Source organism: Streptomyces sp. NPDC002867 (genome assembly GCF_053591895.1).
In genome coordinates, this window is record NZ_JBSFUR010000002.1 from 284186 (window position 1) to 340612 (window position 56427).

The 56427-nt window shown below is 70.6% G+C and carries 50 protein-coding genes, 1 tRNA gene and 3 pseudogenes (2 of these 54 only partly in view); 29 read left to right on the forward strand and 25 right to left on the reverse strand.

Features of this window, described 5'->3' with window-relative positions:
• The 8 genes from ACWD0A_RS02835 to ACWD0A_RS02870 form a co-directional block, all read left to right on the forward strand.
• Positions 1–375, forward strand: the end of a protein-coding gene (locus ACWD0A_RS02835) for a DUF6177 family protein (RefSeq protein ID WP_451293938.1). 1044 nt of this gene lie to the left of the window's left edge; 375 of the gene's 1419 nt are visible here — the last part of the coding sequence; its start codon lies beyond the left edge, outside the window; its stop codon occupies positions 373–375.
• Between the two features lie 139 nt (positions 376–514).
• Positions 515–850, forward strand: a complete 336-nt coding sequence (locus ACWD0A_RS02840) for a hypothetical protein (RefSeq protein WP_307714460.1) — start codon at positions 515–517, stop codon at positions 848–850.
• A gap of 55 nt (positions 851–905) precedes the next feature.
• On the forward strand, positions 906–1214 hold the full coding sequence (locus tag ACWD0A_RS02845; protein WP_307714459.1) for a pore-forming ESAT-6 family protein: 309 nt from the start codon (positions 906–908) through the stop codon (positions 1212–1214).
• Positions 1215–1319: 105 nt separating this feature from the next.
• Complete coding sequence (locus ACWD0A_RS02850) at positions 1320–1748, forward strand: DUF6507 family protein (RefSeq protein WP_451293940.1); 429 nt, start codon at positions 1320–1322, stop codon at positions 1746–1748.
• Positions 1745–4762 carry a hypothetical protein gene (locus tag ACWD0A_RS02855; protein ID WP_451293942.1) on the forward strand — a complete coding sequence of 1006 codons (3018 nt, stop codon included), beginning with the start codon at positions 1745–1747 and terminating at the stop codon, positions 4760–4762. The genes ACWD0A_RS02850 and ACWD0A_RS02855 overlap by 4 nt, the downstream gene beginning before the upstream one ends.
• An 11-nt stretch (positions 4763–4773) precedes the next feature.
• Complete coding sequence (locus tag ACWD0A_RS02860; protein WP_451293944.1) at positions 4774–5625, forward strand: immunity 49 family protein; 852 nt, start codon at positions 4774–4776, stop codon at positions 5623–5625.
• 147 nt (positions 5626–5772) lie between these two features.
• The gene (locus tag ACWD0A_RS02865; protein ID WP_451294051.1) at positions 5773–6633 is read left to right on the forward strand and encodes an immunity 49 family protein; all 861 of its coding nucleotides are present in this window, start codon (positions 5773–5775) and stop codon (positions 6631–6633) included.
• A gap of 104 nt (positions 6634–6737) precedes the next feature.
• On the forward strand, positions 6738–7382 hold the full coding sequence (locus ACWD0A_RS02870) for a hypothetical protein (protein ID WP_451293946.1): 645 nt from the start codon (positions 6738–6740) through the stop codon (positions 7380–7382).
• 58 nt (positions 7383–7440) lie between these two features.
• On the opposite strand, the gene ACWD0A_RS02875 is transcribed toward ACWD0A_RS02870, so the two are convergent.
• Positions 7441–9156: an Imm49 family immunity protein gene (locus tag ACWD0A_RS02875; RefSeq protein ID WP_451293948.1), complete on the reverse strand. Its 1716-nt coding sequence runs from the start codon at positions 9154–9156 to the stop codon at positions 7441–7443.
• Positions 9157–9677: 521 nt separating this feature from the next.
• Between ACWD0A_RS02875 and ACWD0A_RS02880 the strand changes: the two genes are divergently transcribed.
• Together ACWD0A_RS02880 and ACWD0A_RS02885 are read left to right on the forward strand one after the other, a co-directional pair.
• Positions 9678–10634: a helix-turn-helix domain-containing protein gene (locus tag ACWD0A_RS02880; RefSeq protein ID WP_451293950.1), complete on the forward strand. Its 957-nt coding sequence runs from the start codon at positions 9678–9680 to the stop codon at positions 10632–10634.
• A 313-nt stretch (positions 10635–10947) separates the two neighbouring features.
• Positions 10948–11133, forward strand: coding sequence for a hypothetical protein (locus ACWD0A_RS02885; protein ID WP_451293952.1), 186 nt, complete (start codon positions 10948–10950; stop codon positions 11131–11133).
• A 10-nt stretch (positions 11134–11143) separates the two neighbouring features.
• Here ACWD0A_RS02885 and ACWD0A_RS02890 read toward each other — a convergent pair whose 3' ends face one another.
• Positions 11144–12241 carry a magnesium and cobalt transport protein CorA gene (locus ACWD0A_RS02890; protein WP_451294053.1) on the reverse strand — a complete coding sequence of 366 codons (1098 nt, stop codon included), beginning with the start codon at positions 12239–12241 and terminating at the stop codon, positions 11144–11146.
• A 188-nt stretch (positions 12242–12429) separates the two neighbouring features.
• Between ACWD0A_RS02890 and ACWD0A_RS02895 the strand changes: the two genes are divergently transcribed.
• Positions 12430–13716, forward strand: coding sequence for a phytase (locus ACWD0A_RS02895; RefSeq protein WP_451293954.1), 1287 nt, complete (start codon positions 12430–12432; stop codon positions 13714–13716).
• Between the two features lie 66 nt (positions 13717–13782).
• On the opposite strand, the gene ACWD0A_RS02900 is transcribed toward ACWD0A_RS02895, so the two are convergent.
• From ACWD0A_RS02900 to ACWD0A_RS02910, 3 genes are all read right to left on the reverse strand, one after another.
• Positions 13783–14943, reverse strand: coding sequence for a GTP-binding protein (locus ACWD0A_RS02900; protein ID WP_451293956.1), 1161 nt, complete (start codon positions 14941–14943; stop codon positions 13783–13785).
• A 4-nt stretch (positions 14944–14947) separates the two neighbouring features.
• Entirely contained in the window at positions 14948–15118 is a 171-nt protein-coding gene (rpmF, locus tag ACWD0A_RS02905) for a 50S ribosomal protein L32 (RefSeq protein WP_307714445.1), read from the reverse strand.
• Positions 15119–15204: 86 nt separating this feature from the next.
• Positions 15205–15570: an ArsR/SmtB family transcription factor gene (locus ACWD0A_RS02910; protein ID WP_451293958.1), complete on the reverse strand. Its 366-nt coding sequence runs from the start codon at positions 15568–15570 to the stop codon at positions 15205–15207.
• Positions 15571–15701: 131 nt separating this feature from the next.
• Here ACWD0A_RS02910 and ACWD0A_RS02915 point away from each other — a divergent pair, with 131 nt between their 5' ends.
• On the forward strand, positions 15702–17099 hold the full coding sequence (locus tag ACWD0A_RS02915; RefSeq protein ID WP_451293960.1) for an NAD(P)-binding domain-containing protein: 1398 nt from the start codon (positions 15702–15704) through the stop codon (positions 17097–17099).
• Between the two features lie 5 nt (positions 17100–17104).
• Positions 17105–18376 carry an MFS transporter gene (locus ACWD0A_RS02920; RefSeq protein WP_451293962.1) on the forward strand — a complete coding sequence of 424 codons (1272 nt, stop codon included), beginning with the start codon at positions 17105–17107 and terminating at the stop codon, positions 18374–18376.
• Between the two features lie 18 nt (positions 18377–18394).
• Here the strand turns inward: ACWD0A_RS02920 and ACWD0A_RS02925 are convergent, their stop codons facing one another.
• The 3 genes from ACWD0A_RS02925 to ACWD0A_RS02935 form a co-directional block, all read right to left on the reverse strand.
• A complete protein-coding gene (locus tag ACWD0A_RS02925; protein ID WP_451294055.1) occupies positions 18395–19672 on the reverse strand; it encodes a protein kinase domain-containing protein in 1278 nt (425 codons plus the stop codon).
• A gap of 392 nt (positions 19673–20064) precedes the next feature.
• Positions 20065–20805 carry a PP2C family protein-serine/threonine phosphatase gene (locus ACWD0A_RS02930; RefSeq protein WP_451293964.1) on the reverse strand — a complete coding sequence of 247 codons (741 nt, stop codon included), beginning with the start codon at positions 20803–20805 and terminating at the stop codon, positions 20065–20067.
• A gap of 77 nt (positions 20806–20882) precedes the next feature.
• Positions 20883–21650 (reverse strand): DeoR/GlpR family DNA-binding transcription regulator, encoded by a 768-nt coding sequence (locus tag ACWD0A_RS02935; RefSeq protein ID WP_451293966.1) that lies wholly within the window; start codon positions 21648–21650, stop codon positions 20883–20885.
• Between the two features lie 73 nt (positions 21651–21723).
• Between ACWD0A_RS02935 and ACWD0A_RS02940 the strand changes: the two genes are divergently transcribed.
• On the forward strand, positions 21724–22911 hold the full coding sequence (locus tag ACWD0A_RS02940) for an MFS transporter (protein WP_451293968.1): 1188 nt from the start codon (positions 21724–21726) through the stop codon (positions 22909–22911).
• 386 nt (positions 22912–23297) lie between these two features.
• Here ACWD0A_RS02940 and ACWD0A_RS02945 read toward each other — a convergent pair whose 3' ends face one another.
• The gene (locus tag ACWD0A_RS02945) at positions 23298–25877 is read right to left on the reverse strand and encodes a GH32 C-terminal domain-containing protein (protein ID WP_451293970.1); all 2580 of its coding nucleotides are present in this window, start codon (positions 25875–25877) and stop codon (positions 23298–23300) included.
• A 287-nt stretch (positions 25878–26164) separates the two neighbouring features.
• Positions 26165–27127 (reverse strand): carbohydrate kinase family protein, encoded by a 963-nt coding sequence (locus ACWD0A_RS02950; protein ID WP_451293972.1) that lies wholly within the window; start codon positions 27125–27127, stop codon positions 26165–26167.
• A gap of 304 nt (positions 27128–27431) precedes the next feature.
• On the opposite strand from ACWD0A_RS02950, the gene ACWD0A_RS02955 reads away from it, so the two are divergent.
• From ACWD0A_RS02955 to ACWD0A_RS02970, 4 genes are all read left to right on the forward strand, one after another.
• A complete protein-coding gene (locus tag ACWD0A_RS02955) occupies positions 27432–28448 on the forward strand; it encodes a substrate-binding domain-containing protein (protein ID WP_451293974.1) in 1017 nt (338 codons plus the stop codon).
• A gap of 333 nt (positions 28449–28781) precedes the next feature.
• On the forward strand, positions 28782–29804 hold the full coding sequence (locus tag ACWD0A_RS02960) for an ABC transporter permease (protein WP_451293976.1): 1023 nt from the start codon (positions 28782–28784) through the stop codon (positions 29802–29804).
• Entirely contained in the window at positions 29801–30628 is an 828-nt protein-coding gene (locus tag ACWD0A_RS02965; protein ID WP_451293978.1) for an ATP-binding cassette domain-containing protein, read from the forward strand. The genes ACWD0A_RS02960 and ACWD0A_RS02965 overlap by 4 nt, the downstream gene beginning before the upstream one ends.
• A 76-nt stretch (positions 30629–30704) precedes the next feature.
• On the forward strand, positions 30705–31727 hold the full coding sequence (locus ACWD0A_RS02970; protein WP_451293980.1) for a LacI family DNA-binding transcriptional regulator: 1023 nt from the start codon (positions 30705–30707) through the stop codon (positions 31725–31727).
• Positions 31728–31961: 234 nt separating this feature from the next.
• On the opposite strand, the gene ACWD0A_RS02975 is transcribed toward ACWD0A_RS02970, so the two are convergent.
• Complete coding sequence (locus ACWD0A_RS02975) at positions 31962–33656, reverse strand: LuxR C-terminal-related transcriptional regulator (RefSeq protein ID WP_451293982.1); 1695 nt, start codon at positions 33654–33656, stop codon at positions 31962–31964.
• A 111-nt stretch (positions 33657–33767) separates the two neighbouring features.
• On the opposite strand from ACWD0A_RS02975, the gene ACWD0A_RS02980 reads away from it, so the two are divergent.
• Complete coding sequence (locus tag ACWD0A_RS02980) at positions 33768–37001, forward strand: M36 family metallopeptidase (protein WP_451293984.1); 3234 nt, start codon at positions 33768–33770, stop codon at positions 36999–37001.
• A 38-nt stretch (positions 37002–37039) separates the two neighbouring features.
• Entirely contained in the window at positions 37040–38137 is a 1098-nt protein-coding gene (locus tag ACWD0A_RS02985; protein WP_451293986.1) for a S8 family serine peptidase, read from the forward strand.
• A gap of 62 nt (positions 38138–38199) precedes the next feature.
• Here ACWD0A_RS02985 and ACWD0A_RS02990 read toward each other — a convergent pair whose 3' ends face one another.
• The 7 genes and pseudogenes from ACWD0A_RS02990 to ACWD0A_RS03020 form a co-directional block, all read right to left on the reverse strand.
• Positions 38200–38664, reverse strand: coding sequence for a hypothetical protein (locus tag ACWD0A_RS02990; RefSeq protein WP_451293988.1), 465 nt, complete (start codon positions 38662–38664; stop codon positions 38200–38202).
• Between the two features lie 408 nt (positions 38665–39072).
• Positions 39073–39324: pseudogene (locus tag ACWD0A_RS02995) on the reverse strand (hypothetical protein); the annotation flags it as partial.
• Between the two features lie 294 nt (positions 39325–39618).
• A complete protein-coding gene (locus ACWD0A_RS03000) occupies positions 39619–40860 on the reverse strand; it encodes a PP2C family protein-serine/threonine phosphatase (RefSeq protein ID WP_451293990.1) in 1242 nt (413 codons plus the stop codon).
• A 208-nt stretch (positions 40861–41068) separates the two neighbouring features.
• A complete protein-coding gene (locus ACWD0A_RS03005; protein ID WP_307714428.1) occupies positions 41069–41341 on the reverse strand; it encodes a hypothetical protein in 273 nt (90 codons plus the stop codon).
• A gap of 61 nt (positions 41342–41402) precedes the next feature.
• The gene (locus tag ACWD0A_RS03010; protein ID WP_451294057.1) at positions 41403–41663 is read right to left on the reverse strand and encodes a hypothetical protein; all 261 of its coding nucleotides are present in this window, start codon (positions 41661–41663) and stop codon (positions 41403–41405) included.
• An 88-nt stretch (positions 41664–41751) separates the two neighbouring features.
• A complete protein-coding gene (locus ACWD0A_RS03015) occupies positions 41752–42003 on the reverse strand; it encodes a hypothetical protein (RefSeq protein WP_451293992.1) in 252 nt (83 codons plus the stop codon).
• A gap of 4 nt (positions 42004–42007) precedes the next feature.
• Complete coding sequence (locus tag ACWD0A_RS03020) at positions 42008–42577, reverse strand: DUF5994 family protein (protein ID WP_451293994.1); 570 nt, start codon at positions 42575–42577, stop codon at positions 42008–42010.
• Positions 42578–42872: 295 nt separating this feature from the next.
• On the opposite strand from ACWD0A_RS03020, the gene ACWD0A_RS03025 reads away from it, so the two are divergent.
• Together ACWD0A_RS03025 and ACWD0A_RS03030 are read left to right on the forward strand one after the other, a co-directional pair.
• Positions 42873–43397, forward strand: coding sequence for a DUF5994 family protein (locus ACWD0A_RS03025; RefSeq protein WP_451293996.1), 525 nt, complete (start codon positions 42873–42875; stop codon positions 43395–43397).
• 5 nt (positions 43398–43402) lie between these two features.
• Entirely contained in the window at positions 43403–43576 is a 174-nt protein-coding gene (locus ACWD0A_RS03030) for a hypothetical protein (protein WP_451293998.1), read from the forward strand.
• Positions 43577–43762: 186 nt separating this feature from the next.
• On the opposite strand, the gene ACWD0A_RS03035 is transcribed toward ACWD0A_RS03030, so the two are convergent.
• Entirely contained in the window at positions 43763–44833 is a 1071-nt protein-coding gene (locus tag ACWD0A_RS03035) for a tetratricopeptide repeat protein (RefSeq protein ID WP_451294000.1), read from the reverse strand.
• 203 nt (positions 44834–45036) lie between these two features.
• A pseudogene (locus tag ACWD0A_RS03040) lies at positions 45037–45165 on the reverse strand (IS110 family transposase); the annotation flags it as partial.
• Between the two features lie 302 nt (positions 45166–45467).
• On the opposite strand from ACWD0A_RS03040, the gene ACWD0A_RS03045 reads away from it, so the two are divergent.
• The 3 genes and pseudogenes from ACWD0A_RS03045 to ACWD0A_RS03055 all read left to right on the forward strand — a co-directional run.
• Positions 45468–46193, forward strand: a complete 726-nt coding sequence (locus tag ACWD0A_RS03045) for a hypothetical protein (protein ID WP_451294002.1) — start codon at positions 45468–45470, stop codon at positions 46191–46193.
• A 284-nt stretch (positions 46194–46477) separates the two neighbouring features.
• The gene (locus ACWD0A_RS03050) at positions 46478–46735 is read left to right on the forward strand and encodes a hypothetical protein (RefSeq protein ID WP_451294004.1); all 258 of its coding nucleotides are present in this window, start codon (positions 46478–46480) and stop codon (positions 46733–46735) included.
• A gap of 503 nt (positions 46736–47238) precedes the next feature.
• Positions 47239–47562, forward strand: a pseudogene (locus tag ACWD0A_RS03055) (tyrosine-type recombinase/integrase); the annotation flags it as partial.
• A gap of 63 nt (positions 47563–47625) precedes the next feature.
• Here ACWD0A_RS03055 and ACWD0A_RS03060 read toward each other — a convergent pair.
• Positions 47626–47699 (reverse strand) — tRNA-Gly (locus ACWD0A_RS03060).
• A 220-nt stretch (positions 47700–47919) separates the two neighbouring features.
• Between ACWD0A_RS03060 and ACWD0A_RS03065 the strand changes: the two genes are divergently transcribed.
• From ACWD0A_RS03065 to ACWD0A_RS03075, 3 genes are all read left to right on the forward strand, one after another.
• Positions 47920–48096: a hypothetical protein gene (locus ACWD0A_RS03065; protein ID WP_177149456.1), complete on the forward strand. Its 177-nt coding sequence runs from the start codon at positions 47920–47922 to the stop codon at positions 48094–48096.
• Between the two features lie 72 nt (positions 48097–48168).
• Entirely contained in the window at positions 48169–48744 is a 576-nt protein-coding gene (dcd, locus tag ACWD0A_RS03070) for a dCTP deaminase (RefSeq protein WP_307714409.1), read from the forward strand.
• 14 nt (positions 48745–48758) lie between these two features.
• A complete protein-coding gene (locus tag ACWD0A_RS03075; protein ID WP_365995054.1) occupies positions 48759–49268 on the forward strand; it encodes a phosphoribosyltransferase in 510 nt (169 codons plus the stop codon).
• A gap of 251 nt (positions 49269–49519) precedes the next feature.
• Here the strand turns inward: ACWD0A_RS03075 and ACWD0A_RS03080 are convergent, their stop codons facing one another.
• The 4 genes from ACWD0A_RS03080 to ACWD0A_RS03095 form a co-directional block, all read right to left on the reverse strand.
• On the reverse strand, positions 49520–50905 hold the full coding sequence (locus tag ACWD0A_RS03080; protein ID WP_451294007.1) for a YVTN family beta-propeller repeat protein: 1386 nt from the start codon (positions 50903–50905) through the stop codon (positions 49520–49522).
• An 863-nt stretch (positions 50906–51768) separates the two neighbouring features.
• Positions 51769–52662 carry a Yip1 family protein gene (locus ACWD0A_RS03085; protein WP_451294009.1) on the reverse strand — a complete coding sequence of 298 codons (894 nt, stop codon included), beginning with the start codon at positions 52660–52662 and terminating at the stop codon, positions 51769–51771.
• 224 nt (positions 52663–52886) lie between these two features.
• Complete coding sequence (locus ACWD0A_RS03090; RefSeq protein ID WP_451294011.1) at positions 52887–55154, reverse strand: heterodisulfide reductase-related iron-sulfur binding cluster; 2268 nt, start codon at positions 55152–55154, stop codon at positions 52887–52889.
• Positions 55155–55284: 130 nt separating this feature from the next.
• Positions 55285–55806 (reverse strand): sugar transferase, encoded by a 522-nt coding sequence (locus tag ACWD0A_RS03095; protein WP_451294013.1) that lies wholly within the window; start codon positions 55804–55806, stop codon positions 55285–55287.
• A gap of 222 nt (positions 55807–56028) precedes the next feature.
• Here ACWD0A_RS03095 and dnaK point away from each other — a divergent pair.
• Positions 56029–56427: part of a molecular chaperone DnaK coding region (gene dnaK, locus ACWD0A_RS03100; protein WP_451294015.1), annotated on the forward strand (this coding region is incomplete at its 3' end). The annotated region continues 882 nt past the right edge of the window; the window shows 399 of its 1281 annotated nt.

The following is a 56427-nucleotide window of genomic DNA, read 5'->3' on the forward strand; positions in this document are numbered from 1 at the left end:
GAGGACATCGCGCTCGCGTTCGGCTACGGATCCGACGAGGAACCTCCACTGGACGCCCTGCCCCGGGCCGCGGAGGCGCTCGCCACGCGGCATCGCCTGCAGTCGATGCTCGTTCAACTCCGCAAAGCCCGCCGCGACCTGGCGGTGCCGCCGAGCTTCGAGGGACCGGGTGTCCCGGTGGCCTTCGTCCTCGGCGCGGAGGAGGTCCGGCAGATTCCCGGCGACCGCGCCCGTAAGACACCGCAGTCCGAGCGGCCCGTCCAGCTCGGTCCCCGTACCCGCCCGGCGCTTTACTACCCGTTGCCCGGTGACCCGTCGGACCTGTCGGGGTGGCAGGACTTCGATCGGCTGATGCGCCATCTGAAGGGCGAGTAAGGCTATTTGCGCCTTCGTGACGGGAACCGGTCTGTCTCTGTCGTGGGTTGGTCACAGTGACGCGATTGAGGATGCGGATGTGTCATAGGGGTTGCCTAGAATGGCACTTGTACGATCATCCGTCTGACGGGGGAGTCTGATGAAGTTCGACATGGGGGCGCAGGTCCTGTCGACCCTGAAGTCGCAGTCGCAGGGGTCCAGTACGGACCTGGGGCTGTTGATCCGTCAGCTCATCCAGGCGGCGCAGCCGCTGGAGGGCAAGTTCCACGGTTCGGGCAAGGTGGCGTTCGACCTGTTCAAGTCACGTGCGGACGAGATCACGGCGGCGCTGAACGGTTCGCTGGCGGCGATTCTGGGCGGTCAGGCGGGCATGGACGCGGCGTTCGGCACCGGCACCCAGGAGCAGGGTGAGAACGCGAACACGCAGATGGCGTCCGCGAACTTCGACCTGGCGCGGTTCTCGGGCCGTTCCTGACCCGACGGCCGGCTGAAGTGCTCGGTTCCGAATCTTCTACGGGGAGTGGTGTGTGATGGCTGGTGAGGACCGCCGTGCGTACGACACGGGTGCGTCGTCGGAGGCGCAGGGCAACATCCAGGCGGTGATCGCCCGCCTGGAGCAGGTCATTCAGGCGCGTGACACGCAGGTGAAGAACGCGATGAAGGACTTCCAGGCGGACGGCGTGGCGGACGACTACCACGCCAAGGAACTGCGGTGGAACAACACCTCGCAAGAGGTTCGCAACATCATCCAGTTGCTGAAGACGACGCTGGAGAAGAACGACGTGACGGCGCAGCAGACGATCCAGCGCGCGAAGGCAGCTGTCGACAACATCGGCTGACGTGCAGGGGGGCTCGCCCGCAGGTGAACCGTTCCAGCGGGCGCAGGTCTTCGTGTGTCTTCTTCGTGGTGCAGTTGGCGGTTCGGGTTGTGCAGGGGGACGTTCATGACGGCGTGGGACATCAAGCCGCAGGGAGTTCAGGGCCAGTTGAAGCTCACCGGCACACGTGCCGGCGAGCTCGAGAAGGCCTTGACGAACATGGGCACGCACATGTCGGCGGCGGCACAGGCTGCGGGCACGGCGGTGCCGGGCTCGGCGGCCGAGACACCCTTGCACGGGCCGACAGCAACCGGGAAGCCCCTGACGCAGAAGGCGATGGGGCCGGTGGCCGCGGCACTGAGCGAGTTCCTGAAGGAGCGCGGCAAGGACCTCGACGCCATGGGCAAGCGGATCCAGGCCGCCGTCCTGGGTGCCGCCAAGGCCACCAGCGAATACGTCGAGGGCGACCTGCAGTCCGCCAAGGAGGCCCAGGACGCCGCCAAGTCGGTGCGTCTCGATCTGCTCAAGAAGGACATGCCCGGGGGGGACAAGTGAGCAACGCACCGGTCGACCCGGCGGAGATACCCGTCTTCACGGGCAGTCTCGAAGAGCTGGACAAGGCGGTCAAGGACCTGTCCGGGGACGGTGCCGAGATCGTGACCGCCGCCGGCGACGTGCACACCACGTTCGGCGGGCTGCGCGCGTTCTACCAGGCGCCGGAGGCGGAGCAGCTGTTCGCGGTGACGCAGCCGGTCAAGGACAAGGCCGCGACCTTGAGTTCGGACCTCGGTACCGTCGCAGGCGCACTGGGCACCTACGCCAGTGACATCCGTCCGCTGGTGCAGCAGCTCAAGGACCTCAAGCGGGAGGCCGAGGCGTTCCGCACCAAAGTCGCGGACGACGACAAGTGGCGCGAGGACGGCGATCTGATCGAGGAGAACCTCGAGCGCCGCAACAAGATCGCCGAGGTGTGGACGCAGTTCCAGGAGGCGGAACGCGCCTGCCACAACAAGATCGTCGCCTTGGTCAACGGTGATCCGCTCAAGGTGAACGACGGCTCCAACGGAGAGGGCATGTACGGCTACGACGCCGAGGCCCTCAAGCAGGCCAAGAGCCTGCCCTGGGGCGATGCCGTCGAGGAGTCCACTCCGTGGTGGCAGGTGTGGGAGCACGCCGGGGACTTCGTGGAGGGCTTCTTCGTCGACGGAGTGTGGGGCACGGTCAAGGGCCTGGGCACGCTGGTCGGCTTCGACGGCTGGGACGCGGCGGGCCAGGCGTGGGTCGGCCTGGGCAAGCTGGCGACCGGCCTCGCGCTCTCCCTCAGCCCCGGGACCGCCATCTGGCTCTGGACGGCCGACGAGAAGGATCTGCCGTCCTGGATCCGGGACTCGCGTACGGCGATGAAGGAGACGGGCAAGGCGCTGCTGGCCTGGGACCAGTGGGACGCGCACCCGGGCCGGGCCGCGGGTGCGGTCACGTTCAACGTGCTGACGACGGTCTTCACGGGCGGCACCGGCGGCGCGGTGGCGGGTGCCGGCAAGGCGGGCGCGGCGGCGAAGGTCCTGTCAGTGGCGGGCAAGGCGGGCCGGGCCCTCGACCCGACGACGTACATCTTCAAGGGCGCGGGTGCGGGCCTGTCGAAGATCAGCGATGTGATGGCCGGGCTCAAGGGCATGGGCAAGATCGAGTTCCCGCCGATCCCGGAGGGCGCGATCGCGCTGCCGGAGGGCTCGTTCAAGCTCCCGGACGGCACGCTGCACCTGCCGGAGGGCGCGGCGGTCCCGGAGGGCGCGTTCGAGGTCCCGGCCGGGACGGTCCGCCTCCCGGAGGGCACCCCGATCCCCGCGGGCGCGGTCGACTTCGGCGACGGCATGGTGAAGCTCCCCGAGGGCACCCCTGCCCCGACGGGCTCCCTGCCGGTACCCGAAGGCGCGATCAAGGTCCCGGAGGGCACAACGGCGCTGCCGGAGGGCACGGCCAAGGTGACCGACCCGTTCGACGGCTCGGTGTCGTACTTCGACAAGGACGGCAACCTGCTGGCGGCGGACGGCACGGTCAAGCAGACCGTCGAGCAGGCGCACAAGGAAGGGTCGCCCGCGGTGTCCAACCCGACGTCGGGAGCGGACAACCCACCGGTGCGCACCCCGGCCGAAGTGCCGGCCATGGCGGGCGTGGGCGCGCGCGGCGGCGACGACGGGGTCCGCCTCGGCAGCGACCTGGGCGACGTCGGCCGGGTGGGCGACGAGGCCCCGGGCGGCGGGGCCTTCGACCGTACGCCGGGCGGCGGGGCGAACAACCTGCCCACCGGCCAGGCCGGCAACAACCTGCCGGGCGGCGGAGCGGGCAACAACCTGCCGACGAACAGCTTGGACAACGGGGTGGGCGGCGCGGGCCGCTCGGGTGACACCACCCCGACCACGGGCAGCGGCGGCACGCCGCCGGGCGGAAACCTCGGCGACAACGCGGTCCCGGGTCCCCGCACGGAGACGCCGGGCACGGCCGGCGCCGGCCGCGATGTGCCGGGCGGCTCGACAGCGGACAACGGTGTTCCAGGCGGGCCCGCTCCGGACAACGGTGCGGGAGGCGGTTCCGGGCACGCGGAGACGCCGGGTGCTGGTGGCGTGGACGACGCGGCGCGCAGCGCTGAGGACGCGGCACACCGTGCGGAGTACGAGGCTGCCCGCGAGAAGCCCGCTGACGAGCGGACTCCCGCAGAACGGGCGGCGATCACTCGCGAGCACGTCCGGCTGGCCAACGAGGATCCGGTCTGGCGCGCGGAGCACTACGACAAGTGGGGGCCAGGCAAGCGCAACGATGCCGAGGAAATGGTCGACGGCCAGCTGCTGCCGAAGCTTGTCGAGAAGCCAGGGGGCGGTTGGATGGCCGCCGACGACCTGCCCTACGCCAACCCGGAGCAGTACCACGTAAACCCCATGAACAGGGGCCGGGACACGGTTACTCCGGATAACCTCAATCACCTCGACGAGGTTTCGGGCAATCGCGTGGCAGGCATGGACCTGGCCGCCGCGGAGAAGGCCTACAAGGCCAACCCGACTGATGAGACCGCGAAGGCGCTCGCCGACGCGCAGGAGCACTTCAACAAGACGGTCGGCGAAGGCGTCTCCAACAACACCAAGCTCGGCGAGGCCCTCGGCGAGGAGGCCGCACGCCGGCACATGCTTCTGCAGAAGGAATTCGAAGGGGCCAGGGAGATCACCGATCTTCCGGACACTCCCAACGGCTCGAAGAGGTTCGACCAGCTCTGGCGTGACAAAGACGGAAACCTCATCATCGTCGAGGCAAAAGGCCCAAATGGGACGCTCGATTGGCGCCAGGGCAACGGTGCTCGAGACAGCGGCACCATGGTGAAACAGGGAACCATTGAGTACGTCCGCACGATCCTGGCCGACATGGACGAGCGCGCGCTCACCTCACCGAAGGACGCCAAGTATGCCAAGGAGATACGAGCGGCTATCAAGAACAAGACGCTGCGGTACGTCCTTGTTCAGGCTGTCGAAAACAACGGTAAGTATGCTGGGGCCGGGCTCAAGCACTTCAAAATCTTCTAAGGAGAAACGCGTTGGTCGCGACCATCCCCCGCCACCCCTTTCCCACAGGGAACGCGGAAGAAGGCCTCGCCGTGCTCCAGGAGAACGCACAGGAGTCGATCGACGGACTGGAGGCTGACTCCACGGATCTGGGCGACACCCAGCAGATCACGCTCACCCTGGCGCAGTCGCGCTGCCTGCTGGATCCGCGGGCGGCGATCTTCCCCACGTGGGACGCCTGGGTCACTGCGATGCAGGTGAGCTCCGCCGTGTTCGCCGCCGCCACCACGGCCGAGGAGCACGTGCAGTGCCGTATCGCGCACAAGGACCGCACACTTCAGGCCACCGGCCCACAGTGGTACGTGACCCCGGGAGCCTGGATCAGCGCCTTCTACCTGGCTGTGGTGTGCCGGGAGCGGGACAGGATCACAGCCCTGTGCCAGGTGCCCATGTCTCTGCTTCGGGAGAACGGTTCGCGCTTCGAGGAATACCACTACGCCTGGATCGACACTCTTCAGACCTACTGGCTTGGCGGCCCTGACCTCGGCCAGAAACTGGTTGCTGCGGTCGACGCCACCGACCCTCAAGTCGTCGCCGACCCGGAGACTGTGGGCAAGCTGCTCTACCCGCCGATGGAGATGCTCCATCGCATCATCCGCAAGGACCAAGCCGGCTTCACCCGCGCGCTGACCAACGCCCTGCAGTGGCACAAGGAGTACTGGAGCGAGGAGAGCCGGTCTGTCCAGGCCTCAGGCCTCGTCGCGCTCGCGCCCCTTGCCATGGCCTGCTTCGCCCACGACGCGGGCATGCCGATCGAGGTCGAGTCCGAGTACTTGCCCGCCGTCCTCATCAAGCGCAACTGGTGCGGAGAGTTTCCGACGTAAGAAGGCAGACCACCAGCAGCGGCGATTTCCGGGCGAACCAAGCTCGGCCACGTCGGGCAGATCGGCCAGAAGGGTGACGCGCGCAGGAGCTTGAAGAACGGCGAGCTGGAACTGACAGCGCTTCGGCATCAGCAAGGGGACGCTTCCGTGGCCGTACGAATTGCCCGGCATGACATGGTGCGCCCCGATCCTGAGCGGTTCGCGGAGCAGCTGACTGAACACCTGGCCTGGGAGATCAGTGGCCTTGAGGAATGGGCGGCTGTGATCGACTCAACCTTCGGTACGGCTGTCATGCTCCTGCGTGCTCGTTGCATGGTCGATCCCCGAGCCGCCGCGGTGGAGACGTGGGAGGCCGCGGTCAACGCAATGCAGATCGGCTCGGCACTGTTCGCCGTGACCGGTGTGAGCGAGGGGACCGTCGAGTGCCGTATCGACCGGAAGGTGCGTAGTCTTCCGGCTGCCGGTCCACTGTCGACCGCTGATGCCGGGACATGGCTGACCGCGTTCTGGCTGGCTGTGATCTGTCGTGAACCGCAGCGCATGACGGAACTGTGCGAGATCCCGCTGGAGCGACTGCGCTCGCCCGAGGGGCAGTACGACGAGTACATCTACCACTGGGTGGACACGCTGCAGACGTACTGGCTGCGACGTCCGGGGCCTGTGGAGAAGCTGACGGCCTCACTCCAGATGTCGGATCCATCGGTGGCGCGGATCGCGCCGCGAGACATGCTGCAGGGCGTGCTCTATCCGCCGATCAACCTCTTCTACCACTTCGTTCGTAGGGACATGGATGGCTTCAGCCCGGCTCTGGAAGAGGCCCTGAAGCTGCACAAGACGTACTGGACGCTGACCGAGGAACGTGCCACCGACATCGACGGAGCCATGGCTCTTGGCCCACTCGCCATTGCCTGCTGGGCATACGACGGGGAGCTCCCGATCGACGTCGAGTCCGAGTACCTCCCCAAGCACCTGCTCAACCACGGTTGGCGGGGCGAGTTCCCCACGTGATCAGTGGAGCGACGTGTGTATCTCAGCGGGCAGGTTGGTGCCGGTCGACGGGCCAGGTCCGTCCCCGTGTTTCCGCGAGGGCGTCTGTCCGTAAGGGAGGTTCCATGCCAAGACTGATCCGCGCGCCGAGGGAATGCGGCTCGTGGTTCTGGGATCTCGACGACGTGGCGGAACCGGGGTTGCAGGCGGCTCTCCAGACGGCAGCCCGTATGTCCGCCGTTCTGTACGAGCACGAGTTGCTGGATCCGGTCTCCCTGGAGTGGAGCTGGTTCGAAGCCGGCAAGGGTGGCCTCGGGATCCACAGTCGCCTCGACATGGCGGGAGTATCGCTGGACGATGCGGCGACCGTTGAACGTGTGCGTGCGTGCAGGCCGGTTGGACACCCTGCCGCAGATATGTCGGCGATTCTGGTGGTCGGTCCCGGTACGTGGCTCGACGCAGAAGGTCGCCGTCAACGCGAACCCCGCCTGGTCGAACTCACCGTATGCCCCGACTCGATCGGGCATTCGGCGGGACTGTCGGTTCACCACGACGTTTGGGGCCCGTGCAACTTTCGGGGCCAGCCGCATCCCGCCGTGTACGCGAGCAATGCTCCGCGCCTTTCGGCGGCACTTCATGACTTGGACGGTCTGTTGAGGGTCGCGGCCGAGCCCGGTGAGCCGACCTACTTCGGCGTCGCCGAAGGGCATGGAATCAAGGCCCCCGACATCATCGACGGACTCGGGCCGGATCTCACCGACCTGCTGTGACGCTCGGTGTGCCCGTCGTGCTGACGTGCGCTGACGACCTGGCCGAGCCGGGAGGCCCTCAGCCCGGGATGTCCTCGATCCGTTCGCGGTTGAGCAGATACGTCGGCAGGTACGGCTGCTTGCCCTCGACGGGGAACCCGTAGTCGTACGCCAGGCTCGCCATCGCCAGCGGTCCGAGTGCCACCCGGGAGCGCGGTGCCGTCGATTCGCCCCAGTAGGTGGCGTGGTGTGCGAGGGCTTTCGTGAGTGCCTCGGCGAAGGCGTCGTGGTCGCGGGTGATCAGGCGGTGGAAGAGGGCGGCCGGCTGGTAGTCGACGAGGTCCACGAAGTCCTTCGGCGCCCGGGTCACGGCCTCCGGCGCGGACGTCTTCATCGTGGCGATCAGTTTCTCCACGACGTCGTCCATGGGACGCTGGGCCCAGTAGGTCTGCAGCGTGTCGATCCAGTGCAGGACGTACTCGTCGACGGAGTCGTCCTGGCGCAGCATCTCCAGCGGCACCCGGCAGAGCCGAGTGACGCGGTCCCGCTGGCGGCAGACGACCGACACATAGAAGGCGTCGAGCCAGGCGCGGGCGTCGGCGGGCGGCTCGGCGGAGATGGCGGGCAGCTGCCGCACGAGGTCCTCTCCCAGGTGGCACTCCTGCGGCTGCGCGCCGGTGAACAGCGCCGAGCCGAGTTGCACGGCGGCCGCCCACGCGTCCCAGCCCTCGATGCGCGCCACGTGGGGGTCGGTGGCGCAGTGGGCGTGGGCGAGTTCCAGGGCCGAGCCGAAGGCGTCGCCGAGCCCGGCCGGGTCCTGGGCGAGCCCGGCTATTGCCTCGACCGTGGTCTGCGTGAGCTTGTCGATGTCCGGAGCCTCGGCAGTGGCGCGGCCGGCGAGACGTCCGGCGCGGTCGAGGCGGACCAGGCCCTTCATCACCCCGTACAGCTCCGGCGGCGGCTGCAGTGAGAAGGTACGGGTCTCGTGGTCGATGACCGTGAGCGACGTCAGACCGCCCCGGTGCCACCAGTAGACCCGCGGGGACAGCGAGCCTGGGCCGTCCTGGTGGGCGCGGTAGGCATACGCGGCCAGGTCGTTGATGGCGTCGGCCACGGACCCGTCGGTGATCGGGTGGAACGCCAGCAGATGCCGCGTCGGCACGGCGACCAGGGCACCGGCGTCCGGGAGCGGCTCACCCGTCACCTGCTGGGCCACCTCGGACAGGAACAGCGCCTTGCTCGCGACGAACGGGGAGTCCCCGTAGACGGAGTGCAGCAACGCATGGCCCTCGATGGCCACTTCCTCGTACTCGACGGGCACGCGCATCAGGTTCGCGTACGCCGCCTCCCCCAGCTCCTGAAGCCCGGCGCGCTCCACGTCGGGGTCGGTCAGGATCCGCACGGACGTGGGCCGGTCGAGGGCGTAGGCGAAGACGAGCCCGTCGGCAACCTGGCGCGCGTAGCGCATGGCGCCGACGAGGTCCGGGGTGAACGACTCGGTGGGCAGCAGCCGTGCATGCACACCGCGCAGGAGCTCCTCGGCGCTCTCGTTGCCTGCGCCGCCCCGGCTCGCCTCCCGCAGACCGGCGAAGTGCGCCGCCACCATCTCGGGCCAACGGTCCTCGGGCGAGCGGCGGCACAGGTGCGCAAGGTTGTACAGGGAGAAGGTGTGGCCGTCCTCGGCGTAGGGAGCGGCGAGGGCCCGCAGACGTACTGCCTGGGCGGCGGTCAGCATGGGCAGGTCGGGGTCGCGGTCGGAGGCGTCCGGCGTGTCAAGTGTGTTGTCTGCGTTCACCGTTGTGACTCTACGAGGCGCATGAGCGGCGATCTGATGGTGGGTCGTGATGCATGGCCTGCAGGCGCCCGCGGGTGGGCAGTTGGGCATGCCCCTGATTGCCGTCGACCTTCCCCGGTCCGCTTGCCGCGTCCGGGCGGGGGCTGTTCATCGTCGAGGCGCTCGCCGATCGCTGGGGCGTCACGCCGGGGCCCGTGCCCACGAAGACCCTCTGGGCGGAGTTTGGATCTCGGATCGTGACTGGTGGCGCCGGGTCGCGGGGATGCGCGACCCGGCGTTCCGCGACCCGCTGCCGCACGACGCAAAGAGCTTTGAAGAACCTTGAAAGGACCGGGGAAAGAACCCTTCCCACCCCACCCCACCCCCGTCACCCGCACGGGTGAGATTGTCCAACTGGGTTGGGTTTCCGATGGGTTGGCTGGCATATGCTCGCCCCGACAACCGCAGACATGCGTCGGCCCCCGGCCGGGACTCGCAATCCCGATCGAGGGCCTGACCACCGAGGAAGTGGACCCTTCCCGATGGATACCCAGCAGATTAGCGTGCCCTCGCTCGCCTCGTCCCGTGTTCCCGGACGCGTCACCGCTTTCGGTGTCATCCACGTCAACGCGGTCCACAGCCACCGCTTCACGATCGTGGGCAACCACCTCGCCCAGCATGGTGAGTTGTCACTCACCGCGATCGGGCTCGCCGTGCACATCCAGTCGCTGCCGGACGGAGCGAAGGTCGGCATCAAGGCGCTCACCGACCGCTTCCCGGAGAGCGAGGCGCGTATTGCCGCCGCGCTGCGGGAGCTGGAGGAGCACCGGTATCTGCGGCGCTGCCTGGCGCGGCTGCCCGGAGGCAAGCTCGTCACGCGGACGATCTCGTACAACCACCCGGAGGTGTGGGGGCGGGAGCCGTCCGTGGGGGATGGGGTCATTCCGGCGGCCCCGGCACCGGCGGCCCCGGCACCGGCGGCCCCGGCCCCGGCGGCCCCGGAACCCGTGGCGCCCGCTCCGGAGGCGCCGGGCCCGGCTCCGGAGCCGCCCGCCCCGAGCCCCGTACCCCCGCCGAAGGCGGACGCCCCGGCACAGAGGTCCCGCCCGCCGCTACCTCAGCCGCAGGTCCCCGACCTGGAGCGGTACCGCTTGGCCACCGACCTCCTTGCCGGTCTCCGGCGCGACGACCCCCGGCTGCTGCTGACCGAGCGGGACATCCGCCGCCTCGCTCCCGCCGTCGCCGCCTGGCTCGAACGCGACGCCCCGCCCGAGGCCGTACGCCACACCCTTACCGCCGACCTGCCTGCCCCCGTGAAACACCCAGCGGGACTCCTTGCCCACCGCCTCACCGTTCAGCTCCCGTCCCCGCTGCCCGCCGAAGCCGCGCCGAGAGTCCACGACCCGCTCCAGAACTGCGACAAGTGCGACCGCGCGTTCCGCGCCTCGACGCCGGGACACTGCCGCGACTGCAGAGCCGACCTCGCAAGGGCCGCCTGAGCCGTGTCGGTCTCCCGCCCACGGGACGAGCTGTCCGTCGGCGACGATCCCGGCTCCTCGGGCGAATCCTCACGTGAGGAGTACAGTCCTTAGGGGTGTAGTCCTGAGGCGGTCCCGTGCGGAGTCAGCCACGTCCCCCCAAGCCGTCTCGCGTCTTCGACCGTGACGCCGAATGGGACGGACTCGCCGCCTTCGCCGCCAGACCCGTGCCACATGCCATGCTCGGGATCGTCCGGACGCGTCCCGGATGCGGGGTGACCCGGTCGGACGCGCTCCGGATGCAGGGACCCGCGGCGCGTGAGAACGTCGCCGGGTGGCTGACTCACTCATCGCCGCCTGCTGTGCGGCAGCGCTCGTCCTGCTCGGCAGGTCTGTCCTCGGTCTGCGCCGGGCCGGCGGCGGCACCGACCCCTCCGCCGAGGCCCGTTCTGTGACCCTGGCGCTCTACGGCGGCGTGGTTGCGCTCATGACGCTGGGGCTGTTCATCGCGCTGACCTGAACCGCGCCGCTCACAGCCAGCCGTTGCGGCGGAAGCTGCGGTGGATGAGCACGCAGGCGGTCGCCATCACGGCCAGGACGAGCGGATAGCCGTAGGTCCAGCGCAGTTCCGGCATGTGCGTGAAGTTCATGCCGTACACGCCGCAGACCATGGTGGGCACGGCGACGATCGCCGCCCATGCCGTGATCTTGCGCATGTCCTCGTTCTGGGCGACGGTCACCTGGGCGAGATGCGCCTGGAGGATCGAGTCGAGGAGTCCGTCGAAGGCGTTGATCTGCTCGCTCGTGCGCGCCAGGTGGTCGGCGACGTCGCGGAAGTACGGCTGGATGTCCTCGCCGACGGGCGGCAGGTGCTCGGCGGCCAGCGTCCGCAGGGGCCGCTCCAGCGGTGTCACGGCCCGCTTGAGCTCCAGCAGCTCGCGCTTGAGCTGGTAGATCCGCCCGGCGTCGCCGCGGCCGGCGTGCTCGCTGAAGACGGCGCTCTCGACGGCGTCCACGTCGCTCTGCATCGCGTCGGCGGCGGCCAGGTAGTCGTCCACCACGTGGTCGGCTATCGCGTGCAGGACGGCGGCCGGGCCCTTGGCCAACTGCTCGGGCACCGTCTCCAGTTCCTCCCTCAGCGGGCCCAGTGATTCGTGCCGCCCGTGCCCGACCGTGATCACGAAGTCGGCGCCGGCGAAGACCGCGAGCTCGCCGGTGTCCACGACCTCGCTGGTGGCGGTCAGTTCCTCGTGCTCGACGTAGCGGCACGTCTTGAACACGGCGAACAGCGTCCCCGTGCCGTCCGGGCCGTCGTAGCGCTGCACCTTGGGGCGCTGGGGCGGACGGACCGCGTCGTCGACGGCGAGCGGGTGGAGCCGGAACAGCTCGGCCAGGGAGGCGAGTTCGGACTCGGTCGGCTCGTGCAGGCCGATCCACACGAAGCCGCGTCCGCTCTTGCGCGCCGCGCGCAGGGCCTCGTCGGCCGTGTACGGTCCCGGCCGGCGCACCCCGTCCTCGTACAGCACGCAGTTGACCACGGCGCTGCCGAGCGGTGACCGGGCGGGATGGCTGAGGTCGACGGTGCGGCGGTAGGCACGGCGGACGGCGCGGCGCAGGGTGCGGATCATCGGCACGGCGGAGCCCTTTCGAGCGACGGACGGTCAGTGTGTCATTCGGGAGCGGGGAGTCGGTTCCCGGCCCACTGTGTCGAGTTCATGACATACATACGCAAGCATCACCCCGCGGACGCCGTACGGCCACGGTCCGCCTGCAGGCTCACGGTGGATCACCGTGTCCCCGGCACCGAGGAGCTTTCGTGAACGCTCGTGCAGCCGCTCTCGTCATCGCCCTGACGGCCCTCGCCGGCGTCGCGCCCGTACCGGCCTCGGCGTCCTCCGGCGCCCTGCCCGCCGTGACGGCCCGCGCCGAGACGCCCACGCTCCACGACGACGAGGCGGGCGGCAACGCCGACGCCGACGACCCCGCGATCTGGCGCAACGAGGCGGACCCCGGCCGCAGTCTGGTCATCGCCACTGCCAAGGAGGGCGGACTGCGCGTCTACGATCTCGGCGCCCGGCCCGTCCAGTCGGTGCCCGCGCCGCCGCCCGCCGCCGAGGGCGACGCCCCCGGCCGCTTCAACAACGTCGACCTCGTGCACGGCCTGCGGCTGCCGTCCGGCCGGGCCGACGTCGCGGTGACCAGCGACCGCGGCCACGATCGGCTGCGCGTGTACCGCATCGACCGCGACCGGCCCGGCGGTCCGCTCACGGACGTCACGGACCCGACGGCGCCGCCGGTGTTCTCCGCCGACCAGGACGAGATCAACGACCAGCGCACCGCGTACGGCCTGGCCACCTGGACCGACCGGGCGACCGGCCGTTCGTACGCCCTGGTCAGCCGCCGCGAGCGCACCACGGTCGCGCTGCTGGAGCTCGCACCGACATCCGCCGGCACCGTCACCTACCGCACCGTGCGCACCCTGGACCTGCCCTCCTCCTTCCGTCTCCCGGACGGCACCTCCTGGACCCCGTGCGCCGAGCCGGGCGAGCTCCCGCAGGTCGAGGGCATGGTGGTCGACCCGGCGAACGGCACGCTCTACGCCGGTCAGGAGGACGTCGGCATCTGGCGGCTGCGCGCCGACCTGACGGGCACGCCGGTGCTGGTCGACAAGGTGCGCGAGTACGGTGTCCCTGCCACGTACGACGAGCCGTCGGACGAGTGCGTCGCCGGACCCGACCCGGGCTACGGCGGCACCCGCCTTGCCGCCGATGTCGAGGGTCTGACGCTGCTCACCGAGCCCGACGGCGACGGATACCTGCTCGCGTCCAGCCAGGGCGACAGCACCTTCGCCGCGTACGACCGCGAACTCGCCGACGACACCGAGTACGAGGGCGGCTTCCGGGTCACCGCGGCGTCCGCGACGCTCGACGGGTCCGAGGAGTGCGACGGCGCCGCGGTGCTGAACGCCCCGCTGGGCCGTCAGTACCCGAACGGCCTGCTGGTGGTCCAGGACGGCGACGCCGCCTCGGCGGACGGCGACCGCGCCGGAACGGGCTTCAAGTTCGTGGACCTGGGCGACGTGACGGACGCCCTCGACGACTGAGCGCGTCCCCGGATACGGTCCGGGCCGGACGGTGCCGTGGCTGCGACCACCGCCCGGCCCGGAGGTTCAGAGCGCGGGCACAGGCTCGTGCTCGCAGGCGTCGTCGATGCCGTACGTGTCCCACGCCGGGAACGGGTCGTCGTGCGGCACGCGTTCGCCGTCCGCCATCAGGCACGCCTGCAGAGCGGCCCGCAACGCGTCGGCGCGCAGGTCCGTGCCGATGAAGACGAGTTCCTGGTCCTGCGTGCTGCCGGGGTCCCGCACGCCCGAGGGCTCGAAGCGGGCCACGGAGCCTGCCTGCGACCACAGGCCCGTCACGGCGGGCCGGCTCGCCAGCCGGAAGAACCCCTTGGAGCGCAGGACCTGTCCGTACGTCCCGCCGTCGAGGCCCTCGGTGACGAAGTCCCACAACCGGCCCGGGTGGAAGGGCCGTCCGGCGCGGAAGACGGCGGAGGAGATCCCGTACTCCTCGGTCTCCGGCACGTGGTCGCCGTTGAGCTCCATGACCCATCCCGGCGCCTGCTGGGCGCGCTCGAGGTCGAACAGCCCCGTGCCCAGCACCTCGCCGACGCCGACCCGGCCGTGACGGGCGGGGACGATGCGCGCGACGGGGTTGAGGCGGCTGAGCGCGGCCCGCAGCCGTGCGGCGTCCTCGGGCCCGACGAGGTCGAGCTTGTTGAGCACGAGGACGTCGGCGAACTCGATCTGGTCCATCAGCAGGTCGCTGACGGTGCGTTCGTCGTCCTCGTACTGGTCGAGGCCGCGTTCGGTGAGCCCGTCGCCGCTCGTCAGCTCGGGCAGGAAGTTCGCGGCGTCGACGACCGTGACCATGGTGTCCAGGCGGGCGACGTCCCCGAGGGTGGCGCCGTCGTCGCGGGGGAAGGCGAACGTCGCGGCCACGGGCATCGGTTCGGAGATGCCGCTGGACTCGATGAGCAGATGGTCGAAGCGGCCCTCGCGGGCCAGCCGGTCGACCTCCTCCAGCAGATCGTCCCGCAGGGTGCAGCAGATGCACCCGTTGGTCATCTCGACCAGGCGCTCCTCGGTCCGCGACAACGCGGCGTCGCCGCCGCGCACGAGGGCCGCGTCGATGTTGATCTCGCTCATGTCGTTGACGATGACGGCGACGCGCAGGCCCTCGCGATTGCCGAGGACATGGTTGAGCAGGGTGGTCTTGCCCGCCCCGAGAAAGCCCGACAGGACCGTCACGGGCAGTCGGCCGGTCATGCCGTCAGCCCTCGGGGTGCAGCAGACCGCGCTCGTAGGCCTTCACCAGCCGCTGCGGCACCAGGTAGGTGGAGCCGTCGACGGTGATCGGCACGAGCCGGGACGTCGTCGCCTTCCACTGGGCGCGGCGGTGGCGGGTGTTGCTGCGGGACATCTTCCGCTTGGGAACGGCCATGGGAATCCTCCTGGTGAGCGACCGCCCCAGACCTTAGCTGAAAATGGTTCCCATTACGAACTGCTGCTCCGGTGTCCGGTGCGGGGTCAGGCGGTGGCGGCCGTCGCCAGCAGGCGCCCCATCGCGGCGAGCACGGACGGCTCGACCCGGTAGTACACCCATGTGCCGCGCCGCTCGGAGGACAGCAGCCCGGCTTCCTTGAGCTTCTTCAGGTGGTGGGAGACCGTCGGCTGCGAGACGCCGACGTCGGAGATGTCGCACACGCACGCCTCGCCGCCCTCGTGGGAAGCGACCGCCGAGAACAGGCGCAGGCGCACGGGATCGCCGAGCGCCTTGAACATCTTCGCGGTGTGCTCCGCCTCCTCCGCGTTCAGCGGGCGCTCGGTGAGCGGCGGGCAGCACGGCGCCGCGGGCTCCGGTTCCAGCAGCGGCAGGACCTTCGTGTTCGGCATGCATCTATGTTGACACATGTCGAACCAGGAGCCCAGTTTCGATGAATGTCTATGTTGACAGGCATCGATACAGGTGTGATGCTGGCAGCGCAAGGCATCGACAAACGTCGAAATACTGAGGAGTGGACCCGATGAACGCGCCCGCCACCACCGAACTGCCCGTCGCCGTCGTCGGAGCCGGCCCCGTCGGCCTCGCCGCCGCGGCCCACCTGATCGAGCGGGGTATCGAACCACTGGTCCTGGAGGCGGGCCCGGTCGCGGGCACCGCGGTGCGGGAGTGGGCGCACGTGCGGCTGTTCTCCCCGTGGGCCGAGGTCGTCGACCCGGCCGCCGAGAAGCTCCTGGCCCCCACCGGCTGGGTCAGGCCCGACGACGCCGCGTACCCGAGCGGCGGCGACTGGGCCGAGCAGTACCTTCAGCCGCTCGCCGACGTCCTCGGCGACAGGGTCCGGTACGGCACGACCGTCACCGGTGTGGCCCGCGCCGGCCGTGACCGCGTCGTCGACTCCGGCCGCGAGGAACAGCCCTTCACCGTGCACCTCGTCACCGCCGACGGAGCCGAGGAGCGGATCACCGTCCGGGCCGTCGTCGACGCCTCCGGCACCTGGACCACTCCCGGCCCCCTCGGCGGCGACGGCCTGCCCGCGCTCGGCGAGAAGGCGGCCGCCGACCGGATCTCCTACCGCGTCCCCGACCTCGCGGACCCGGCCGTCCGCGCCCGTTACGCAGGCCGGCGCACGGCCGTCGTCGGCTCCGGCGCCTCCGCGTTCACGGCGCTGGCCACCCTCGCCGCCCTGGCGAAGGAGGACGCGGGCACGCACGCGGTGTGGGTACTGCGCCGGGGCATCAGCGGGTCCACCTTCGGCGGCGGCAAGGCCGACCAGCTCCCCGCCCGCGGGGCGCTGGGCCTGGCCGCCAAGGCGGCGGTCGACGCCGGGTACGCCTCCGCCGTCACCGGCTTCCGCACCGCCGCCGTCGAGCGGCAGGGCGACGGGCGCCTCGTCCTGGTCTCCGACGACGGCGGCCGCACCGAGCCGGTCGACGAAGTCGTGGTCCTCACGGGCTTCCGCCCCGACCTCTCCTTCCTCTCCGAGCTCCGCCTCGGCCTCGACGAGCGCCTCCAGGCCCCCGTCGAACTGGCACCGCTGATCGACCCCAACGTCCACTCCTGCGGCACCGTCTACCCCCACGGCGTGCGAGAGCTCTCCCACCCCGAGCAGGACGTCTACCTGGTCGGCATGAAGTCCTACGGCCGCGCCCCGACCTTCCTGGCGATGACCGGGTACGAGCAGACCCGCTCGATCGCCGCCGCCCTCGCCGGGGACACGGCCGCGGCCGAGCGCGTCGAACTGACCCTTCCGGAGACCGGCGTGTGCGGCGGCGCGGGGCTGTTCGACGAGCCCGAGGCAGTCGAGGCATCCGGGGGAGCCGGGGACTCCGGTGCCGCCGGCGGCTGCTGCGGCGCCCCCGCCACGCTCCGGATCGGCGCATCGGCCGCGGAGGCCGGCACCGCCTCGGGCGGCTGCTGACCGCCGTGAGCCGGATCCGCCCGCGCGCGGCCTCGACCGGGACGGGGGACCGGACGAGGCCGCGCGCCGCCCTCCCGGCCCTCTGCGCCACCCAGATCACCGGCTGGGGCGTCCTGTACTACGCCTTCCCCGTCCTCAACCCGGCGATCACCGCCGACACCGGCTGGTCGCCGGCCGCCACCGCGGCGGCCTTCTCCGCCGCCCTGCTCGTGTCGGCCGTCGCCGGCGTGCCCATCGGCCGTGTCCTCGACGCCCGCGGCCCTCGCGCGGTGATGACCGGCGGCTCCGTCCTGGCGGTCGCGGGTCTGCTCGTGGTCGCCTACGCCCCCGGCCTCGCCGGATTCACGGCGGGCTGGCTGCTGGTCGGCGTGGCGATGGCCGCCACCTTCTACCAGCCCGCCTTCGCGGCGCTCACGCGCTGGTGGGGCCCGGAGCGCGTACGGGCCCTGACGGTCGTCACCCTCGCGGGCGGCCTCGCCTCCACGGTCTTCGCCCCCGTGACCGCGGTACTCGCCGAGCACCTCTCCTGGCGCGCCACCTACGCCGTACTCGCCGGAGTCCTGGCCGCCGTCACCGTCCCCGCCCACGCCCTCGCTCTCCGGGGGCCCTGGCCGCCCGCCCCCGAGGAGGCGGTCCGGCCCACGCACGACGCACCGGACCGCGCCCCGGGTGCCGTGACGAGGAGCCGCCGCTTCCTGCTGCTGGCGGCCGCGTTCACGCTGTCCGGGTTCGCGATGCACTGCGTGGTCGTCGCCCTCGTCCCGCTCCTCACCGAACGGGGCGTCTCCACCACGGCCGCCGCCTGGGCCCTCGGCCTCGGCGGCGTGGGGCAGACGCTCGGCCGCACGCTGTACGGGGCCGTCGCGCGACGCACGGGCGCCCGGGCCCGGACGGCCGCGTTCATCGCGGCGGGCGGTGCCACGACCGCCGCGTTCGCGCTGGTCCCCGGGCCGTATCCGCTGCTCGTGGGCATCGCCGTCGCGGCGGGCACGGTCCGCGGCAATCTGACGCTGCTCCAGGCCACCGCGGTCACCGACCGCTGGGGGGCGGCCCGTTACGCCCACCGGTCGGCGCTGCTCGCAGTCCCGATCACCGTGGCCGGCGCGCTGGCGCCCTTCACGGGAACCGCGCTGGCGGGTGCGTTCGGCGGCTACGAGGGGCTGTTCGTGGTCCTCGCGGGGGTGTCGGCGCTCGGCGCGGGCCTGGCGCTCGGGACCGGGATGCGCGGCTCGCCGCCGCGGGCACCGATCCGTCAGCGGGCAGAGGTGGCCTCGTAAACCGCCTCTGAGGGTGCGTCAGTCGTCCTCGTCGTGCTTCCTGCCGTCGTTCTCGCCCTTTCCGCCGGGACTCTTCGCGTCGTCGCCGGCGTCCTCCGGTTTCTGGTCGTCGTCCGACGGCTGGGCCGGTTGTTCGGCCGGCTGTTCGGCGGAGGGGCTCTCCGCGACGGGGCTCTCGGCGGGGGCGCCGTCCGCGCCGCCGGTGAGGGACTCGGTGACCGCGGGCTCGCCGGTCACCGGCGTCTCCGCCGGGCTGTCCTCGGGCGCGAACACCGCCATCCCGATCAGCAGGGCGGTGGCGAAGGCGAGGGCTCCGGCCACTATCGCGGTCACCCTCGGGCGGCGCCGGGCGAGCGCCCGCAGAGCGGGGCGTGTGCCGGACGCCGGGGCGGCCCCGGGCAGCATGTACGTGGTGGCCGGGCCGGGTGCCGAGCCGACCGGACCAGGGGCGGCGGCCGCCGCGCCGACGGGCCGGGCGGGCTGCGGCGGGACGGGCCGTGCCTGCACGGGCTGAGGTGTGGGCATGGGCTCGGAGCGCCCCCGCCAGGCGCCGGAGGCGAACCAGGCGCCGACCTCGTCCGCGGTCGGCCGTTCCTCCGGCCGCTTCGCCAGCATGACGAGCAGGTAGTTCTGGAACGCGGGCGACAGCCCGATGCCGAGCTCCAGCGGCGGCAGGGGCGCCGCGTCGATGTGCAGGTAGAGCGTCGCGGTGGCGGTGTCGGCCTTGAACGGAGGCCGTCCGGTGAGCAGTTGGTACAGGACGCAGCCGAGGGAGTACACGTCCGACGCGGGCTCGGCGGTGCGGCCCAGGGCGCGCTCGGGGGCGAGGTACAGGCTCGTACCGACGATCTGGCCCGCGGTGGTCAGCGCGGCCGACGGGTCGTCGACGAAACGGGCGATGCCGAAGTCGCCGATCTTCACGACGCCTTCGGTGTCGGAGAGCAGGTTGCCCGGCTTGATGTCCCGGTGGACTATGCCCTGCCGGTGGGCGGACGCGAGCCCTGCCGCGGCCTGGGCCGCGACGGCAGCGACCCGCTCCGGCGTCAGCGGCCCGCTGTCGGTCAGTTCCTCGGCCAGGCTCCGGCCCTCGACCAGCTCCATCACCAGGTAGAAGCGGCCGTCCCACGTCCCGAAGTCGAACACCGAGACGACGCCTGGGTGGTTGAGCCGCGCTGCGGTCTGCGCCTCCATGCGGAACCGGGCGGCCGCCTGGGGATCGGCGTGATCCCCGAGGAGCAGCTTGACGGCCACGGGCCGGCCGAGCACCTCGTCGGAGCCCCGCCAGACCTCCCCCATGCCGCCCTGCCCAATGCGGGCATCCAACCGGTATCGATCAGCCACCAGCACCTGCTGCACCAAAACCTCACTCCGGACCTGTCGCGAGCCGCCCTCGGCCTCCGCAAGGAGAATCGGTGAAGGAGTCGGGGCACAGTAAGCCTAGCCAGCCGGGACGAGTGCCCCGGACGCGGCAGGCGCCCAGCGAATCGCGACGAGCCCGGAGGCGTCCGCACGCCCGGGCTTCCACGCCCCGGAGACGAACACCCCGCCGCAGCAGGCGGATCCCCGCGCGGTCGTGAGGAACGGGCAGCCCACGACGGGCCGTTCGGCACCGTCCTGCCGGAAACCTGCCGGAAACCTGCCGGAGCGACGGGCGGCGGGGCGAGGGAGGCACGCCTCGGCCGGTCGTCTCACGCGTTGACGCGTACGAGCGCGAGCGTGATGTTGTCGGGGCCGCCGGCCTCGATGGCCGCCTTCCAGAGTTCGAAGGCCGCCCGGCCGTCGTCGTGCACCCGCAGCACGTCGCCGATCGTCTCGTCCGGCACCGGGTCGGTCAGCCCGTCGCTGCACACCAGGTAGCGGTCGCCGCCGGCCAGCGCGGAGGCCGTGACGTGGGGTGTGACGGCTCGGAACGCGGGCGTGCCGCCGAGCGTCTGGGTCACCACCGACGTGGTGCGCCGGCCCGGTGGCGGCGGCGGGCTGTCGTCCACGCTCACCTGGCGCAGCCCGTCGCCCGTCGCGTCGTACACCTTGCTGTCGCCGACGTTGAACGTCAGCAGTGACTCGGCCAGCAGCACGGCACCGGCGACGGTGGTCCCCATGGTGAAGAGCTCCGGCTCGGAGTCGGCCGCCGAGAACACCTCGTGGTTGCACAGCTCCACGGCATCACGGACGGCATCCTCGCCGTCCAGGGAGGGGCCGAGGGAGGCGAGGCGGCGGACGACCAGCGCGCTGGCCACCTCGCCGCCCGGCTGCCCGCCGAGTCCGTCGGCGACCGCGACGACGAGTGGCGTGCCGAGGGGGAACAGCAGGGTCTGCGGGTTCTCGGTGACCGTCCCGCACAGCGTCCACGGGCCGACGACCAGGCTGTCCTCGTTGTGGTCGCGGATCAGGCCCGCGTGGCTCAGGGCGGTCACGGCTGTGTAGGGCATGTCGGCTCCGGCCTCTTGGTGACGGAAGGCGTGTCCCTCACCCCATTGTCACGCCACAGGGCGCAGGGCCGGGCCGGTCAGACGCTCCGTACCGTCGCGCCCGCCGCGGTCAGCGCGCCGATCTCCTCCTGCGGGGCGGCGGCGTCGGTGACGACGGCGTGCAGCGCGGAAGCGGGCGCGACGAAGGCGAGGGCCGTACGGGAGAGCTTGGCGGCGTCCGCCACGGCGACCACCCGGCGGGCCGACGCGATCGCGGTGCGCTTGACGGCCGCGTCGTCCAGGTCGTACGCGGTCAGGCCGTTCTCCGCGTTCAGTCCGCAGCAGCCGACGACCGCCGTGTCGAAGCGCAGCGCGGACAGCGACGCCAGGGTCAGGGGCCCGGTCAGCGCGAGCTCGCCGGGCCGTGGGCGGCCGCCGGGGACGAGCAGGGTCAGCCGCGGGGCGCCGGTCAGGGCGTTCACCGCGTGCAGGGACAGAGGCATCACGGTCAGCCGGCGGTGCTCGAGGGCGCGCGCCACCTCCAGGCAGGTGGTGCCGCTGTCGAGGACGACGGACTCGCCGTCGGCGATCAGTCCCGCGACCTCGGCGGCGATGCGCCGCTTGGCGTCGAGTCCGTCCTGCGCCCGCAGCGCGAAGGGAGGCTCCTCGCCGCGCAGCAGGAGGCTGCGCGCGCCGCCTCGGTAGCGCTCCAGGACGCCCTGATCGGCCAGCAGCTCCAGGTCGCGTCGGATCGTCATCTCCGACGCGCCGGTCAGACCTGCCAGCTCCGCGACGCCGATACGGCCGGCCTCGCGCACGGCCTCGGTGATCTGCCGGAGTCGTTCCGCGCTCGGTGTACTCGCCACGCCCCGATGGAACACCACGCATGCGCGAAAGGCAAGCTTACTAACACGAATCATGTTCGATATGTTCGGAGTCATGGAGACATCACTGCGGAAGGGCCGTGCGGCCACCTTCGCCTACTTCGCCCTGAACGGCTTCCTCCTGGGCATGTGGGTGGTCCACATCCCGGCCGTCGAGCACCGGGCGGGCATCAGCCATGCCGTGCTCGGCTGGCTCCTGCTGCTGCTGGGCCTCGGGGCGTTCGCGGGGATGCAGGCCGCCGGCCCGCTCACCGACCGGGCCGGCGCCCGTACGGTGGTCCCGCTCGGAGCGGCGCTGTGCAGCGCGGCTGTCGTCCTGCCCGGCCTCGCCACGAACGCCTGGACCCTGGGCGGGGCGCTGCTGCTGCTCGGGTTCGGCAACGGATGCCTCGACGTGAGCATGAACGCCCACGCCGTCCAGGTCGAGCGGGGCTACGGACGGCCCGTCATGTCCGCCTTCCACGCCACCTTCTCCATCGGCGGTGTCCTCGCTGCGCTGATCGGCGCCCGCACGCTGAGCTGGGGCTGGAGCCCCGCGGTGACCCTCGGCGCGGCGGCGGTCCTCGGGCTCGTCGCTGCCGCGGCGGCCGCCGGCGCACTGCTGCGGCCCGAGCGCGCCGCCGAGGAGGAGCCGGCGGCCGCTGCGCCGTCCCGGCGCCGCACTCCCCGGCGCATCTGGTTCCTCGCCGCCCTCGCGCTGATGCTGATGCTCTGCGAAGGCGTGGCCAACGACTGGAGCGTGCTGCACCTGCGGGACGTCCTGGACGCTCCGGCCGCGACCGCGGCCCTCGCCTACGGCGCCTTCTCCACCGCCATGACCGTCGGCCGGCTGCTCGCCGACCGGGTGGCGGCCCGGGTCGGCCCGGTGGCCGTCCTCCGTCACGGTGCCGCCGTGGCCGCGCTGGGCCTCACCATCGCGGCGCTGTCCCCGTGGGTGCCGCTCGCCCTGGCGGGCTGGGCCGTGTTCGGGGCCGGCCTGTCCGGGTGCATCCCCCAGCTGTTCAGCGCCGCGGGCCACGCCGACCCGAACGCCGCGGGCGCCAACGTCTCGCGCGTCGCCGGCCTCGGCTACCTCGGCATGCTCGCCGGGCCCGCTGTGATCGGACCGCTCACCCACCTCGTCCCGCTCAATCTCACCTTCTTCCTGCCCGTCGCCTTCTGCGTCGTGGCCGCCTGCACGGCCGGCGTGCTGCGCACCCGGGGCCCCGCTCCCGCCGCCGAACCGCAGACCGAGAAGGTGTGAGGACGGAACGCCGCAACGAGACCGGGCGGCCGGGAATCACCGGCACCGCACCGTCCCGGCACGTCACCGCCCGTGCCCACACATGCGGGCCGAGCGGGGGCAGGCCGGGCCGCAGGCGCGGCGTCCGCCCACCGCCGGGCCGGATGGCACCGCCGGCAGGGCGCGGCGTGCAGGGGGGCACGGCGGTCGCGCCCGCCCACCGCAGAACCGGATGGCACCGCCTGGAAGGGCGACCAGGCCTGGCAGGCGCGCACGGCGGTCCCACCCGCCCGGCAGGGCGCGGCGTGCAGGGGGCACGGCGGTCGCGCCCGCCGCCTCACCGCCGGACCGCACCCGCCCCCGGACGGCGCGCCGCGCGGGGTGTCGCGCGGCGCGCCGGGACCGGATCAGCCCCGGTACGACCCCAGGCGGTGCACCGTCACCGCGTCCAGCCTCGCCGAGCCGCCCTCCGCGAAGAGCTCCACGCCGTCTCCGGCCTCGTCCGGGAAGATCTGGTCCGTGATGACCGCCTCGCCCTGGCCGCCGAACACCTCCACGGAGGACCAGTCGACGAGGATGCGCAGCCTGACCTTGCCGTCCCTGGCCTTGAGCGGGGCGCGCTGCACGCCGGGGAAGTCGCTGCTGAAGTCGACCGCGCCGGACCTCGTGCGGTCGACGTACAGCTCCTGCGTTCCGGCGTCGTAGCCGATGACGGTCTCCTGGCCGCCGGGGCCGGTGCGGACCTTGAGGCCGAACCGTTCGGCGTCCCGCAGGGAGAACGTGGCGTCGATGTCCAGCGCCTTCCCGTCGGCGCGCCCGCCCGCCAGCGGCGCCGAGCCGCCGGTGACGTCCACGTTCTCCGCGGTCACCACGGGCCCTTCGCGCAGCGACGCGACCGTTCGCACCGGCCGCTGGGTCAGCCGGATCCTTCCGTCGACCGTGCGCAGTGCCATCTCGCGGGGGATGCTCTGCGCGCTGCGCCACGGCGAGGTGGGGATGTGGTTGCCGTACTGCCAGTTGTTCATCCAGCCGATCATGTGGCGCCTGCCGTCCGGCGCGCCCTCCCACGACACGGCCGCGTAGTAGTCCTTGCCGTGGTCGACCCACTGTGCGCGCCGCACGGAGGGCACCGCGGGTTCGTCGGCGGCGACGAACCGGTCGGCGATGAGGTGCCCCCATCCGCCGGTGTTCATGTCGACGAGCTGGATCCGCGCCTGCTTGCCCGCATGGGCGCGCAGGTCGAACGACGCCCAGTCCAGCGCGCCGCTGTCCGAGCCGGTGGCGCTCTGCACGACCTTCCCGTCCACGAGCAGATTGACGGAGGTCTCGGTCGAGCGGGGCCGGGCGCGGGTGTCGGACAGCATGATGTGGTCGACGTTGATGTGACCCCAGCCGCCGGTGTTGGCGTCCACGATCTCGACGCGCGCCGTCCGGCCGGCCAGCTCCCGCACGTCCCACGACGCCCAGTTGAGCGCCTCGGAGTCCTTTCCGGTCGCACTGCGCACGACCTTGCCGTCGACGATCAGGCGCACCGCGGTCGGTGCGTCGGTGGAGGACGGGTGCCTGCCGCCGCCGATCAGGAAGTTGACGTAGTCCTTGTCGATCGTGAAGTCGGGGGAGGTGAGTGTGCCGGTGGTCGAGTCGCCCCGCAGGAACGTGTTCACCAGCCCGTCGCCGAGATGGCCGGACACCGGGTGCTGGCCGGGCAGCGTGCCGGCGGCCGGGCCGTCGCCGAACGCCTCGCCCGTCGCGGTCCAGTCCCCGTATCCCTCGCCCTCGAAGTCGGCGAGGACGGTCCCGGCGGGCGGCGGGACCGGGCCCTCGGTCAGGACGGCGTCCGGGTCGTGCGGATGACGGCCGCCGCCCACCTTGAAGTTGACGTACGGGCTGGTCACGGTGAACGCCGGGGAGGTGAGCGTGCCGGTGGCGGCGTCGTCGCCGTGGAAGCTGTCGACGTAGCCCCTGCCCTCGACTCCCGTGACGCCCGGCGGCGCGTCCTCCGGCAGCTTCTCGGGCCCGTCGCCGAACGCTGTACCGGTCGTCTCCCAACTCCCCTGGTCCGAGCCGTAGTCGGACCCCTCGAAGTCCTGCATCACCAGGCCTGCCGGCGGCGTGTAGGAACCGTCGTCGTCGGGGACGAACCGCTTGCCGTCGAAGTCGCCCACGAAGTACTGCGCGGCCGAACCTCCGGCGATGCCACCGGGGTTGATGTTGACGACGAGGACCCACTTGACCCGGTCGGGGTCGCCGTCGACGGGCAGCGGGAACAGGTCCGGGCACTCCCACACGCCGCCCACCGCGCCCTGCGGGCCGAAGTCGCTGAGGTGCGTCCAGTGCTTGAGATCCTTGGAGGAGTAGAACCGCACCTTGTGCTCGGTGGACAGGGACACGGTCATCAACCAGCTCCTGGTCGGCGCGTGCCACTGGACCTTGGGGTCGCGGAACTCCTTCGACCCGATGTCGAGCACCGGGTTCCCCGCGTACTTCGTCCAGGTGCGGCCGCGGTCGGTGCTGTACGCCAGCGACTGGGCCTGCTTGCCGCCGTCCTTGTAGGCGCTGGTGTACACGGCGACCATGGCGGGGTTCTCCCGGGTGCCGAATCCCGAGGTGTTGTCCCGGTCGACGACGGCGCTGCCGGAGAAGACCATCTCCTCGTCGTCGTGCGGGATGGCGAGCGGGAGCTCCTCCCAGTGCACCAGGTCCTTGCTGACGGCGTGGCCCCAGGACATGTTGCCCCAGGTGTTGCCGCTCGGGTTGTACTGGTAGAAGAGGTGGTACTCGCCCTTGAAGTACACCAGTCCATTGGGGTCGTTCATCCAGTTCTTCGCGGGGCTGAAGTGGAACTGGGGCCTGTGGGGCTCCGTGAACGGCGGGCGGTCGGCGGCGAAGGACTGCGGCGCGACGGCGGTCGAGGTCAGGGCACAAACGGTGGCCACGGCGGCGAGCAGCCGCACGGGGGCCCGCCGGACAACACGTCCAGAGCTCATGGTGTCTCCTGTGGTGCGGACCGTCCGGAGCACGGAGCGCCGCGAAGCGAGGCGATGGGGGTGCGCCGCGGTGCGGGGAAGGCCCGCCGAGTCGGGGATCCCGTTGCCGGACCGCGATGGCAACGGTCCGGCAACATGGGTGTCATCGCTGACATGTGTCAGCGATGACATCGGCTGGGCCAGATGATGTGCACGTCGTCACAGGTGAGTCAACGGTCCGGACGGAATTGATCCGGCGGGAACGCGCGGAGGGCGGGCGGGCGAACCGGCCGCGAACGTATACGCGTTCACTCGGAGGCGACGGCGGCGACCGGCGTCAGCTGGTGGCTCCACGGGGGGTTGGGACCCGCGACGGCGCAGGTCAGGGCGGCGACGCGGACGGCGAAGGCGCACGCGTCCGCGACGTCCTCGACGCGCAGGCCGTCGAGCCGTCCGCCGAGCAGCCCGCGGGAGCCGAGGTGGTGGAGGAACCCCGCCGTGAACGAGTCGCCCGCGCCCACGGTGTCGACGACCCGCGCGGCCGGCGCCAGCACCGCTACCCGCTCCCCGTCCAGCGACGCCAGGGCGCCCCGGGAGCCGCGGGTCACGACGACCAGACGTACGCCGGCCGCGTGCCAGGTGTCGCAGGCGCGGTCGGGAGTCGTGCCCGGCAGCAGCAGCTCCAGGTCCTCCTCGCTGAGGCGGAGGATGTCGGCGGTCGCGCACCAGCGGGGCAGCCGCTCCCGGTAGACCTCCGGACGGACCAGCAGCGGCCGTACGTTGGGGTCGACGGAGACGGTCGCCGTCGCGGCGGCCCGGGTCAGGAACTCCTCGACCGCGGGCGCCCCCGGGTCCCGCACCAGCGCCAGGGAACCGGAGTGCAGGCAGGCGGTGCCGTCCGGGCCGGCCGCCGCCAGCTCGGCGCGTGTCCACTGCCAGTCGGCGGTGCCCTCGGCGTGGAAGGAGTACGCCGCCTGGCCCCGGTCGTCCAGTTCGGCGACCGCCAGGGTGCTGGGCTCGGCCGCCCGCACCGCGCCGGACAGGTCGACGCCGGACGCTTCGAGGTGGGCGCGGAAGAGGCGGCCGAAGACGTCCTGGGAGAGCCGCGTGAGGAAGCGCGCCGGCGTGCCGAGGCGGGCGAGGGCGACGGCCGTGTTCGCGGGGCCGCCGCCCGGGAGGACGCGCAGGGAGAGTTCGGCCGGGTCGGCCGGGGGCGAGGTGAAGGCGTCGGCGACGCATTCACCCAGGACAGTGACCTGCTGCGGGCGCATGGCTGCTTCTCTCTTCGGGGGCCTGGGAGCGGGGGCGGGCCGCGCCGCTCGAGCGGGCGGGGCGTCCGCACCGCTGCGTACGTTGCCGATTTGTGACGGTCCCAAGGCATTGACGTTGCCGGGAAGCGGAGTCCATCATCCTCGACAAGCGGTGTCAACGATGACATAAGTCAGCGATGACACGGCGGAGCAACCGCGTTCGTCCCTCCTCTCCGGAGCCCCCGGGCTCCGCAGCACCGCAGCTCGCCGCGCCCTCGACACAGGTCTCCGGCCGCGCTCGCCCGAACTCGCAGGGAGTCGTCCCATGTCCCGCAGCACTCGCACCGTTTCCGCTCTCGCCCGAGTGACCGCCTGCGCCGCCGTAGCGGCCCTGTCCCTGACGGCCTGCGGCTCCGGGTCCGGCGCCCAGGGCGGAGGCGGCGGTCAGGTGAAGGTCGGCCTGATCACCAAGACGGACACCAACCCGTTCTTCGTGAAGATGAAGGAGGGCGCTGAGCAGGCGGCGAAGAAGAGCGGCGTCGAACTGGTCAGCGCGGCGGGCAAGTTCGACGGGGACAACGCGGGCCAGGTCACCGCCGTGGAGAACATGGTGGCCTCCGGCGTGAAGGGCATCCTCATCACGCCGAACGACTCGAAGGCGATCGTCCCCGCGCTGGAGAAGGCGCGCGCCAAGGGCATCCTGGTGATCGCGCTGGACAGCCCGACCGAGCCGCAGGACGCCACGGACGCCCTCTTCGCCACCGACAACCTCGAGGCCGGCGAGCTGATCGGCGCGTACGCCAAGGCGGCGATGGCGGGCAAGCCGGCGAAGATCGCGATGCTGGACCTGGCGCCCGGCGTGGCCGTGGGCGTCCAGCGGCACAACGGCTTCCTCAAGGGCTTCGGCATCGCCGAGGGCGACCCGGCCGTCGTGTGCGCCCAGGACACGGGCGGCGACCAGGCCAAGGGCCAGACGGCCATGGAGAACTGCCTGCAGAAGGCGCCCGACGTCAACGTCGTCTACACGATCAACGAGCCGGCCGCGCTCGGCGCGTACACGGCGCTCAAGGCGAAGGGGCTGGAGAAGAAGGTGCTGGTCGTCTCGGTCGACGGCGGCTGCACGGGGACGCGGGCGGTCAAGGAGGGGAAGATCGCGGCGACGTCGCAGCAGTACCCGCTGAAGATGGCGGCCCAGGGCGTCCAGGCCGTGGCCGACTTCGCCAAGGACGGGAAGAAGGCGTCCGGTTACACCGACACCGGCGTCACGCTCGTGACGGACAAGCCGCAGACGGGAGTCGACGCGAAGGACACGGCGTTCGGCCTGGAGAACTGCTGGGGCTAGCCCCGGCACCGATGCCGGCCCGGCGGCTCCGAGCCGGCCGGACCCCGGACTTCCGGACCCCCGGACCTCTGGACCTCCGGATCCCCGGACCTCGACAGGACCGCGGACCCGCCCGGACCCGCCCGGCCCGGCCCCGGTCGGGCCGGGGGACCGAGGGCCGACGGCCCGCGGCGGCGGGACCGCACGGATCCGGCCGACCACCGCCCCCGGCGGGGCGCACGCCGAGTGAGGCCGCCCCGCCGGGACGAGCCCGGACCCCGCCCCGGGACGAGCCCGGCCCCGGCACCCGCCCGACCGGTCCGCCCCCGTACCCACCCACTGGCAAGGATCACGATGACTGCCACGTCCACCGCCACCCCGCCCACGCCCACACCCACCTCTTACGACCACCTCAAGGGGCCGACCGCCGTCCGCAGGGTGCTCACGGCGCCCACCGCCGGGCCGCTCGCGGCGCTCGTGCTGGCCTGCCTCTTCTTCTCCCTCTCCACCGAGCAGTTCCTCACCGGCGGGAACTTCTCCCTGATCGTTCAGCAGGTCATGGTCGTGGGCACGCTCGCCATCGGCCAGACCCTGATCATCCTGACGGCCGGGATCGACCTCTCGTGCGGCGCCGTGATGGCGTTCGGCAGCATCGTCATCGCCAAGATGGCCGCGGAGGGCTCCCTCTCCCCTCTCGCCGCCATCGCCCTCGGCCTGGTCGTCTGCGGAGGCTTCGGCCTCCTCAACGGCCTGCTGGTGCAACTGATCCCGCTGCCGCCGTTCATCGTCACCCTCGGCATGCTGAACGTGGCGTTCGCCCTGACCCACATCTACTCGGCCGAGCAGACGGTCACCAACCTGCCCGCCCCGCTCACCGCGCTCGGCGAGACGTTCCCGCTGGGGAACACCGACATCACGTACGGCTCGCTCGTGACCATCGCCCTGTTCCTGCTCTTCGCCTACGCGCTGAGCAGCACGTCCTGGGGCCGGCACGTGTACGCGCTCGGCAACAGCCCCGAGGCCGCCCGCCTCAACGGCATCCGCACCTCCCGGCTGACCATCGGCATCTACACCCTGGCCGGACTCGTCTACGGGATCGCCGCCCTGCTGCTGATCTCCCGCACCGGCGTCGGCGACCCGCAGGCCGGGCAGACCGACAACCTGGACAGCATCACCGCCGTCGTACTCGGCGGCACCAGCCTCTTCGGCGGACGCGGCGCCGTCCTCGGCACCTTCATCGGCGTCCTCATCGTCGGCGTGTTCCGCAACGGCCTCCAGCTTATGGGCGTCGCCTCGATCTACCAGACCCTGATCACCGGCGCGCTGGTGATCCTGGCCGTGACCGTCGACCAGATCTCCCGGAAGAAGGCCCGATGAACACGACCACCCCCGTGCTCCAGGCCCGTGGCCTGGTCAAGCGGTACGGCCATGTCACCGCCATCGACGGCGCCGACTTCGACCTGCTGCCCGGCGAGGTCCTCGCCGTCATCGGCGACAACGGCGCCGGCAAGACGAGCCTGATCAAGGCACTCACCGGCGCTCTCGTCCCGGACGAGGGGGAGATACGGCTGAACGGCGAGCCCATCCGGTTCACCGGCCCGCAGAGTGCCCGGCAGCACGGCATCGAGACCGTCTACCAGGACCTCGCGGTCGCCGCGTCGATGGACATCGCCTCCAACATGTTCCTCGGGCGCGAGCTGCGCCGGCCCGGATTCCTCGGCAGCGCGCTGCGCATGCTCGACAAGAAGCGGATGCGGCAGGAGGCCGCGGCCCACATGGCCGACCTCAAGATCGGCCTGCGGTCCCTGACCCAGCCGGTGGAGACCCTCTCCGGGGGCCAGCGCCAGGCCGTGGCGGTCGCGCGGTCCGTGGCCTGGGCCAGGAGCGTCGTGGTGATGGACGAGCCGACGGCCGCGCTGGGCGTCAAGGAGTCCGGACAGGTCCTCGACCTGATCCGCCGGGTCCGTGACAAGGGCATGCCCGTGGTTCTGATCAGCCACAACATGCCGCACGTCTTCGAGATCGCCGACCGTATCCACGTCCACCGGCTCGGCCGGCGCGAGGCGCTCATCAAGCCGTCCGACTACTCGATGGCCGAGGTCGTCGCCATCATGACGGGGGCACTGAGTGTGCGCGAGGGCGGCGGTACTGTCGTCGCGGACACGGACGCCGCCAAAGCGGCCGGAGTCTCCGCCCACTGACACAGCATCCCGCCGGCGGGTCCCGGCCGGCTTCCCGGCCGGGACCTCCGGGCCGCACACACAGGAACGGTGACACATGGCCGCGACCCGACGCCCGACCCTCGCCGATGTGGCCCGCGAGGTGGGCGTCAGCGCCAAGACGGTCTCACGGGTGCTCAACGAGGACGGGCCGAGCTCGCCGCAGACCAGGGAACGGGTGCTCGCCGCCGTGGCGAAGCTCGGCTTCCAGCCCAACCTGATGGCCCGCAACATCCGCGTGGGCGGCCCCGACACCACCATCGGCCTGATCGTCCCGGACCTCGGCAACCCGTTCTTCGGCACGGTCGCGGGCGGGATCGAGGACACGGTGCGGGACCGGGGGCTGACGCTCCTGATGGGATCGTCCGCCGACGACCCCGAGCGCGAACGGACCCTGATCCAGACGTTCCTCGCGCGGCGCGTCAGCGTGCTGATGGTCGTGCCGGCGTTCGGGGCCGATCACACCTACCTCAAGGCCCAGCGCGCGGCCGGCCTGCCCGTGGTCTTCCTCGACCGCCCGGGCGTCGGGCTGTCCGCCGACTGCGTCGTCAGCTCGAACCGTTCCGGCGCGCAGGAGGGCGTCGCGCACCTCGTCGAGCGCGGCCACCGGCGCATCGGCTTCGTCGGTGACCTGCCCACGAGGCTGTACACGCGGCGCGAGCGCCTCGCCGGTTACCGCGCCGCCCTGGAGGACGCGGGCATCGCCTACGACCGCACGCTGGTGACCGGCGCCCACGACCAGAGCACGGCAGCCGCGGTCACCACGCGCCTGCTGTCCCTGCCGGAGCCTCCCACGGCCCTTTTCGCCGGGAACAACATCGTGGCGCTCGGGGTCGTGGCGGAACTCGCCCGCACCGGCCGCAGGGACATCGCCCTGGTCACCTTCGACGACCTTCCGCTCGCGGAGGTGCTGGAACCGGCCCTGACGGTGGTGGCCCAGAACCCGTCCGCCCTGGGCACGGCAGCGGCCACGACGGCGCTGTCCCGCCTGGACGGCGACCGCACCCGCGCCCGTACGGTCACGATCCCGACCCGCCTGGTGGCGCGGGGCTCGGGCGAACTGCCGGTGCGAGGCGACTGATCCCGAAGAGGATGGGCCCGCACGGGGTCGTCAGTCGTGCGGCCCGCCCGGCCCGCCCGGCCCTCCCGGGCCGTGATCCTGTCCTTCGGACCGCTGCCCTTGTCCGCCGGGCTCGGCCATCCGGGCGCCGTGGCCGACGGCGTTCCCGGCCGGGCCGGCCGGGACCGGCTGAGGCTGCCGACCGTGCGCCGGCAGCCCCGCACCACCCGAGACCATCCGCGAGCCCGGCCGGGCTCAGTCGGGCTCCCCGACCATGCCGAGCACCAGCGCCAGGCGTCGCTTGGGTACCGAGCCGAACTTCCGGCGGACGTTCATCACGTAGTTGCGCGCGGTGCCGACCGTGATGCCCAGATGGTCGGCGATCTCCACCGCGGTGAACCCCTGGGCCGCGAGCACCGCGACATCCCGCTCGCGGGGAGTGAGCCCGGCGTTCACCTGGTGGCGTTGGTTCTCCGGGACGTGGAGCAGGCCCCGGTGCAGGGAGCGGTCGCGGGCGAGCGTGGCCAGTGATCTGTCGGCTCCCGCCGAGGTCAGAAGCTCGGCGGCGCGGTCGCGGGCGTGGGCCCGTTCGGGCGTGGAGGGGGCGACCCGGGCGGCGGCGTGGTAGGCGCGGCCGGCGGTGATGGGCTCGCCCATGTCGGCGAGGGCGTCCGCGCCCGCGATCAGCGAGGCCCAGCCGCGCTTGCCGGCGAGGTGCCCCTCGACGACCGAACGGATCGCCGCGGCGCGCGGATAGGGCGACCAGAACCGGGACATGGCGGCGGCCTCGTCCCGCGCCGCGTCGGGTGCGATCTCGGTCAGTGCGAGCAGGGCGTCCTCCCAGCCGAAGTGGTGCTCGGCCTCGCGAGCCTTCCGCAGGATCGGCGGCAGCCCGCGCGCCGGGCGCGGCTCGCGGCGCGCATGGCGTATGTACGCAAGGGTCGCCGCCGCACTCGCGCCGCACGGAGGCGAGGTCGCATACGCCACCTCGACGACCGCCTCGAGGGTGTCGTGCGGGAGGCGGCCGGCCGTCTCGAACGTCACCGCGGCGGCGACAGCGCTGCCGAGTTCACGGACGCCCGGTGCGGCACCCGTCATCGCGACCGCGGCCTGCTCTCTCGCGACGTCGAGGTGTCCCGTACGGTGACGCACGAGCGCCTCGACCGCCGCGAACTTGTTCACCCAGGGCCCTCGGCCCACCACCCGGCCGCGACCGACGGCCTCCAGGGCGGTCGGGTAGTCCCCGACGTACGCGCAGGTCAGCGCCCAGTTCAGGTAGTTGAGCGAGGCGATCTCGCCGGTGACCGCGTCGAGGTCGGCCGGCAGCAGCGAGGCGGCCCGACGCCAGCGATGGGGTGCGCGCTTGCGTCCCTGATAGGTCTCGCCGGCGGCGAGCATGCCGGCGACGAGGGCGATGATCCACGGCTCGCCGGACTGCTGGGCCAGGGACAGCGCCCGGCGGGCGAGCTCGCGCCGGTAGGAGGGGCTGAGGCCGGCGTCGGCGGGGAAGGACATGCGGCTCAGGGCGAGCGCCTGTCCCCCTATGTCTCCTGCCGCGGTGAACTCGAAGAGGGCCCGGGTGCCGTAGTCGGCCATCGCCTTCCCCCGGGCGGCCCGTGCCTGTGCGAGAAACACCGCACCGCGTGCGCGGGGGGTGTGGCACGCGGCGGCCAACTCGTCGAGAAGCGCCCAGGGAGCGGGGCCGGGCGCTCCCCACCGGGTGAGCATGGAGGCCATCTCGGCGAGGGCGATCCGGTCGTCGTCGGCGAGCCGCGGCACTTCCGCCAGGGCGCTCCGCAGCGTTTCGAGACCGAGGTCGGCCCGGCCGCGGAGCGCGGCCAACTCGGCGTTGCGGACCTGTTCCTGAACGGCTGTCGACACGTTCTCGGCGAAGGACGCAGGGGACGGGCCCGGAAGGAGCGGGCGCGCCCCGGACGCATTGTCGTTCATGGTTGAGGCAAGAATAGGTGCAGTTCTTGGATTGTCCAGGGGGCGGAACCGAGGCTTTCATTTGCGTCGACGGACCGCGGCCGTCGCATCGCTTCCAGCCGAGGACTGCCCATGAATGCATCCCGCAAGTTGGTCGTGTCCGCGCTCACCGCTGCGCTGATGGCGACACCGACGGTCGCCCACTCCGTCACCGATGACCCGTCGGGCGGCCCGGCGTCGGCCGTCGCCGGTGACGTCCCGCAGGACTCCACGGACGTACGACGTGGCCTGCCGCCCCTGCCGCCCACCGAAGAGCAGCTCGCGGCCGTGGCGGCGCTGCTGAGGTCCGCCCCGGGAGGCGTATCGCCGAAAGTCACCTGGAACACCGCCTACGGGACGCCTCGGTCCGTGCGAGCGCCCGGCGGACATCTCACCGGTCCTCAGGCCGGCGAACCGCTCGCGATCGCGAGGGGCTGGCTGCAGGCGCACCGCGCGGCGTTCGGCCTGTCGGCCGCGGACGTCGAGGCGCTTGCGGTGCGGCGTGACCACGAACTGCCGGGCATCGGGGCCCGGGTGGTGAGCTTCACACAGACGTTCGACGGCGTCGAGGCCGTGCACGGCGGCGTGATGACGGTGACCGTGGCCGAGGACGGCCGGGTGCTGTCCTACGCCGGTGACCCGGTACGCAGCGGCGGCCTTCTCGCCGGGTTCGACAAGTCGCCGGCCGACGCACTCGCCGCTGTCGTGTCGTCGCTGTCTCCTTCGTCCGACTTCGTGCCGCTGCCGACAGATGAGACCCAGGCCGGCTACCAGGTGTTCGCGGCCGGGCCGTTCGCACAGGTGCAACGCGTCCGCAAGGTCGCGTTCCCGACGCCCGGCGGTGCCCGCCCGGCGTACAGCGTGCTGTTCGTCAAGAGTCTCGACGAGGCGTGGGGCGTGGTCGTCGACGCGGCGACCGGCAAGACGCTGGCCCGGCACTCCCTGGTGCACCACGAAGGCCCCCTGGAGCCCGAGGGCACGGTCTACGAGAACTTCCCGGGCGCTGCGCAGGGCGGCGGGCCGGTCATCAAGAGCTTCGGCCCGAACGCGTCGTCACCGGGCGGCTGGGTCGACCCGAGCGGCGCCGCGGGACTGCCCGGCCCCACCACGCTCGGCAACAACGCCAATACCTTCGCGCAGTACACGGCACCACTGGCGCCGACGGACGAGCACAACCGGCCGATCAGCCCGACAGCGCAGTTCAACTACGCGTACGGCGCCAACTGGGCCCGCACCAAGGGTCAGACGCTGCCGCCGTCGTACGTGCTGGACCGCGACCCGGCGGTGACCAACCTCTTCTACCACCACAACCGGATCCACGACGAGTACTACCAGTTCGGCTTCACCGAGACCGCGGGCAACTTCCAGGTCAACAACTTCGGCAAGGGCGGACTGGGCGGCGACCCGATCAGCGGTCTCGCACACTCGGGCGCCGCGACCGGAGGCGCGCCGACCTACCTCGGCCGGGACAACGCCAACATGCTGACCCTGCCCGACGGCATCCCGTCGTTCTCCAGCATGTACCTGTGGGAGCCGATCAACGACGCGTTCGAGGGCCCGTACGCCGACGGCAACTTCGACCAGACCGTCATCCAGCACGAGTACAGCCACGGCCTGTCCAACCGGTATGTCGGCGGCGGCGGACTCGGCTCGCTCGGCGGTGAGCAGTCCGGTGCGATGGGCGAGGGCTGGGGCGACTGGTACGCCATCAACCACCTGGGCCGCGAGGGCCTGTACGACAAGGCCGTGGTCGGCGAGTACGCCGTGGGCAACGCCGAGCGGGGCATCCGCAACTGGGCGTACGACAAGAGCCCGCTGACATACGGGGACTACGGCTACGACATCACGGGTCCCGAGGTCCACGCGGACGGCGAGATCTGGACCGCCATGCTGTGGGACCTGCGCCGCGCCCTGGTCGACCGGTACGGCACCAAGGCGGGCAGCGACATCGCCGAGCACCTGGTGACCGACGCCATGCCGCTGTCCCCGCCGTCTCCGTCGTTCCTCGACATGCGCGACGCCATCCTCGACGCGGACACCCTCCGCTTCCGCGGCGACAACACCGACACCATCTGGACCGCGTTCGCCCGCCGCGGCGCGGGCCGTTCGGCCGCGACCGCAGGTCCCGACGACACCGACCCGAAGCCGGGCTTCGACCATGCTGCCCCGTCGCGCAACGGGATGCTCGCCGTCAAGCTGGTGAACGCCTCCACCGGCGAACCCGTCGAGGACGCCCGCGTGATCATCGGCGAGTTCGAGGCCCGGGTGACACCGCTCGGCACGTCGGGCCCGGGCGGTGTCGTCTCGGCGCCGATGGTCGACGGCGCCTACACGGTGACCGTGCAGGCGCGCGGCTTCGGCATCCAGAAGTTCCGGGGCCTTCAGGTCCAGTCGGGCAGGACGACCGCCCGGACCCTCGAGCTGGCGCCGAACCTCGCCTCGAAGCACAACGGCGCCACCCTCGTGAAGACGTCCAGCCAGGACGACGGCCTTCCCGCGAGCTTCCTGATCGACGACACCGAGGCGACCGCGTGGAAGACCAAGGACACGGGCAGGCCGTACAACGCGGGCGCGCACCAGGTGGCCGAGGTGAAGCTGGCCGAGGAGGCGCAGGTCTCCCGCATCGCGGTCAGCACGCTCAAGCCGACCACGGCCGGACGGTTCAACGCGACCAAGGACTTCACCGTCCAGACCTCGACGGACGGGGTGCTGTGGAAGACGGTCGAGGCGGGCACGTTCGCCGCCCGGGCGCCGCGGCCCACGGCGCCGGACATGCAGATCCAGACCCTGAAGCTGGACGCACCGGTCACCGCGAGCCACGTCCGGGTCTTCGTCGACTCCGTCCAGGGCGAGACCAAGACGTACGCCGTGCTGTCCGAACTCCAGGTGTTCGGCAACGCCTCCGGCGTCGAGCCGCTGCCGTTCACCCCGGACGAGCCGGTCGGCGAGTCGGGGACGATCCAGGCCGGTGCGCCGCAGGGGCTGTGGTACCTCCCCGGCACCGAGCCGTACCGTCCCGGCGTGACCGTGGCCTCGTGGCAGGCCGCCTGCGGCACACCCGCGGCCGCTCAGGGCGCCGACGCGTGGATCATGAAGCTGCCGGCCGGCTGGGGCGACGGACTGCACGTGGCGTCGTACACCGAGCCGGAGAGCCAACTCGGCGAGATGCAGATGTTCTTCTACGACGCGACGTGCAAACCGATCACCGGCGACTTCGCGACGCCGGGCCAGAAGGCCGTGATCGCCCCAGGCGCGGCCTACGTCGGGCTGCTCTACCTGTACGGCGCCGACTACCAGTTCACCCTCACCGCGCGGCAGGCCGGCTGACCATCGGCGCTCCCGTCCGTCACCCAGGAGAGGAACACATGTCCCGCAACCGCAGTTTCACTCTGGCCTCGTCGCTTCTCGGCGCCGCCGCCCTGTTGAGCACGTCGGCCGGCCTCGCGCATGCCGGCGCCGGCGACCCGCTGAGAGGCGACCAGTGGGGCCTTGACCAGGTCCGCGCCGAACAGGCGTGGGCCACCAGCACCGGCACGGGTGCCGTTGTCGCCGTCGTCGACACCGGGGTGGACCTGACCCATCCCGACCTGAAGGGCAACCTGGTGGCCGGAGCCACGTTCACCGGCTGCGGCAAGGCCGGTGGGCCGTGCGGGAACGGCGACTTCCGCGGCCCCGACGGGGAGAACAACGGCGACGAGCACGGCACCCACGTCGCCGGCATCGTGGCCGCCGTCGCGGGCAACGGCACCGGTGTCGCCGGTGTCGCGCCGAACGCCAGGATCATGCCGGTCAAGGTGCTGGAGGAGGGCAGCGGCACCTTCGAGGACATAGCCGCCGGCATACGGTGGGCGGTGGACCACGGCGCCGACGTGATCAACATGAGCCTCGGCGGGCTGGCGGGAACGCAGGTCGTCACCATCACCGGCCTGGAGTCGTCGGTGACCGAAGCGATCGCGTACGCGGGCGCGCAGGGCACGTCGGTCGTCGTGGCCGCCGGGAACTCCGCCACCCCGGCCTGCAACACCCCGGCGTGGGAGCCCGGCGCGATCTGCGTCGCCTCGACCGACCGCAACGAGCTGAAGAGCTGGTTCTCCGAACTCCCGAACAAGCCGGACCTCAAGGCCGTCGCCGCTCCCGGCGGCGCGGGACTCGTCTCCTGCAAGGACGACATCGTGTCCACCGTGCCGGCCGGCACCGGATCCGCGTCCTGCGGCCACGAGGACTACGACTACTACGCCGGCACCTCCATGGCCACGCCGCACGTGGCGGGCGTCGCCGCCCTGCTCTTCGCCCAGGGCCGGACCCTGGCCGACGTCGAGAACACGCTCCTCGGCACGGCCCGCCAGCCGGGCACCGGCCTGACGGGTGTCTACTCACCGGTCTACGGCTGGGGCGTCGTGGACGCCGCGGCCGCGGTGAAGTCGCCGGGTGCGACCACGGCCAAGAGCCGCAAGAAGCACTGAACGGACCGGCGTGTGGCGGCCACCCGTGCGTCCGGGGTGGCCGCCTCCCTTTCGAGCCCGCGCTATCCCGCTCGTTCGAGGGTCAAGGCGCTGCGAGCCGGTTCGGCTCGCCACATGGCGACCAGCTGGGGGGAGGACTCGATGAAGCGACGCATCTCTGCGAGCGCGGCAGTCCTTGAAACGCCGATCTCGGCGTGGTCGAACCCGGTGTCCTGGTGTCCCATGCTGTCGAGATCGGCCCATGCCGGGTCCTCGCCGAAGACGAGCTGCAACTGCACCTTCCAGTACTCCGGCTGCCCATGGGGGTCGTCCTCCCCGACGTCGTTGACCGCGAGCAGCCGCCCGAAGGACAGCACAGGCTGGTCGTCGTTCCAGCTCCACCTGCCCCACTCGGCGATGAAGCCGTCGCCGTCGTTCTCAGGCGGCTCGATCCCTTCGACCTCGGTCTGGAGAAACTCGGCGAAGACGTCCCACGCAGCGTCGACGTCGCGTACGGCATCGGGCTCGATCCCACGCTGTCGCAGCATCTGCCCGAACACTTCGGCGCTGGTGCGACCCGCGCGGCCGACGGACCCGGGGCTTCAGCCGCGTTCTTCCGCCTCTTCCATGAACCTGATGCCCTCGTGGGTGAGTGAGGCTGTCGCCGGGGTCTCGTGCGATGTCCAGTCGACGGTGATCAGGCCCTCGCCGGCCAGGTAGGCGCAGGCGGCGCTCAGGTCCTCGTCGGGGAGACGAAGTCGTTCGCGGAGCGCGTCTGCGCCGACCTCCCGGCGATGGTGTCCGACGGCCTCGTAGAGAGCCTTCAGAACCTCCTGCCGATGGGTCCTGCGCTCACGCAGTGTCGCCGTGGCTGCCGCTCCCCGGCCGCCGTCGGCGGGGCGCGCGCCGGCACCAGGAGGGCTGCCAAGCTCTCGCTCGCCGCCCGAGGACACCACGTCTGCCTGGACGTGGTCGTCGAAGGGCGAACGGCTGCTTGCCAGCCAGGACTGTGCGGGCTCCGCGGCGTGCGCGGTGTCGACGGTGAGACTGAGGCGAGTGGCCCCTTCGCTGCCTGCGGGATAGCTACGCTGCTCGGTCGACGCGAAACAGCGGCGGAGTACCTCCGCGACGCGCCGGGCGGCCTCTGGCGTCGCCGCGACGATACGAACCTCTGCGTGGCCCGCGGAGGGCAACGGCTCGTGGTCCATGGAGTCACCTCTCGCAGCACGGCCTGGGGACGTGCGAACGCAGTCGCAGCATCATGTGCCCCAGGGGCGAGCATGCATGCACGCCGCTGTCCGCCCCCTTGAAGCCTAGGCCCGGTCACGCACGCCCCGCGCGTCGAGCCGTCTGCCGAGCGCGTCCCATGAGGCCATCGCGCCGGGGACCGCACTGTCGGGAAGAGGGCGGAGGACTTCCTGAACGGCCCATCGCACCGTTGACGACCGCTGTTCGCTGCCCTGAAGGGCACGGTTGCGGCGATGGGGCGGGTGTCGGCTCGCTCACTCCAGGACGGCGAGGTGGTCGGCGGCGCCTCCGAGCCACTCGATCAGGAAGAGGGTCGCGTCGTCACTGGTGCTCCCGCCCCGTTCCTCCTTCAGCGTGTGGGAGAGCGAGCGCACCACTGCCCGCACTCCCTCCTCTGCCTGCTCGACGCGGTTGACCCAGTGGATGAGTTGTTCCTCGCCGAACTGCTCTTCACCGGCTTCGTGTTCCTCGATCAGGCCGTCGGTGAAGCACAACACCCGGTCGCCGCGTTGCAGTGTCTGCTCGCTGACCTGGGGCTCTTCACCGCCGAAGCCGACCGGCAAGGTGGTCGGGCTCTCCAGTTGCCGGAGGACCTCGTGTTCGCGGATCAGCAGCGGTGCGGGGTGGCCCGCGTTGACCCACTGCAGGTGGCCCGTTGCGATGTTCAGACGCATCATCTGCGCGGTGACGAAGTGTTCGGGCCCGAACTGCTCGGCGACGGCCCGGTCCATGAACGTGTAGATCTCGGACAGGCCGATGCCGGCACGTCTGGAGTGCCGGTAGGCGCCGATGGCGACGGTGGCCATCGTGGCGGCGTTCAGGCCATGGCCCATCGCGTCGATCACGGCCACGTGCAGGATGTCGTCGTTGAGGGCGTAGTCGAAGCTGTCGCCGGCGACGTTGTAGGCGGGCTCCAGGATTCCGGCCACCGCGACCTGCGGCACGGCCATCGCCAGCGGCGGAAGCAGAGACCACTGGATCTCCGCGGCCACGCTCATGGGTTCACGGCGCCGGGTGAGGAAGAACTGGTCGGTGTAGCTGTGCTTGGTGACCAGCATGTCGGCGATCAGTCCGGCGAGCCTGCGCAGCAGGCGCCGGTCGTCGTCGTCGACGGTCTCCAGGGTGACGGCCAGCACTCCCACCTGGTCGCTGCCGTCCAGCAACGGCAGATACATCCGGACGCCGTCGGCCTGCGGTACCTCGACAGGGATCGCACGCAGGAAGGCCGTGCCGGCGTGGGATTCACCGATCGGCTCCGGCCCGCTGAGGGTCAGCCGCCTACCCGGCAGCGGCACCAGGAGCAGCTGTGCGTAGTCCTGCAGGAGGATCGAGATGTCCCGGCCACCGACCCGGGCCACCTCTTCCGCGATCAGCGGGGCGATCAGCTGCGGCGGCATCTCGTGTGCCCGGTCCAGCAGCACTCCCAGCAACCGCTCACCGAACCCCTCCGACCGGTCCACCGTGTCCTTGCTCGGCTGCCGATCACCCTCCGCCATCACCGTGCCCTTTCAGCTCGCCAGCCGATGTCCCTGCCGTCGCGCCGATCGTGCGCAACGACCCCGGTGCATACACACCGGGGTCGCCCTTCCGGGCGGTTGCACGTGAGAGTGCACCGACCCATTCACCATGCTATGCCTGTGCCGCCTATCCGGCAGAAGGGACTTTCATGGCAATGCGGGCCGCCGGAAAGGGCTCAGTGCCGCGTCAGCCGCGTTCCTCCTCTTCGGCCTCCATGAGCCGGATTCCCCGATGCGTCAGCGTGACCATCGCGGGGGTGTTTCCCCGTGCCCAGTCGACTGTGATGAGACCCTCGCCCGCCAGGTATGTGCAGGCTGCGGCCAGGTCCTGCTCGGGCATGTGGAGGTCGTCGCGCAGTTTCGCCCCGGTGACGCCGAGGAGGCGATTGCCTTCCGTGGCCACGTACAGGGACTTCATGATCGCCTCGCGGTAGTTCTTCCGCTCGTGGAGTGTTGCCATGATTGCCACCCACTCGTGCCGGATACCCACTCGTGCCGGGGCGCCGACGAGGGTCTCTGCCTCAGACTTCATCCGTCTGTGTGCGGTCCTGATCGGAGGACCGACTGGCTGCCAGCCAGGGTCGCGCCAGCTCCGCCGTCTGCGTGATGTCCACGGTGAGGTGGAGGCGGGTTCCGCCGTCGCTGCCGGCGGGGTAGCTGCGCTGCTCGGTGGAGGCAAAGCAATGACGAAGTACCTCTGCGACCCTACGGGCGGTCTCGGGGGACGCCGCGACGATACGCACCTCGGCCCGCCCGTCCTCGGGTGGCTTCGGTGGCTTCATGGTGGCCTCGTTCAGCAGCTCGACGTGCCGGTGGGCGGTGGCCCCACACTCGTCGAGCCCCACACCCACCGCCCCGGTCACAACAAGGTCATGCGTCATCCGCGGCCCCTTCTCGGTCTTCCCTGTGAGCAGCGGCGACGGGGTGAGCGGGAGTGACGGACGATCCGGCACGCTCTGCCGGCCGTCGGCTCTTCCGGCGCCGCCGGCCGATGCCCGGCACGACTTCGCCGTAGTGGAATGCTGCGATCCGCTCGGCGTGCTGGCCATTCAGCAGATGGATCAACAGCACACCTATGAGGATCATGGCGATGATCACGGACACGGTGATGGCGGTCTCCATGTCCTCACCTCCCTCGGGCGGAGCTCATGGGCCCGGTCGGGTCGGGCTGCTCGGCCGCCGCTGAAGCGTGCCCGCCGTCGGTCTCCCACTCCTCTTCCCGGCCCAGTGCGTCCCTGGCCTCGCGGGCGACGTCCTCGCTCGCGATGAGACCGCTGGCGGCGGCGAGCCCGCCGGGGGTGGTTGCGGCGATCATCAGTCGGGCGGCGGCAGCCGCACCGGCCTCCGGCGGGATCACCAGCAGATCCCAGCGGCCTGTGGTGTAGGAGAGAAGGATCAGCTTGTGCGGGTCCTGCTCGTCTGCGAACCAGCCCACGTGCACCGTGTGCCCTGCCACGGCCACCTTGCGCGGGATCACGGGCCAGTGGGTCGGGTTCACCGTGACACGCGTGATCCGTCCCCAGCACGCGTCCAGCACCTTGACGAGGGCGGGGAGTTCACGGGAAAGATCGCGGGAGCGAGGCCACCAGGCACCGTCCAGAAGCCCCGGAGCCGACCCCATCGGGGTCAGAGACAGGCGGGGCGGCGGTGAGGTCTCGCGCTCACTGTCAGTCGTACGGTCGATGGTCGCGGTCATGGCGCGGACCTGTCCCCGGGCGCATCTTCATGGTCCCGGTGTTGCTGCTCGCCGAGAACGACACCCGCGTGGAGCTGGTGTGCGAAGTACTCCCGGTGTCTTCACTGTACTCCGGGCGCGGTCCGGCGAACCCGCCCGTGACCAGCGAATTCGATGGAAACCGCCGGTGCGCGTCCGCAGCCCGCAGGCGAACGCGGACGTGGGCTCAGGAGTACCGTGAAACCGGTAGCCACCCGGACGTCATCCCAGGCGATCAACGAACGCACACCGAACCCCGCAGACAGGTGAGCACACCATGTCCGACGCCGACACCCCACCGGAAACGAAGGTCCTGCCGGACGCGATCCACAAGGCCGTGAAGCCTGGAACAGCCCTTCTGCGGCTGGGGACGACACATGTCCGCGAGGGAATCCTCGACGGCGCATGGTGGCCGCGATCCCGCGACGTCGGCGCCGAGCTGCCCAGCCTGATCACCGCGCTGACCGAGCACGTCGGCCCCCTCACGCGCGTCGGCCTGGACTCCAGCACCTGGGAAGAACTACCGACACGACTGATCATCGACGACCGCGTCGTGCACATCGACTCCTTCCCGGTCGGTGATGACACCGTCCTCGTCACCCGAGGCGATCGAGACCACTTCTCCCTGCTGGTGATCCCACCGGACACGACTCCCGACGCAGCGCGCGCGGCGATGGCCCGGGCCGTCAGCGCCCACAACGCCACGGCCGAGCAGATCCTCATCGACACCGGCACCGGCCGGACACACCCGATCGCCACGGAAGACCGGCAGGCGGGCCAGGAACGCCGCGATACGAGGTGATGGAGATGGCCCTCTTTCTCCTGCTGATCATCGTGGCGATCGTGCTGGGCATCATCGGAGCGGTGACCGAGGGACTGCTCTACCTGCTGATCATCGGCGTGATGGTGCTCGTTGCCGACCTGATCTTCCTCCGCATACACCTCGGCCGCCGACGGGCAGGGAAACGCCGCGTCCGGTAACCGGTGGCTGATGCTCCACGACAGGGCGGAGAAGTTCCCGCATCTGGACCGCCTGTGGTGCCCAAGTCCCGTATCCAGTACGGCTAACGGGCCGCTCCGGGCCCGGAAGGAAGATCGGGTCTGTGAAGTGTGGGCTGCAGGCGGTCCCATGCGTCTGGCCTCTGACGGCGGTGTGCCGCTGCTGGTTCAGTCGGCGACGGTTTCGCACGCTGACGGCACCTTGGCCGCGGGAGGGAGCGCAGGGACGTACGGCGTCGGAGCGAGTTCCGCAGGCTTCGGGGCATCTGCAGCAGCCCGCCGTGGCCGGTCCTTAGGACCCCTGCCCGTGAGCACCCGCCACATGCCGCGAGACTCCCGGCGTTTCACGACCCGGCTCCGGCCATCGCCGAGCTCGCTGAAGCGGCTCGCGGCCTGCTGGTGGGCGTCGGTGGCTTCGGCGAACCGCCGTACCTGCTGCAGGGCGGCACCGAGGTTGTTCAGCGCCTGACCCTCGCCGTGGATGTCACCGAGCTCGGTGAAACGGTCGGCGGCCTGCTGGTGGGCTTCGATGGCTTCGTCGAACCGCCGCATCTGCTGCAGGGCGGCACCGAGGTTGTTGAGCGCTTGGCCTTCGCGGTGGAGGTCACCGAGTTCGCTGAAACGTTCGGCGGCGAACTGGTGGGCTTCGATGGCTTCCTCGAACCGCCGCATCTGCTGCAGAGCGGCACCGAGGTTGTTGAGCGCCTGGCCTTCGCCGTCGCGGTCACCGAGCTTGGTGAAATGGTTCGCGGCCTGCTGGTGGGCCATGATTGCCCCGTCGAACCGCCGCACCTGCTGCAGGGCGGCACCGAGGTTGTTGAGCGCCTGGCCTTCGCGGTAAATGTCATCGAGCTCGGTGAAACGGTCGGCGGCCTGCTGGTGGGCGTTGATGGCTTCGTCGAACCGCCGCACCTGCTGCAGGGCGGCACCGAGATTGTTCAGCGCTCGGCCCTCGCCGTGGACGTCACCGAGCTCGGTGAAACGGTCGGCGGCCTGCTGGTGGGCTTCGATGGCTTCGTCGAACCGCCCCACCTGCTGCAGGGCAGCACCGAGGTTGTCCAGCGCCAGAGCTTCGCCGTGGCGTTCGCCGATCTCACGGCAGACGGCGAGGTCCTGCTGGTGGGCCGCTATAGCCCCGTCGAACCGCTGCACCTGTTGCAGAGCGGTGCCGAGACTGTTGAGCGGCCGGCCCTCGCCGTGGCGTTCACCGAGCTCGCGGCAGATCGTAAGGTCCTGCATGTTCTCTCCAGGAGTGTCGCGCGCTCCCGCCCTCACTGCCTATTCCTCACGCCGCGCAACGGCGTGACTGGACGGGCAACCCGTTCATGCTGACAGCCTCAGTAATCAGTCGGGCGGTCGGCGCTGCAACCGGCCGGGTGTCGTCCGCCCCCAACCGGATGGCACATTCGCTTGTCCGGCGTACAGGAAACGACTGCTGCACTGTTCTGATGTATAAGGGCCCAGAGGGCATTGAGGCATCGGCGGGCAAGGGCGTTCACGGCTTGGATGTGCCTGCAGCCTTCGCCTCGCTTCTTCACGTAGGAGTCGCGGTCGGGGCCTTCGCGGATGATCAGCACGGCGCGTACGGTCCTGGCCTTCGGAGCGGCTGCACTCGACCGGGGCCGAGACCACCGTCGCCATGAGCTACCGCCTGCTGACGTCCATCCTGGAGAGGCCGTCGAGGACGAGTTGATCCGCCGCACCCTCAGGGCGGCCGGCGCCGGCCCCGCCTCACCCGGTAAAGTGGCGACCTTCGGCCGGCGGAAGCCGTACGGAGTCCTCGAAGGCCGGGCACATCCTGCATCTCGCCGACCGTCCCGCACGCCGCCGCCTCAGCGCCGCCCTGGACAACCTCGCCGTCACCTTCCACGGCATGACCGCACACCCGGACGAGCGCAACTGCGAATGCCACTGGGGCAGCCCGGAGGAGCTCTCCCTTCTGAAGACGCCGGACGTGGAGCTGGAACCGGATCTCCTGCGCCGGACCTGGCAGGCCGTCGACTGGACCGATCACGCGGCTGTGCTGCGCCGCATCCTGCCGCAGTTCGCCGCGGTGATGGTCTCCGGTCGCGCGGAACCCCTGTTCGGACTGGAAGAGGCCGGTTGCTCCTTCGCCCGCGGCCGCTGGCAGCAGTGGCCTGACGATCACGCCGGTCCGGTACGCGAGTTTCTGCATGCGTGGTGGGCGCAGAGCCTCACTGAGCCGGATGCGATCGTCCCGGCGCACCAGGTCTTCGTGATGTGTGCCGAGGCGTCAGGAACTGTCGGCCCCTGGCTCGCCGAATGGGAGAAGCAGACCGGGTACCTCGGCGACCGACATCTCGCCGAGGCGGCGGCGGAATGGGAGTCCGAACTCCTGGCAGACAGCCTGCCGTGGAACGTCGGCTGGTACGAGCACGACGAGGAGGAGATGCGCGCCGAACTGGTCGCCTGGCTCCTCGACCACGCTGCGGTGCGGCTCCGCGAGTCGGGCGCATCGGCGGATCTGCAGCACCGGACAGGGCTGCTCGGACTCACCGGCGAGGACCGCTGGACGGATCCGGCACTGGCCCGGCCACCGCTGCTGACGGGAGCGCGACCTCGGGGCCGGACCGCGTAGCCAACGGCCTGTACGGATGGGCTACTTCGCTGCGAAGAGTCGGGGGGCAAGGGACCGCTCGGTAGCCGAAGAAATCACCCGCGGGCTTCGTGGACCCTGGTCGGCGGCCAACGTCGTGACCTGCGATCGAGTCGGCCAGGGTTGTCAGCGTTGGTCGCCGCTGTGCGCCCTCGCACGGCCCGGAGACGGCCCGAGCTGACTGGCTTTGCTACGAGTCGGACGGTGCTGAAACGGCCCGCGCCTGCTTCCTTGATCGACGGTATCGATGCCACCGTTGGGAGCGCATGCCGGATGCCAGGGAGAACAAGGCGAAGGCCGCGCAGGTCATCCAGCCCGCTGGTTCGCCGGTCACCTTCCCTGCCAGCCAGAACATCAACGACGCGCCTGTCCAGATGGCGAGCCACGAGCCTCCATCCGACATCCAGCGAGCTCTCTTCACGCGCGTGACCATACATCCCGCGGCAGGCCAGTCCTCGATGCAAGTGCTGGAGTTACGGCACTGGTTCGGAAGACCACGAATGCGGACGCCCGCTGAGCTGTGAGGTCGTCGGCCTGCGGGGAGCGTCCACGCCCCTTGGTTCCCCGCTCATCTCCGACCGATCGGGCACGGATGGGCACGCCTGCAAGGAACGGCGGCGGATGAGTGGCCCAGGTGAAGGGTCTGTCCGGAGTGGCTGATACCTGTGGTGCCATGGATGCGGCTGATGAAGAACCTCGCCCGGGACGCGAAGCCCTCGATACCCTCCGAGCCGCCTTCCCATCCGAGTGGAGAGAGGCCCCACTGGGATGGGACGGGGTTGCGGCGTGGGAGACAGCCAACGGCGTCGTACTGCCTGAGCCCTACCGCAGCTTTGTCGCAGAGATCGCCAACGGCTCCGCGCTCGGCCCAGCCGAAGACGGCGGTCTCCTCCCCCTCGGCTGGCTCCCTCCCAGCTGGCCCGATCTCGACCCCGGGCCTGATGCAGCCGGCTTCCTGGAGTGGGTTCAACGCTGGCAGGCCGGCGGCACCTGGTGGGACTGATCCTGCACCATGGGACGCACTTGACCGGAGGGACTTCTGTTCGTGGGGGAGAAGGGTGCCCCGTTCCGGCGCACCTCCTTCGGACGGAAGTGGCGCAAGGCCCGCGCCCTCGTCGGCATGCTGGACGGCTTCCGCTTCTACGACCTTCGTCACACCGGGCACACCCTGGCGACGAGGTCGGGAGCCACGCTCAAGGAGAAGGCGGCACTGATCTATCAGCACTCGGACCATGAACGTCAGATAGCGGTCGCCAGTGGGTTGCACGCCTTGGTCAGAGCCGCGCGCCAGAGGCGCCACGATCAGCCCGGAGAGGGCTCAAGTGGTGCGGAAGTGGTGCGCGGAGCCTAGAAGGGTCTAGACAACACAAAGGCCCGGGTCGGGGATCATGTCCCTGGCCTGGGCCTTCTTCTTTGGAGCGGGTGACGGGAATCGAACCCGCGCTCTGAGCTTGGGAAGCTCATGTTCTACCATTAAACTACACCCGCGTAGCGCACCGGTGATTGGTGCCGCATCGTCGCACACTCTACCCCATCGCCCGCCCCCGGTGTATGACGCCGCGGGGTGTTCGTGTTTCCGGGAGGGCGGATGCGGGTGCAGGGCACGGGAGTTGAGGCGTAACCTCGGGGCGCGGAGTGCCGCCTGGGGTGGCGTCCGGATTATCCCCTAATGTGGTCCTTCGTTCGCATTCGTTGGGGAAGGGGCCCGATGGACCTGATGGAGCGCACCGTCGTCCGCTGTGCCGAGGGGCACGTGTTCACCACCGCTTCGTTTCCGATGCAGCAGCTCGGTCCCGACCGGCTCGGACCGGGGCGGCTGATCCGGTGTCCGCGGTGTGCGCGGCTGCGGCATGCCGTGCCCGTCGTGGAGCAGAACAAGCGGTAGCCGAGGCGGCGGCCGGGCGCGCGGGCCGGTGTCCGATTGGGGCCGCCCGCGCGCTCTGCGTATCCTCGGGGCGTGCTTCTCTCAGACAAGGACATCCGGGCCGAGATCGACGCCGGACGCGTGCGCATCGATCCGTACGACGAATCCATGGTGCAGCCCTCGAGCATCGACGTGCGGCTGGACCGCTACTTCCGGGTGTTCGAGAATCACCGTTACCCCCACATCGACCCCGCCGTCGAGCAGGCCGATCTGACGCGGCTCGTCGAGCCGGAGGGCGACGAGGCGTTCATCCTGCACCCGGGCGAGTTCGTGCTCGCCTCGACCTACGAGGTCATCTCGCTGCCGGACGACCTCGCGTCGAGGCTGGAGGGGAAGAGCTCCCTCGGGCGGCTCGGCCTGGTGACGCATTCCACGGCCGGTTTCATCGACCCCGGGTTCTCCGGGCACGTGACCCTGGAGCTGTCGAACCTCGCCACGCTGCCGATCAAGCTCTGGCCGGGCATGAAGATCGGACAGCTCTGCATGTTCCGGCTCAGCTCACCCGCAGAGGAGCCGTACGGCAGCGAGCGGTACGGATCCCGGTACCAGGGCCAGCGGGGGCCGACGGCCTCCCGGTCCTTCATGAACTTCCATCGGACGCAGGTGTGAGGGCCGGAACGAACATGAGTGACGTACGGGAGAACCTGACGTACGAGCGGTTCGGCGGCGCGATCCGTGAGCTCGCGCAGACCATCGCCGACGACGGCTACGAGCCCGACATCGTGCTCTCCATCGCGCGCGGCGGCGTCTTCGTCGCCGGCGGTCTCGCCTATGCGCTGGACTGCAAGAACATCCACCTGGTCAACGTGGAGTTCTACACCGGCGTGGGGACGACGCTGGAGATGCCGGTCATGCTGGCGCCGGTGCCCAACGCCATCGACTTCTCCGACAAGAAGGTCCTGATCGCCGACGACGTCGCCGACACGGGCAAGACGCTCAAGCTCGTCCACGACTTCTGCGTCGACCACGTCGCCGAGGTCCGCAGCGCCGTGATCTACGAGAAGTCGCACTCGCTGGTGAAGTGCGAGTACGTGTGGAAGCGCACCGACGACTGGATCAACTTCCCCTGGTCTGTGTTGCCTCCATGCCGTAAGTCCGGCGCACCGATCTCTCCGTCGCGCGAAGCTCTATAAGAACACATCTGACCTGCTGTTCCGCCAGGCCTGTTGCGCGAGGCGCTCGCCACTCGCCTCATGCGTCGATGCGCGCGGTGTCGGCGATCGAGCACCCATGGCGCTGTCGTGGCCCTGCCTCTGGTTGAGGTCAGGGCCACGAGTCGTGAAGTAGATGACATGCCCTGTCGAGGCATGCTGTCGAGGTGATCAGCTGCGGGGTTGCGGGAGGCGGCGTGGAACTGCCGGGGCTTGGCCGCGCAGGATCACGTTCATGTCCTGGCCGGCGACAGTGCCGGGCCGGGGATAACGCTCAGGCCTTCCGGACCCGCCAGTTCTGACAGCCTGTCGGTCTTGCCGTTGAACCTGCAGAAGGTGGCGGTGGAGGGCTCGTAGGTGTCGTCGCCAGCGAAGGTGGCGGTGTAGCAGGTCTCGTTGGTCCGGCTGCGCGGGACCTTGCAGGTGGCCTTGCCCTTGCTGTCGGTGGTGTCGGTGCACAGCGAGATGGAGTCGGTGGTGAAGTCGATGGGCTTGCCTGCCAGGGGCCGGCCCTCGGCGGTCAGCTTGGCCTGCAGAGTGAGGCCATCCCTGCCCCCGGCGCCCAGGGCGTTCATGACGTCCTTCCCCTTCCCCTTCCCCTTCTTCTCCAGCCTCAGCGTCAGTTTGGTCGGGGTCCGGTCCGCATCGATGGTCCCGATCGCCACTCCGAAGGGGGAGTCGCCGACGGTGACGGTGGCCGTGACGGTGTTGGTGGCCGTGTCGATCACCGACACGCTGTCCGAGTCTGTGTTGGTGACGTAGACGCGTGAGCCGTCCGGGGTCACCGCCACAAACTGGGGGAAGTCGCCGACGATCACGGTGTCGATGACGGTGTTGGTGGCCGTGTCGATCACCGACACGCTGTCCGAAAGGGCGTTGGCGACGTAGACACGCGAGCCGTCGGGGGTCACTGCCACGCCGAACGGTGCGTCGCCGACGGTGACGGTGTCGATGACGGTGTTGGTGGCTGTGTCGATCACTGACACGTTGTTCGAGTTGCGGTTGGCGACGTAGACGCGTGAGCCGTCCGGGGTCACTGCCACGCCGAACGGTGCGTCGCCGACGGTGACGGTGTCGATGACCGTGTTGGTGGCTGTGTCGATCACCGACACGTTGTCCGAGCCGGCGTTGGTGACGTAGACGCGTGAGCCGTCCGGGGTCACCGCCACATCAACGGGGGTGTCGCCGACGGTGACGGTGTCGATGACCGTGTTGGTGGCCGTGTCGATCACCGACACGTTGTCCGAAAGGGCGTTGGCGACGTAGACGCGTGAGCCGTCCGGGGTCACCGCCAGCATCTGCGGTTCGTCGCCGACGGGGATGGTGGCGATGACGGTGTTGGTGGCCGTGTCGATCACAGACACGTTGTCCGAGCCGGCGTTGGCGACGTAGACGCGGGAGCCGTCCGGGGTCACCGCCACCCCGACGGGGAACTCGCCGACGGTGACGGTGTCGATGACGGTGTTGGTGCTGGTGTCGACCACCGACACGTTGTTCGCGCCGGCATTGGCGACGTAGGCGAACGTTCCGGTCTGTGCGGAGGCGGGCGTAGCCGCGGCAAGCGGGACCACGAGACCCACCAGGACCGCCGCTCCCGTCACCCAGGCCCGCAACAGCACCCACCACGAACCTCTGCCCCTGCGACTTCGCCCCCCACTCCCCTGCTCCGACGCCACCCGTACTGCGATACCTGACACGTAGACCTCCTGCAGTGCACGACACCGGAGTGCGTTCCAGTGCTCCGAACGGACTCGGCGACTGGTGCCCCGTCATGGACAGGCGGGATCGCCGCGGCGCTGATGATCGCCGGTCCGACGCTAAGCGCCGCGTTCGGCCCGTACTCGCTGGAGATCCCGGATAGCGCCGTATGGACGACTCGAATCCCCCTTGCGGGCCCGTCGTCCTCAGCAGTACTTCTCGCAGAAGCCTCTCGCTTCACTGGCCCAGCCTTGCAAGACCAGCGGAGAAGGGCCTTCGTCATGCGTGCCGGTTTCGGCTGGTTGGGGGCATGGTCAAGGGTCCTGGGCAGCTCTGCACCACAACCCGAAGCCGGGCGGGGGAGCGCGTGACCCGGAGTTGGTTGCCGCCTCGGCCCACGCGATGAAGGCCGCAGGGTTCATGGTTTTCGACGACCTGTGGACCGTGAACGGCGAGAACCTGGCGCAGTGCGACTCGGACTGCGGCCGACCGTACGGTCAGGCGTAGTCCACGGCAACAGCGCGCGGCCGGCCTCTGCTCGGGGTCGGCCGCCGCGCCCATGAAAGGAGCGAACGACCTTGTCCGGCCTGACTCCAGAACTCCCGATCGTCGTGTGCCCACGTCTCAGCGCCTTGTGCTGAACCGCCGCGGGTCCTCGGTCTGGAGCGTGGAGAAGCCCGTCGTCCGCAGGTCCGGGCAGGTTCTCGACGCGTAGGAAATCGCGCAGGACACCGCAGCGACACGGAAAAGGCCCCCGCCGACGGGGGCCTTTCCTCTGCCCGGATCAGATCGTGCCGAGCTTGATGATCGACAGCAGCGCGATCAGCTGGATCGCCGACGCGCCCAGGGCCTTCGGCCACGGCAGGTCGTGAGACTTGCTGACCATCGAGGTGAACAGCGCCCCGGCGGCCAGCCACGTCAGCCAGCCCAGCACCTGCACCAGGGAGTTCTCGCCGCCGAGGAAGAGGGCGAAGACCAGGCGCGGTGCGTCCGTGATGGACATGATCAGCATGGAGAGGCCGACCGTCGGCTGCCACGAGCCGTCGCCGCCGAACTGGCGGGCCAGTGTGTGGGTCACGGCACCGAGGATCAGGCCACTGATCACGAACGTGACGCCCGTGCTCAGCACGTACGGGATCGCGGTGGAGATCGTCGCGTTGATCGCCTCCTCGCGCGGCTCGTCGAAGCCGAAGATCGCGAGCAGGCCGTAGAGGAAGGTGACGACGAGCGCGGGGCCCCACACCGGGTAGTCGCGCATCTGCAGGAAGGTCGGGCCGGGGCGCATCACGATGCCGCTCAGCAGCTGCTTCCAGTGCAGGCGCGGGCCGGCGGGCGCGGCCGGGGCCGCGCCGGCGTGGTAGGTGGCGCCGTCGCCGTACACATCGTCGTGGACGCTGAACGCCTGCGTGTGGCCCGGGTGGTTGGCCGCGTACGGGTCGGGCGCGGGCGGTGCCTGGTGGTACGGGTCACCGAAGTACTCCGGCTCGTCGTACCCGCCCTGGCGGCGCTGCTGCTGATACTGCTGAGGCCCGCCACTCGTCTGGGGCCACTGCGGGGCCTGCTGCCCGTACGGAGGCGCGGCACGGCCGCCGCCCGTGGAGGGCGGCGGCGCCTGGGGCGCCTGCTGTTGTCGCGGGGTGCGGTTGTCCCGGCCGCGTCCGATCCTGAATCCAGCCACGTAATCGAACGTACCCGGTCCGCGCATGCCGGGTGACGGCGGACCGGAAACCGGGGGCCTTTGCGGCCGAGCTGTGACATCCCCTAGGGGAACCCCCGGGGGGTGGCTCCCGTACGCCTTCGCGGAGGTCAGGAACGGTGGAGGGGCGGCGGGGGATATGACAGAAGCGGCCGGTCCTGCCCCCGAGGCAGGTCCGGCCGCTCGCTGTTCCTACGGGAAGACGGCTACTTCACCGGCTCCGGTTCCGGCGTGTTCTCGGTCTCGGCCTCGCCCGCCGGGTCGACCGGGGTCTTGACGGAGTCGAGCAGCAGCTGCGCGACGTCGACGACCTGGAGGGACTCCTTGGCCTGGCCGTCGTTCTTCTTGCCGTTCACGGAGTCCGTGAGCATGACGAGGCAGAACGGGCAGGCGGTGGAGACGATGTCCGGGTTGAGGGACAGGGCCTCGTCCACGCGCTCGGTGTTGATGCGCTTGCCGATGCGCTCCTCCATCCACATCCGCGCGCCGCCGGCGCCGCAGCAGAAGCCGCGTTCCTTGTGGCGGTGCATCTCCTGCTGGCGCAGGCCGGGGACGGCCGACATGATCTCGCGCGGGGGCGTGTAGACCTTGTTGTGGCGGCCCAGGTAGCACGGGTCGTGGTAGGTGATCAGGCCGTCGACCGGCGTGACCGGGATCAGCTTGCCCTCGTCGATGAGGTGCTGGAGCAGCTGGGTGTGGTGGATGACCTCGAACTCGCCGCCCAGCTGCGGGTACTCGTTCGCGATCGTGTTGAAGCAGTGCGGGCAGGTCGCGACGATCTTCTTCGCCGACTTCGGCTTCTTCGTCGACTCGTCCTCGTCGTCCTCGCCGAACGCCATGTTCAGCATGGCGACGTTCTCCTGGCCGAGCTGCTGGAACAGCGGCTCGTTGCCCAGGCGGCGGGGCGAGTCACCGGTGCACTTCTCCTCGCCGCCCATGATCGCGAACTTGACGCCCGCCATGTGCAGCAGCTCCGCGAAGGCCTTGGTGGTCTTCTTGGCGCGGTCCTCCAGGGCGCCGGCGCAGCCGACCCAGTAGAGGTAGTCGACCTCGGTGAGGTCCTCGACGTCCTTGCCGACGATCGGGACCTCGAAGTCGACCTCCTTGGTCCACTCGACGCGCTGCTTCTTGGCGAGACCCCAGGGGTTGCCCTTCTTCTCCAGGTTCTTGAGCATCGTGCCCGCCTCGGACGGGAACGCGGACTCGATCATGACCTGGTAGCGGCGCATGTCGACGATGTGGTCGATGTGCTCGATGTCGACCGGGCACTGCTCGACACAGGCGCCGCAGGTGGTGCAGGACCACAGGACGTCCGGGTCGATGACGCCGTTCTCCTCCAGCGTGCCGATCAGCGGACGCTCGGCCTCCGCGAGGGCGGCCGCCGGGACGTCCTTCAGCTGCTCCTCGGAGGCCTTCTCCTCGCCCTCCATGGTCTTGCCGCCGCCGGCCAGCAGGTACGGGGCCTTGGCGTGCGCGTGGTCGCGCAGCGACATGATCAGGAGCTTCGGGGAGAGCGGCTTGCCGGTGTTCCAGGCGGGGCACTGCGACTGGCAGCGGCCGCACTCGGTGCAGGTGGAGAAGTCGAGGATGCCCTTCCAGGAGAACTGCTCGACCTGGGAGACGCCGTAGACGTCGTCCTCGCCCGGGTCCTCGAAGTCGATCGGCTTGCCGCCCGACGTCATCGGCTGGAGCGCACCCAGGGCGCTGGCGCCGTCGGCGTTGCGCTTGAACCAGATGTTCGGGAAGCCGAGGAAGCGGTGCCAGGCCACACCCATGTTGGTGTTGAGCGCCACCGTGATGGCCCAGATGAAGGAGGTGCTGATCTTCACCATCGCGGTGAAGTAGATCAGCGTCTGGAGGGTCGGCACGCTCAGGCCCTTGAAGGCCAGGACCAGGGGGTACGAGGCGAAGTACGCCGCCTCGTAGTGCTCGACGTGGTGGATCGCGCCCTCGAGGCCGCGCAGCACGTAGATCGCCAGGCCGATGGTGAGGATGACGTACTCGACGAAGTACGCCTGCCAGGCCTTGGAGCCCGCGAAACGCGACTTGCGGCCCGCACGGGACGGCAGGCTCAGCAGCCGGATCGCCATCAGTACGACGATGCCGAGGATCGTCATGACGCCGATGAACTCGATGTAGAGCTCGAACGGCAGGAAGCCGCCGACGACCGGGAGCACCCAGTCCGCCTCGAAGAGCTGCCCGATCGCCTGCACCAGGGTGGGCGGCAGCGTCAGGAAGCCGACGGCGACGAACCAGTGCGCGAAACCGACGATGCCCCACCGGTTCATCCTGGTGTGGCCGAGGAACTCCTTGACCAGGGTGATCGTCCGGGCCTTGGGGTCGTCGGTACGGCTGCCCGCGGGCACGGGCTGACCGAGCTTGACGAACCGGTAGATCTGCGCGACCGCTCGGGAGATGAGCGCAACGCCGACCACGGTCAGGGTCAGCGACACAATGATCGCGGCGAGTTGCATTGGGGGCTCCTCGGGCCTGCGAGGGTGGGATGGTCCAGCACTACTACTAAGCGGTAACTTAATCAGTCCGTGCTGAGCGTACCCACTTATTCCGCCGCACTGTAGCTGGGTGGGCGGTGATCTGTGTCGCTCAGGCAACCCTGACCGGAGGGCGCCCTGCGACCGCGGTGGGGACGGTTCTGGCCAGGATCATCAGGTCGAGTCCAAGCCAGTGCTGTTCCACATAATGCAGGTCGAGCACCGTCATTTCCTCCCATGGGAGCTCGGACCGCCCGCTGATCTGCCACAGGCCGGTGATTCCGGGCCGTACGGCGAGGCGGGCCCGCCCCGGGCCCGTCGGGGCCGGCTCGACGGGGAGCGGGGGCGGTCCGACGAGGGACATCTCCCCGCGCACGACGTTGATCAGTTGCGGCAGGCCGTCCAGGAACCGGCGGCGCAGCAGCCTGCCCACGGCCGTGACGTGACCGGCGTGCGTCATGCGGAACGTGAACCTCTGGAAGGGGCGGCCACCCAGGCCCGTGCGCGGTACGCGGTGCAGGACCGGCCCCGGTGACGTCACGGCGACGGCGGCCGCGGCGGTCAGTAGGACCGGGGACAGTGCCAGCAGCAGGAAGAGGCTGCCTGCGAGATCGACGGCTCGCTTCGCCGACATGAGCGCCCACCCTCCGTCGCGAATGATGGTTATTGACCGTTTTTTGCGACTATGACTGTCGCAGATCGTCCCCGATGCGAACGGGTGCGCCACGCGCGCGAGAGCAGGCTGCAGATAAGCGCCGGATAAAAGTTGAGTCGCCTCGACTCAGGTCTGTTGACTCATCGGGAGACGTGGGGCATCCTTGAGCCAGTTCCACTCAAGTCAGCTGGAGGAATTGAAATGGCACGTGCGGTCGGCATCGACCTGGGCACGACTAACTCCGTCGTCAGCGTTCTGGAGGGCGGCGAGCCCACCGTCATCACCAACGCCGAGGGTGCCAGGACCACGCCGTCCGTCGTCGCCTTCGCGAAGAACGGTGAGGTGCTGGTCGGCGAGGTGGCCAAGCGTCAGGCGGTCACCAACGTCGACAGGACCATCCGGTCCGTCAAGCGCCACATGGGCACGGACTGGAAGATCGAGCTCGACGGGAAGAACTTCAACCCGCAGCAGATGAGCGCGTTCATCCTGCAGAAGCTGAAGCGCGACGCCGAGTCGTACCTGGGTGAGAAGGTCACCGACGCGGTGATCACCGTCCCGGCGTACTTCAACGACTCCGAGCGCCAGGCCACCAAGGAGGCC

What these genes read in the sequence shown, in the direction of transcription:
- ACWD0A_RS02840 (WP_307714460.1), top strand. Translation starts at nt 515, where the DNA reads ATGAAGTTCGACATGGGGGCGCAGGTCCTGTCGACCCTGAAGTCGCAG.
- ACWD0A_RS02845 (WP_307714459.1), top strand. Translation starts at nt 906, where the DNA reads ATGGCTGGTGAGGACCGCCGTGCGTACGACACGGGTGCGTCGTCGGAG.
- ACWD0A_RS02850 (WP_451293940.1), top strand. Translation starts at nt 1,320, where the DNA reads ATGACGGCGTGGGACATCAAGCCGCAGGGAGTTCAGGGCCAGTTGAAG.
- ACWD0A_RS02870 (WP_451293946.1), top strand. Translation starts at nt 6,738, where the DNA reads ATGCCAAGACTGATCCGCGCGCCGAGGGAATGCGGCTCGTGGTTCTGG.
- ACWD0A_RS02880 (WP_451293950.1), top strand. Translation starts at nt 9,678, where the DNA reads ATGGATACCCAGCAGATTAGCGTGCCCTCGCTCGCCTCGTCCCGTGTT.
- ACWD0A_RS02890 (WP_451294053.1), bottom strand. Translation starts at nt 12,241, where the DNA reads ATGATCCGCACCCTGCGCCGCGCCGTCCGCCGTGCCTACCGCCGCACC.
- ACWD0A_RS02900 (WP_451293956.1), bottom strand. Translation starts at nt 14,943, where the DNA reads ATGACCGGCCGACTGCCCGTGACGGTCCTGTCGGGCTTTCTCGGGGCG.
- rpmF (WP_307714445.1), bottom strand. Translation starts at nt 15,118, where the DNA reads ATGGCCGTTCCCAAGCGGAAGATGTCCCGCAGCAACACCCGCCACCGC.
- ACWD0A_RS02910 (WP_451293958.1), bottom strand. Translation starts at nt 15,570, where the DNA reads ATGCCGAACACGAAGGTCCTGCCGCTGCTGGAACCGGAGCCCGCGGCG.
- ACWD0A_RS02915 (WP_451293960.1), top strand. Translation starts at nt 15,702, where the DNA reads ATGAACGCGCCCGCCACCACCGAACTGCCCGTCGCCGTCGTCGGAGCC.
- ACWD0A_RS02925 (WP_451294055.1), bottom strand. Translation starts at nt 19,672, where the DNA reads ATGGGGGAGGTCTGGCGGGGCTCCGACGAGGTGCTCGGCCGGCCCGTG.
- ACWD0A_RS02930 (WP_451293964.1), bottom strand. Translation starts at nt 20,805, where the DNA reads ATGCCCTACACAGCCGTGACCGCCCTGAGCCACGCGGGCCTGATCCGC.
- ACWD0A_RS02940 (WP_451293968.1), top strand. Translation starts at nt 21,724, where the DNA reads ATGGAGACATCACTGCGGAAGGGCCGTGCGGCCACCTTCGCCTACTTC.
- ACWD0A_RS02945 (WP_451293970.1), bottom strand. Translation starts at nt 25,877, where the DNA reads ATGAGCTCTGGACGTGTTGTCCGGCGGGCCCCCGTGCGGCTGCTCGCC.
- ACWD0A_RS02950 (WP_451293972.1), bottom strand. Translation starts at nt 27,127, where the DNA reads ATGCGCCCGCAGCAGGTCACTGTCCTGGGTGAATGCGTCGCCGACGCC.
- ACWD0A_RS02955 (WP_451293974.1), top strand. Translation starts at nt 27,432, where the DNA reads ATGTCCCGCAGCACTCGCACCGTTTCCGCTCTCGCCCGAGTGACCGCC.
- ACWD0A_RS02960 (WP_451293976.1), top strand. Translation starts at nt 28,782, where the DNA reads ATGACTGCCACGTCCACCGCCACCCCGCCCACGCCCACACCCACCTCT.
- ACWD0A_RS02965 (WP_451293978.1), top strand. Translation starts at nt 29,801, where the DNA reads ATGAACACGACCACCCCCGTGCTCCAGGCCCGTGGCCTGGTCAAGCGG.
- ACWD0A_RS02970 (WP_451293980.1), top strand. Translation starts at nt 30,705, where the DNA reads ATGGCCGCGACCCGACGCCCGACCCTCGCCGATGTGGCCCGCGAGGTG.
- ACWD0A_RS02975 (WP_451293982.1), bottom strand. Translation starts at nt 33,656, where the DNA reads ATGAACGACAATGCGTCCGGGGCGCGCCCGCTCCTTCCGGGCCCGTCC.
- ACWD0A_RS02980 (WP_451293984.1), top strand. Translation starts at nt 33,768, where the DNA reads ATGAATGCATCCCGCAAGTTGGTCGTGTCCGCGCTCACCGCTGCGCTG.
- ACWD0A_RS02985 (WP_451293986.1), top strand. Translation starts at nt 37,040, where the DNA reads ATGTCCCGCAACCGCAGTTTCACTCTGGCCTCGTCGCTTCTCGGCGCC.
- ACWD0A_RS02990 (WP_451293988.1), bottom strand. Translation starts at nt 38,664, where the DNA reads ATGCTGCGACAGCGTGGGATCGAGCCCGATGCCGTACGCGACGTCGAC.
- ACWD0A_RS03000 (WP_451293990.1), bottom strand. Translation starts at nt 40,860, where the DNA reads ATGGCGGAGGGTGATCGGCAGCCGAGCAAGGACACGGTGGACCGGTCG.
- ACWD0A_RS03005 (WP_307714428.1), bottom strand. Translation starts at nt 41,341, where the DNA reads ATGGCAACACTCCACGAGCGGAAGAACTACCGCGAGGCGATCATGAAG.
- ACWD0A_RS03010 (WP_451294057.1), bottom strand. Translation starts at nt 41,663, where the DNA reads ATGAAGCCACCGAAGCCACCCGAGGACGGGCGGGCCGAGGTGCGTATC.
- ACWD0A_RS03015 (WP_451293992.1), bottom strand. Translation starts at nt 42,003, where the DNA reads ATGGAGACCGCCATCACCGTGTCCGTGATCATCGCCATGATCCTCATA.
- ACWD0A_RS03020 (WP_451293994.1), bottom strand. Translation starts at nt 42,577, where the DNA reads ATGACCGCGACCATCGACCGTACGACTGACAGTGAGCGCGAGACCTCA.
- ACWD0A_RS03025 (WP_451293996.1), top strand. Translation starts at nt 42,873, where the DNA reads ATGTCCGACGCCGACACCCCACCGGAAACGAAGGTCCTGCCGGACGCG.
- ACWD0A_RS03030 (WP_451293998.1), top strand. Translation starts at nt 43,403, where the DNA reads ATGGCCCTCTTTCTCCTGCTGATCATCGTGGCGATCGTGCTGGGCATC.
- ACWD0A_RS03035 (WP_451294000.1), bottom strand. Translation starts at nt 44,833, where the DNA reads ATGCAGGACCTTACGATCTGCCGCGAGCTCGGTGAACGCCACGGCGAG.
- ACWD0A_RS03045 (WP_451294002.1), top strand. Translation starts at nt 45,468, where the DNA reads ATGACCGCACACCCGGACGAGCGCAACTGCGAATGCCACTGGGGCAGC.
- ACWD0A_RS03050 (WP_451294004.1), top strand. Translation starts at nt 46,478, where the DNA reads ATGCCGGATGCCAGGGAGAACAAGGCGAAGGCCGCGCAGGTCATCCAG.
- ACWD0A_RS03065 (WP_177149456.1), top strand. Translation starts at nt 47,920, where the DNA reads ATGGACCTGATGGAGCGCACCGTCGTCCGCTGTGCCGAGGGGCACGTG.
- ACWD0A_RS03075 (WP_365995054.1), top strand. Translation starts at nt 48,759, where the DNA reads ATGAGTGACGTACGGGAGAACCTGACGTACGAGCGGTTCGGCGGCGCG.
- ACWD0A_RS03090 (WP_451294011.1), bottom strand. Translation starts at nt 55,154, where the DNA reads ATGCAACTCGCCGCGATCATTGTGTCGCTGACCCTGACCGTGGTCGGC.
- ACWD0A_RS03095 (WP_451294013.1), bottom strand. Translation starts at nt 55,806, where the DNA reads ATGTCGGCGAAGCGAGCCGTCGATCTCGCAGGCAGCCTCTTCCTGCTG.